Origin of the sequence: Actinokineospora enzanensis DSM 44649, from assembly GCF_000374445.1 — a bacterium.
Lineage (GTDB): Bacteria > Actinomycetota > Actinomycetes > Mycobacteriales > Pseudonocardiaceae > Actinokineospora > Actinokineospora enzanensis.
The window spans coordinates 112,563-170,233 of the sequence record NZ_KB894408.1 but is presented as its reverse complement, the minus strand read 5'-3'; the positions used below and the strand labels follow the sequence as shown (position 1 = coordinate 170,233).

Here is a 57,671-nt window from a genome sequence, read left to right as displayed (position 1 = left end):
ATGTTCTGCGGCTGCCCGACCGTCTTCGGCGGCGAGCCCAACACCCAGGTGTGCCCGACCTGCCTTGGCCTGCCCGGCTCGCTGCCGGTGGTCAACGAGATCGCGGTGGAGTCCGCGATCCGCATCGGCCTCGCGCTCAACTGCGAGATCGCCGAGTGGTGCCGGTTCGCCAGGAAGAACTACTTCTACCCGGACATGCCGAAGAACTTCCAGACCTCCCAGTACGACGAGCCGATCGCCTTCGACGGCTGGCTCGATGTCACGCTGGACGACGGCGAGGTCGTGCGCGTGCAGGTCGAGCGCGCGCACATGGAGGAGGACACCGGCAAGTCCCTGCACGTCGGTGGCGCCACCGGCCGTATCCACGGCGCGGACTACTCGCTGCTGGACTACAACCGCGCGGGCGTGCCGCTCATCGAGATCGTCACCAAGCCGATCACCGGCACCGGCGAGCGCGCCCCCGAGGTCGCCCGCGCCTACGTGGCGACGCTGCGCGACCTGCTCAAGGCGCTGGACGTCTCGGACGTGCGGATGGACCAGGGCTCGCTGCGGTGCGACGCGAACGTGTCGCTGATGGAGAAGGACGCGCCCGAGTTCGGCACGCGCACCGAGACCAAGAACGTCAACTCGCTGCGCAGCGTCGAACGCGCCGTGCGCTACGAGATGACCCGCCAGGCCGCGCTGCTGGCCGACGGCGGCAGCATCCTGCAGGAGACCCGCCACTTCGAAGAGGCCTCCGGCACGACCCGGGGCGGCAGGCGCAAGGAGACCTCGGAGGACTACCGGTACTTCCCGGAGCCCGACCTGGTGCCCATCGCGCCCTCCCGTGACTGGGTGGAGCGCCTGCGCACCACGCTGCCGGAGATGCCCGCTGCCCGGCGCAAGCGGATCCAGGAGGAGTGGTCGCTGACGGACCTGGAGCTGCGTGACCTGGTGAACGCGGGTGCGGTCGACCTGGTCGCGGCCACGGTCGACGCGGGTGCGTCCGCTGCCGAGGCTCGGTCGTGGTGGGTGTCGTACCTGTCGCAGCAGGCCAACAATCGGTCTGTCGAACTGGGTGAGCTGCCGATCACGGCCGGTCAGGTGGCTCGGGTGATCGCCCTTGTCGCCGATGGGTCGTTGACGAACAAGCTCGCTCGTGAGGTTGTCGACGGTGTGTTGGCGGGGGAGGGGGAGCCGGACGAGGTGGTCGATCGTCGGGGTCTCAAGGTCGTTTCGGATGACTCCGCGCTCTATGCGGCGGTGGATGAGGCACTTGCCGCTCAGCCGGATGTCGCGGAGAAGATTCGCGATGGGAAGGTCGCGGCTGCCGGAGCCATTGTGGGTGCCGTGATGAAGGCTACCAAGGGGCAGGCGGATGCCAAGCGTGTCCGTGAGCTGATTTTGGAGCGGTGCGGGGGTTGATGTTCAGGCCGGTGCCGTTCCTTGAGTGGGGCGGCACCGGTTCGACATCGCGCACAGAGCGAGACGAAATAGGGGTCAGTCGGCGCTGCCTGCGCCGCCTTGGGGCTGCACGGGAATCACAATCGCCCGATCATCACTGGACACCGCATTGGGTGCCCCCTTGTTCACGGTCCCCGCGACAGCCAGGCTCTCGGTCATCAGGTCCATGCCGTCGATCCGCCCGAACCCATCCGGTGCGGCCAACACGACCTGGGGCTTGCCGGTGAAGCTCCCGTCAGGCGCCTGCGGCAGATTCTGCACATGCCCGGCCGTCGACATCGCCACCCACACGAGTTTCGTCGTCGCCGCACAGCCGGCAGCACCGGGACGATCGGGCCACGTCCACGCAGGCGTCCCCAGCGGCTTGCCGGGATTGATCCGGTAGAGAACGTCCTGAGCGGGCAGCCGGTCGGTCACCAACATCTGCGCCCCGTCCATCGCCGCGCAGATACCGCCGGGTGAGTGCAGACCGCTCGTCAGAATCGGGTCGCCCGCCGTCGGATTCCCGTCCGCCGCCTTTCCCTGGGCATTGAGCCGCAACACCTTCCCGGCCATCGACTGCGGGTTCGCGGCCGCGGTCGGGTTCCCCGCGTCGCCCGTGGCGAGGAGCAGGGCGCCGACGTGGTCGCGAGCGAGCGAGCCGCGGTTGCCCGTGGTCCCGCGAGGGATGCCGGTGAGAACCGGCTTCGGGGAGTCGTGCGGGGCGATGCGGACCAGGCGGTTGTCGGTCGCGGTGGTCACGTACGCGTAGACGAGCTGGTCCTCCGTGTAGTTCGGGGACAGTGCCAGGCCGGTGAGGCCGCCGTCGCCGGTGGGGTCGACCGGGATGGTCGCGAACAGGGTCGGGGCGGTGTCCTTGCGGACCAGCAGGACGCGGCCCGTTTTGCGCTCGCCGACCAGGGCCGTCGGGTTGGAGCCGTCGCCGGGGAGGGCGGCGACCGCGACGACGGTGTCCAGGCAGGTGGCCAGGACGGCCGGGTTGTAGTCCTTGCAGCCGTCCGGCGGCGGGATCTTCGTGGGGTCCGGGTTCGGGCCGGGGTCGGCGTCGCCGCCCGCGCCGCCCTCGCTGTCGCCGGTGTCGGGCTTCGGGGCGGCCTGCGGGGTGAGGGGGGTGGCGGGCTGCCAGCTCGCCGCGGCGGGCTGTTCGGTGAACGTCGCGCACGCGGACGAGGCGAGGACCGCGCACGTCGCCACGAGAACGCCGAGCCGGGAGCCAGTCATGATGCCCCACGTTAGTTCGGCCGTCGTGAATCCCCGGTGAACAGGTCCGCCCGCGCCGCCACCGCGACCCGCTCCACCAGCAACGACAGCTCGGCCACGATCACCTCCGGCGCCTCAAGCGGCAGGAAGTGACTGGTCGGCAGCACCCGCGTGCGGGCCTGCGGCAGCCGGGCGAACGGCCCGACCGTGCGGCGCGGGTCGGCGACCACGTCGTAGCGGCCCGCCAGCACCGTCACCGGGCAGGTGATGCCGGTCGGGTCCCTGGTCGGCACGTCCGCCAGGGCCAGCGCCAGGGTCACGTACCAGCGCCAGTCGTGGCCGAGGAACCGGCGCACCGCCTTCGCCACGTCGGCGGGGTCGGCGCCGGGCAGCATGAACCCGCTGTGCTGCAGGAGCGTCGCCGTGATCCGGTTCACCGGCAGCCGGTGCAGTACCGCGTCCACCAGCGGCCCCGCCGCCCGCACGGCCCGCGCCCCGCCGATCGCCAGCGGACGCCGCAGCCGGGTCGGCAGGCCGAGCACACCCAGGACCCCGGCGAACGGGTCGCCCGGCACGCCTGCCGCCAGCAACATCCCGGACACCCGAGCTGGGTGCCGTAGCGCCAGTTCGGTGGCTACCAGCACCCCGACTGACCAGCCGACCACCACGCACCGCCCGATCCCGGCCGCGTCCAGCACGGTGAGCGCGTCGGCCACGTGGTCGTCCAGCGTGATCCGAGCCGGGTCGGCGGGGCGGTCGGACCCCATGGTGCCGCGGTGGTACCAGCTGAAGACCTGCACGCCGGTGCCCGGCAACAGCAGCGCGGGCCAGGCCTCGGGGAACGTGCCCAGGCCGGGGCACAGCAACACCGGCATCCCGTCGGAGTCGGTGTGCCAGCCGCGCAGCCGGGTACCGTCCGCGGCCCACAGGTCGTGTTCACGCATCGCGGCCAGTGTGCCGCACCCGATCACCGGTTCGGGTGACGATCGGCCGGTATTCGCCGGGATCGTGGCGGGCGAACCCGCCATTCAGCGGACCGGGCCGACCATTTCATCGGGTGCACCACGGGGACGGGCGACTGCGCGAACTCGATCTTCGAGGATGCCGCACCAGGGCGCCGGGCTGTTCCCGCCGGACCGCCGTTCCACACCTCGTCGGTGACGTGGGGCGCGGGGCGGGCGCCCGTAGGGTGTGGGCGTGACTGTCACGGTTCTGGTTCCCGACGACCACGGCGTGGGCGTGCTCGCGCGGATCGACGGTGTGCGGCCTGTTCGTTACGAGTCGTTGACGGCGTTGCCGTCGCAGGCCGATGAGGCCGAGGTGCTCGTCCCCAACTTCCTGGCCCGGGAACAGACGGATGTGCTCGCCCGGTTGCCCAAGCTTCGGTTGATCCAGTTGCTCACCGCGGGGGCCGAGGCGTGGCTGGGGAAAGTGCCGCCGGACGTCATGATCTCCACCTGCAGCGGGGCCCACGGCGGCAGTACGGCGGAATGGGCCATGGCCGCCCTGCTCGCGGTCTACCGGCACATCCGCGAGTTCGAGGACAGTCGTCGCGCGAAGTCGTGGGATACGCATCGGACGGAGACGTTGCAGGACAAGCGGGTGCTCGTGGTGGGGGCGGGTGATCTCGGGCGGCAGATGCGTCGCAGGCTCGAAGCGTTCGACGCCGTGCCAACCCTGGTCGCGACCACCGCGCGGGACGGGGTGCGCGGCCTGGCCGAGCTGCCGGACCTTCTTCCCCTGCACGACGCGGTGGTGATGATGGTGCCGATGACCGCAGCCACCCGGCATATGGTCGACGCCGGATTCCTCGCCAAGATGCCCGACAACGCCGTGCTCGTGAACGCCGCGCGCGGGCCCGTCGTCGACACGGACGCGTTGGTGGCGGAGTTGACCACGGGCCGGTTGCGGGCCGCGTTGGACGTCACCGACCCCGAACCGCTGCCTGAGGGGCACCCGCTGTGGACCGCGCCCAACCTGCTGCTGACCCCGCATGTGGCGGGTAGTTGCACCGGTGTGCACGAACGCGCCTACCGCGTCGTCGCCGAGCAGGTCGCCAGGTTCGTACGTGGTGAAGACCCCGAACACCTCGTGCGAGGCGATTACTAGACCTTTCTTCTCCCGCCACCCGCCCCCTCATCCCCGCCCGGCACCGTCCCCGACCTGGCGACCGCGGCGCCACCACAGCGTCCGGAATGTCGCGGGACGACCACCATGGCCTCGCGAAACACGGCCGGGTCCGTCGACGAGACCGGCCTGTTATCGGTGGGGGGTTGACCTATCGCCTAGGGTGCGGGCGTGAGTACCGAAGACGACCGCCCACGGCAGAGTGGCGGATACGCGGACAGCGGCTATTTCACGCCGTCGGAGAGCAAGTATCCGACGACACCCGGCCACGACGACAGTGGCTACGGCACCGGTCCCACGGCGGCCCTGCCGCGCCCGGGGACAGGCGACAGCGACCTCGGTGACGGCGAGAGCACGCCCAGCTACGGTCGCCGGGAGGAGGTGGTGGAACCCGCGCCGCACACCTGGCACCTCGGGGCCGATCTCGGGCTGTTCGTGCTGCGCGTCGTGGTGGGCGCGTTGTTCGTCGGGCACGGCCTGCAGAAGGTGTTCGGCATCATGCAGGGCCCCGGTATCGACAACTTCGCCAAGCAGCTCACCGAGCTGGGCTTCCACCAGGCCACCGCGCTGTCCTGGGTCACCGGCGTCACCGAGCTCGCCGCGGGCGGGCTGCTGGTGGTCGGCCTGTTCACCCCGGCCGCGGCCGCGGGCATCCTGGGCGTGATGGCGAACGCCATCTGGGTGCGGGTGAACGTCAACGAGTTCGCGGGCGCGGTGGAGCTGGAGGCCGTGTACGCGGCGGTGGCGTTCACGCTGCTGTTCGCGGGCGCGGGCCGCATCTCGCTGGACCGCAACACGCCCTGGTTCCGGCGGGCGCCCGCGTTCGGGTTCATCTTCCTGATCGTCGCCGCCGGTCTGTCCGTGGTGACCCTGGTGGCCCTGCGCTAGCCGGGCCGCGTACGAACAAGCGCACGAACAAGAGGCCCGCGTCCACACCGGACGCGGGCCTCTCGGCTGTTCAGGTGCTTACCGGGACGGGTCGCGGACCGCGCCGGTGGACGCGTCGGTGGCCATCCGGGCGTAGGCGCGCAGCGCGGCGGTCACCGGGCGGACCCGGTCGACCGGCTGCCACGGCCGTTCGCTCGCCTCCATCTTCGCCCGCCGCTCGGCCAGCACAGCCGGGTCGACCAGCAGCTCCAGCGTCCGGTCCGGCACGTCGATGCGGATCTGGTCGCCGTCCTGGACCAGGCCGATGGTGCCGCCGCCCGCCGCCTCCGGGGAGACGTGCCCGACCGACAGGCCGGAGGTGCCGCCGGAGAAGCGGCCATCGGTGATCAGCGCGCACTTCTTGCCCAGGCCCGCGCCCTTGAGGAACGCGGTGGGGTGCAGCATCTCCTGCATGCCCGGCCCGCCCGCCGGGCCCTCGTAGCGGACCACCAGCACCTCGCCCGCCTGGATCTGCTTGCCCAGGATGACCGACACGGCCTGTTCCTGGCTCTCCACCACCCGCGCCGGGCCCTGGAAGACGAACAGGTCCTCGTCGATGCCCGCGGACTTGATGACCGCGCCGGACTCGGCCAGGTTGCCGTGCAGCACGGCCAGGCCGCCGTCGGCGGTGTAGGCGTGCGCGACGTCGTGCACGCAGCCGCCTGCCGCGTCGGTGTCCAGCGAGGACCAGCGGTTCTCGGTGGAGAACGCCTTCGTGGTGCGCACCCCGCCGGGCGCGGCGTGGAACAGCTCGACCGCCGCCGGGGTCGGGTTCGCGCCGCGGATGTCCCAGTCGGACAGCCACTGCTCCAGCGACGGGCTGTGCACCGAGCGCACGTCCGTCCGCAGCAGCCCGCCGCGCCACAGCTCGCCCAGGATGGCCGGGATGCCGCCCGCCCGGTGCACGTCCTCCATGTGGTAGTCGGAGTTCGGCGACACCTTGGCCAGGCACGGCACCCGCCGGGAGATGGCGTCGATGTCGGCGAGGGTGAAGTCGACCTCGCCCTCGCGCGCGGCGGCGAGGATGTGCAGCACGGTGTTGGTGGACCCGCCCATGGCCATGTCCAGCGCCATCGCGTTCTCGAACGCGGCGCGGTTGGCGATCGAGCGGGGCAGCGCGGTCTCGTCGTCCTCGCCGTACCAGCGCTTGCACAGCTCCACGACCGTGGTGCCCGCGCGGGTGAACAGGTCGCGGCGTGCGGCGTGCGTGGCCAGCGTGGAGCCGTTGCCCGGCAGGGCCAGGCCGAGCGCCTCGGTGAGGCAGTTCATCGAGTTCGCGGTGAACATGCCGGAGCAGGACCCGCAGGTGGGGCAGGCCGAGCGTTCCACCTCGGCGAGCGCGCCCTCGTCAACCGAGCTGTTCGCCGAGGCGGAGATGGTGGTGATCAGGTCGCTGGACGGGTGCGCGACGCCGCCGACCACGACCGCCTTGCCCGCCTCCATCGGTCCACCCGAGACGAACACCACCGGGATGTTGACCCGCATGGCCGCGTTCAGCATGCCGGGGGTGATCTTGTCGCAGTTGGAGATGCACACCAGCGCGTCCGCCTGGTGCGCGTTGACCATGTACTCCACCGCGTCGGCGATGATCTCCCGCGACGGCAGCGAGTACAGCATGCCGCTGTGCCCCATGGCGATGCCGTCGTCGACCGCGATGGTGTGGAACTCCCGGGGCACGCCGCCCGCCGCGCGCACCGCGTCGGCCACGATGTCGCCGAGGTCGCGCAGGTGCACGTGGCCGGGCACGAACTGGGTGTAGGAGTTGGCGATCGCCACGATGGGCTTGCCGAAGTCGCTGTCGGTCATGCCGGTGGCCCGCCACAGTGAGCGGGCGCCTGCGGCGTTGCGGCCGTGGGTGGTGGTGCGGGAGCGCAGCGCTGGCACGGCTCCTCCAAAGTCGATCTCGGGCTGGCGCGGCGGAACCGCGCGATGGGGTGGTGCTGGACCACGCCGTGGGTGGACGTGGCCGGGCGGGGAGCGGTGCCCCCCAGGCTACTCCGGTGTCGACCGCGCCCGTGCCGCGTCCCGGGCGTCCGGGTCGGACTCCGTGCCGGACTCGGGGGTGGGCTCGGCGTCGGACGGCACGCCGGGTGTCGGCTCGGCTGCCGTGGCGGCTGTGTCGGATGTCTCGGTGGCGACCGGCTCGTCGTCGTCGGCGGTCTCCGGCGCGACCGTCGGATCGGCCAGCCTGCCGCCGCTGACCAAGGACAGCGCGGGCAGGTGCCGGGTACGCACCGAGGGCAGCGGCACCTCGCGGTCGTCGGTCAGCACGGCCCGCACCTGCCCCTTGGGGGACAGCCGGAACCCCTTGAGCGACGCCCACGGCAGTGCCCGCGACCCGACCACGCCGCGCACGGTCAGCCCGTCCGCGGTCGCGGTGGTGCGCACGCGTAACACCCAGACGACCGCCGCGATGGGAATGAGGTAGATCGCGACCAGGCCCGGCGCGCCGAAGGCGACCGGCGTGGCGCAGATCGCGAACAGCAGCGCGGCGAGCACCGCCACGGTGGGGACGCGGAACACCAACCGGGCCGGGATCTGCGGTTCTGGCTGCTCGGACACCCCTAGATGGTGCACCCACCGGCCTCGCCGCCCGCGTCCGGGGCCGGGTGTGGCGTCCACCATCCGGGACCGTCGTCCCGCAGAGTTGACGCTCTACCCCGAACGCACTAGCGTCTGACGCGTGCCCGTCCACTCCATTCTCGTACTTCCGCCGCGCGTTCGACGCTGACGGAAGCTAGCTCCCACTCCGCGTCGAACGCGCGACCCTCGTGCGACCACTGTCGGTCGACGGGGGTTTTTTCGTGTCCAGGCCCGTATTCGCACGACCGACACTCCGACTTCCGACCGACCCGACTTCCGACCGACCTGACCTCCGACCGACCCGGACCGGGCCGACCGATCCCCCACCCGCCACGCCACCAGCCGAGAACACCAAGACCCACGAGGCAGAATCCGATGACCAGCGCAACATCGCGGCCCACCCCGGCCGCAGCGAACCCTGGGACGGCATCTGCGGCCGCCACCGCGCAGCCTGCCCGCCCCAAGCCCGCACCGCCCACCGGCACCCCCGTCCGGGTGACCGGGGCGCAGTCGCTCGTGCGGTCGCTTGAGGCCGTCGGGGTGGAGATCGTCTTCGGTATTCCCGGCGGGACCATCCTGCCCGCCTACGACCCGCTGCTGGACTCCACCAAGGTCCGGCACGTGCTGGTGCGGCACGAGCAGGGCGCGGGCCACGCGGCCACCGGCTACGCGCAGGCCACCGGCAAGGTCGGGGTGTGCATGGCCACCTCGGGGCCGGGCGCGACGAACCTGGTCACCCCGCTGGCGGACGCCAACATGGACTCGGTGCCGGTGGTGGCCATCACCGGCCAGCAGACCCGCGGCCTGATCGGCACCGACGCCTTCCAGGAGGCGGACATCTGCGGCATCACGCTGCCGATCACCAAGCACAACTTCCTGGTCACCGACCCGATCGACATCCCGCGCACGATCGCCGAGGCCTTCCACCTGGCGCGCACCGGCCGACCCGGCCCGGTCCTGGTGGACATCCCCAAGGACGTGCTGCAGGAGACCACCTCGTTCACCTGGCCGCCGGAGCTGCGGCTGCCCGGCTACCGGCCGACCACCCGCCCGCACGGCAAGCAGGTGCGCGAGGCGGCCAAGCTGATCTGCGCGGCCAAGCGCCCGGTGCTCTACGTCGGCGGCGGCGTGGTCAAGGCCGACGCGGCCGCCGAGCTGCGCGAGCTGGCCGACCTGACCGGCATCCCGGTGGTCACCACGCTGATGGCGCGCGGCGCGTTCCCCGACTCGCACCGCCAGCACCTGGGCATGCCCGGCATGCACGGCACCGTGCCCGCGGTGGCCTCGATGCAGCGCGCCGACCTGCTGGTGGCGCTGGGCGCCCGGTTCGACGACCGGGTCACCGGCGTGCTGGACAGCTTCGCCCCGGAGGCCGCGATCGTGCACGCGGACATCGACCCGGCGGAGATCTCCAAGAACCGGCGCGCGGACGTGCCGATCGTGGGCGACTGCAAGGAGATCCTGGTCGAGCTGCTGGCCGCGGTGAAGGCGGAGCGCGCGCACGGCTCGGCCGACCTCGCCGAGTGGTGGGCGATGCTCGACAAGCTGCGGCAGACCTACCCGCTGGGCTACGAGTGGCCAGAGGACGGCACGCTGTCCCCGCAGTACGTCATCGAGCGCATCGGCCGCATCGCCGGACCCGAGGCCGTCTACACCGCGGGCGTCGGCCAGCACCAGATGTGGGCCGCGCAGCACGTCCGCTACGAGAACCCGCGCACCTGGATCAACTCCGGCGGCCTCGGCACGATGGGCTTCGCGGTGCCCGCCGCGATGGGCGCCAAGTTCGGCAGGCCGGACACCGTGGTGTGGGCGATCGACGGCGACGGCTGCTTCCAGATGACCAACCAGGAGCTGGCCACCTGCGCCATCGAGGGCGCCCCGATCAAGGTCGCGGTCATCAACAACGGCAACCTGGGCATGGTCCGCCAGTGGCAGAACCTGTTCTACAGCGAGCGCTACTCGCAGACCGACCTCGGCACGCACAAGCACCGCATCCCCGACTTCACCCTGCTGGCCGAGGCGCTGGGCTGCGCGGGCCTGCGCTGCGAGACCAAGGAGGAGGTCGACTCGGTGATCCACCGGGCGATGGCCATCAACGACCGCCCGGTCGTGGTGGACTTCGTGGTCGGCAAGGACGCCCAGGTGTGGCCGATGGTCGCCGCGGGCACCGGCAACGACGAGATCATGGCCGTCCGCGGCATCCGCCCGCTGTTCGACGAGGACTGACCCGGCGCGCGGGCAGAAGAGGAAAAACCCATGACTATCCACACCCTGAGCGTGCTGGTGGAGAACAAGCCGGGCGTGCTGGCCCGGGTCGCCGGGCTGTTCTCCCGGCGCGGGTTCAACATCGAGTCGCTGGCCGTCGGCCCCACCGAGCACCCGGACGTGTCCAGGATGACCATCGTGGTCGCCGTCGAGGACCTGCCGCTGGAGCAGGTCACCAAGCAGCTCAACAAGCTCATCAACGTCATCAAGATCGTGGAGCTGGAGCCCGCCGCGGCCGTGCAGCGCGAACTGCTGCTGGTCAAGGTGCGCGCCGACGCCACGGTGCGCAGCCAGGTCCTGGAGACGGTGCAGCTGTTCCGGGCCAAGGTGGTCGACGTCTCCCCGGAGGCGCTGACCATCGAGGCCACCGGCACCGCCGACAAGATCGAGGCGCTGCTGCGCATGCTGGAGCCCTACGGGGTGCGCGAGATGGTGCAGTCCGGCATGGTCGCCATCGGCCGGGGCCCGCGGTCGATCACCGCGACCGCCGTCCGCTGACCGGTTCGGCCATCCGTCCGGTTTCCGCCACAGAGTTTCCACTGAAAGGTAGACACAACAGCATGTCCGTCGAGATCTTCTACGACGCCGACGCCGACCTGGGCATCATCCAGGGGCGCAAGGTGGCGGTCATCGGCTACGGCAGCCAGGGCCACGCGCACGCGCTCAGCCTCCGCGACTCCGGTGTGGACGTCCGCATCGGACTGCCCGAGGGCTCCAAGTCCCGCGCCAAGGCCGAGGAGCAGGGCCTGCGCGTGCTCACCCCGGCCGAGGCGGCCGCCGAGGCCGACCTGATCATGATCCTGGCGCCGGACACCAAGCAGCGCTTCATCTACGCCGAGGACATCGAGCCCAACCTCAAGGACGGGGACGCGATCTTCTTCGGGCACGGGTTCAACATCCGCTACGACCTGATCAAGCCGCCCGCGAACGTGGACGTGGCGATGGTCGCGCCGAAGGGGCCGGGGCACCTGGTGCGGCGGCAGTTCGTGGACGGCAAGGGCGTGCCCGCGCTCATCGCCGTGCACCAGGACGCGACCGGCGGGGCGCAGGCGCTCGCACTCTCCTACGCGGTGGCGATCGGTGCCGGGCGGGCCGGGGTCATCAAGACGACCTTCACCGAGGAGACCGAGACCGACCTGTTCGGGGAGCAGGCGGTGCTCTGCGGCGGTGCCTCGGCGCTGGTGCAGGCCGGGTTCGAGGTGCTGACCGAGGCCGGGTACGCGCCGGAGATCGCGTACTTCGAGGTGCTGCACGAGCTGAAGCTGATCGTGGACCTGATGTACGAGGGCGGGATTTCCCGGCAGCGTTACTCGATCTCGGACACTGCCGAGTACGGGGATCTCACCCGAGGGCCGCGGGTGATCACGCCTGCGGTGAAGGCCGCGATGAAGGAGATCCTGGGGGAGATCCAGGATGGGACGTTTGCTCGGGAGTGGGTGGCCGAGGACGAGAGTGGGCGGGGGCGGTACCGGCAGCTGCAGGAGGAGGGGGCTCGGCATCCGATCGAGGAGACCGGGGCCAAGCTGCGTGGGTTGATGTCGTGGATTGATCGGCCGATCACCGAGACTGCTTGAGTTTTTTCTTCGGAGGGGCCTGCCCGTTTGGGTGGGCCCCTTCTTTTGTGGGGGGTTTCGGCTGGCCTTCGGCCTGCGCCTGGATCTTGATGGGCCCCCTCTCTTCGTTGACGGCCTGCGGTTTCGTGGTGGGTTGGGACTATTTGTGGCGGCGGTTTCCAGCGGGGGATGTTGGTTGTGCACAGAGGTCTGTCGGGTGGGGGTGTGTGGGGTCGCCTGGGCGGGTGATTCGTGTCTTTGTTTGTTCTGGAAAGAGGTCGGGTGGATACGCCCCCGCCCACCCGGGGGCGGGCCCACTAAATGAGACCGTACGCGACCTTGAACCTTGTCAATACCCCTGAGCGGGGGGCTGTGGATGAATCGGCGGGGATGTGGACAACTTGTGGGAGGGTGCCGGGGGACGGGAACAGCGGTTTTGTCGGGATCGGCGCGGGTGGGCTGCTAGCGTGGCTGCGGGGAAGGGGGCGGGGTGTCAGAAATCCGGGTCGGTGCGCAGGGTGATCAGCAGGGCGGGGGCCAGTTCCGGGGCGTGCGAGTAGCCGGGGAAGCCGCCCCAGGTGAGGGAGTGGCGGAGGTACTCGACGAGGGTGGTGGTCGGGTTGCCCGCGACGCCGTGCAGGGGTGGGTCGGCTATCGGGGCGGGCAGGGCTATGTCGTGGGTGCCGCCTGCCAGGTTGGCCTTCGACAGTTCGTCGGGGGACAGGGCGAAGCGGAAGCCGGGGCCGGGGTTGTCGGCGCGGTCCTCGTGCAGGGTGTAGGCGTTGGCCAGGCACAGCGGGTCCGGGTACTGGGGGCCGGGCGGGTCGCCGTGCGGGATGGGTTCCAGGTGGTAGGTGAGCAGGAGGGCCTCGCAGTCACCGGCGAACCAGACGTGGCCCACGTGGCGCAGGCAGGCGTCCAGGGCGTACGGGAGCGGGCCGAGGGTGCCGGTCAGCGTGTCGACCAGGGCGTGGTCGCCGTCGGTGGGCGGCTGGTGGGCGTCCAGGAGCCGGTCGGAGCTGGTCCAGCCCAGGTCGGGCAGGGCGGCGGCGATGCGCGCGACGTTCTGGCCGACGCGCAGCATCGTCTCGTCGGCGACGGCGGTGACGTCCTCGGCGAGGTCGTCCGGGATGGGGCCGAGCGCGCGCAGCTCCGCCCACACCGCTTCCCGCTCGCCCCGCAGGTAGCGGGCGAAATACGAGGTCACGGACGCGCACGTTACTCAGCGCGATCGAGTGGCGGGCGCAGCGACACGGTGCGTGCCGCGCGCGCGGGTCGCTGCGGTATACCTGGTCCCCGGCATTATCCCGGCAGCCCCAGCGAGGAGACGTGATGGAGAGCGCCCCCATCTACGACGACAAGGCGGAGGTCCGCGGCAAGCTGGACCTGAGTAAGGCCGAGTGGCAGCGCGCCGCCGAGCCGGACGCCGACCCCGACGGCGAGTACGTGGAGATCGCGTTCGTCCCGCACTCCGACGGCAAGACCTATATCGCCATGCGCAACTCGAAGTTCACCGGGCCCGAGGACACCGTGCTGGTGTTCACCGAGACCGAGTGGGACGCGTTCGTCGAGGGCGCCAAGGCGGGGGAGTTCGACGAGCCGTGGTGACCGGACCCGGCGAGGACCCCGCGGGACCGGGCAGCCCAGCCCGGCCCGCGTGGACCGAGCCGGACGCCGACCGGGCGGGCCGGGTATCCGGGTCGCTCCCGGCGGCACAGGTCTGGATCCCCCCGGAGGAGATGGGTACCCGGGCCGTCCCACCGCCGAGACCGGTGGCCGGTGCGCCCCTGCGGTCCCCGGACAGATCCCCGGACAGATCCCCGGACGGTCCCGCACCGGAGTCGGCGCTCGCCGAGTCGGCCCCCACTTCCGCGATCGGCCAACCGAACCGCACGGTCGCGATCCGTCCGCCCGGCCGGAACGTGCCGGGACACCTGCCCGGCACGCCGCGACCGACCGGTCCGGAGAACATCCAGCGACCGGTTCCCGGCCCGCTCGCACAACCGGTGTCGCAGACCGGACCGCTCCCCGCGCCCACGGGGACCGGTCCCACCGCACCGGCGCGGCACCCGGATCCCGCGCAGCCGCCGTCCATGTCGGGGATGGTGCCGGTGTTGCCGGTTCGGCCGGGAGATCCCGGTAGAATCGGACGAACACCTGCGGATCCCCGTGGTTCGGGCGGTATGCCGCCCCGACAATCCCTGCCCGCGCATGGTGGACCGGCGATGCCGCACCACGGCGGAGGACCGATGCCGCCGCACACCGGCGCGAACCCGGTGCCACAACCCGATCGGTGGGGTCCGGGGCAGACGTCCGGGCCTGCCACGCGCGGTGGAGTGAATCCGCACGCGGCCGGGCAGGTTTCCCAGCCGCCGTCTCGCACCGGCATGAATCCTGTTTTGCCGCTTGGTGCGGTGTCGCAGCCGGGTGGTGGCCCCGGGCAGGTGTCCCAGCCGCCGTCCCGGACCGGCATGAATGCCGTTCCACCACCCGATTCGGTATCGCGGCCGCTCGATCGGTCCGGTCCTGGCGCGGGTGCGGCGTTCGCGGGTGGCGGGGTGAGCAGGCCGCCCTCGCCGGCGGGACAGCTCTCCCAGCCGCCTTCCCGCACGGGAATGAACCCCGTCGCACCGCCGCCGGGCGCGGTGCGGGGGCCGGGGCGGATGCCCGAGCCGCCGTCGCGCGGAGGCATGAACCCGGTCGCGCCGCCGTCGCGTCCCGGGATGAATCCGGTGCCGCCGCCGAATCGTGGTGGTGTGCCCGTGGGGCCTCGACCGTCCATTCCGATGGTGCCGGTGCCGGAGGTCGCGTTCGGGCCCGGTGGTTTCGGGCCTGCCGGGTCCGGTGGATACACCATCGGCACCACCCCGGTCCCGGCGCGGTCGGATGTCGAGGAACCGCCGTTGGCCAAGGAGCAGGAGAAACGGCGGCCCGCGTACCTGGTGGAGGGTGACGACGACGAGATGTTCGGCAACGCGGAGTTCACCTCGCCGCCGGTGATCGGTGAGTGACGTTCGGCATGTCACCTGTCTCACCCTGCGGTGGAACGGTTCAGTGACCGGCTTAGACTCGGCTCGGGTTACAGCGTCGTAACCACCTCCCTCCCATGCCCTTAAAGCCCAGGAGTCGCCGCGTGACTACTACGAGCCGTCCCGTCGTCCTCATCGCCGAGAAGCTCGCGCCGTCCGTGCTGGACGTCTTCGGTGACGAGTTCGAGGTCCGCCACGTCGACGGCACCGACCGGCCCGCCCTGCTCGCCGCCGTCGCCGGGGCCGACGCGCTGCTTGTGCGGTCGGCGACCCAGGTCGATGCCGAGGTGCTCAAGGCCACCGACACGCTCAAGGTGGTCGCGCGCGCGGGTGTCGGCCTCGACAACGTGGACGTGCCTGCCGCCACCGAGCGCGGTGTGCTGGTCGTGAACGCGCCGACGTCCAACATCGTGTCGGCCGCCGAGCACGCCGTGGCGCTGCTGTTGGCCACCGCGCGCCAGATCCCCGCCGCGCACGCCACGCTGCAGGAGGGGCAGTGGAAGCGCAGCGCGTTCTCCGGGGTGGAGGTGCTCGGCAAGACCGTCGGCGTGGTCGGCATGGGCAAGATCGGGCAGCTGTTCGCCCAGCGCCTGGCCGCGTTCGGCACCACGCTGATCGCCTACGACCCGTACGCCTCCGCCGCGCGCGCCGCGCAGCTGGGCATCGAGCTGGTGGAGCTGGACGAGCTGCTGGCCCGCGCCGACTTCATCTCCGTGCACCTGCCCAAGACGCCGGAGACCAAGGGCCTGATCGACGCCGCCGCGCTGGCCAGGACCAAGAAGGGCGTCATCATCGTCAACGCCGCCCGCGGTGGCCTCATCGACGAGGACGCGCTGGCCGAGGCGGTGCGCTCCGGCCAGGTCGGCGGCGCTGGCGTGGACGTGTACAGCAAGGAGCCGACCACCGACAGCGTGCTGTTCGGCGTGCCCGGCATCGTGGTGACCCCGCACCTGGGCGCCTCCACCGCCGAGGCGCAGGACCGGGCGGGCACCGACGTGGCGCACTCGGTGCGGCTGGCGCTGCGCGGCGACTTCGTGCCGGACGCGGTCAACGTGGCCGGTGGCGTGGTCGGCGAGGAGGTGCGCCCGTACCTGTCGCTGACCCAGAAGCTGGGCACCGTGCTGTCCGCGCTGGGCGGCAAGGCGCCGACGTCGATCACCGTGCAGGTCCGCGGCGAACTGTCCACTGAGGACGTCTCGATCCTGCCGCTGGCCGCGCTGCGCGGGGTGTTCGCGGGCATCGTCGAGGACCAGGTGACCTTCGTCAACGCGCCGCGGCTGGCCGAGACGCTGGGCGTCACGGTCGAGGTCGCCAAGGAGAGCGAGAGCCTCAACCACCGCAGCGTGGTCACCCTGCGCGGCGTCTACCCGGACGGCGCGGCGGTCACCGTCAGCGGCACCCTGTCCGGCCTCGGCCAGGTGGAGAAGCTGGTGGAGGTGCACGGGCGCTCGTTCGACCTGCGCGCCGAGGGCGACGTCGTGCTGCTGGAGTACCCGGAGCGGCCGGGCGTGATGGGCACCGTCGGCACCCTGCTCGGCGAGGCCGGGGTCAACATCGACGCCGCCCAGATCAGCCAGACCAGCGCGGGCACCGACGCGGTCATGCTGCTGCGGGTGGACCGCGCGGTGGACGCCTCGGTGCTGGAGTCCATCGGCGCGTCGATCGGCGCCACCCTGGTGCGGTCGGTCGACTTCGCCTGATCCGGTCCACGGGCTGGGACGCAAGTCGAAACGGCGAACGGTGCCCGGATCGGTTGGCGAACAACCGATCCGGGCACCGTTCGTGTCCCCCGCGGCCGGATGTGACCGGAAAACTCCACCCGGAGGGGTGGCGAGATGCGGCGAACGGACCGCATGCCGGTAGCCTTCCCTCGACTAGCAGGCCCTGTCAGTTCGGGCCGATACCCGGGAGGTGTGTGCATGCGGCTCGCGGTGATCCCAGGTGACGGGATCGGGCCGGAAGTGATCGCCGAGGCGCTGAAGGTGCTCGGTGAGGTCGTTCCGACCGCGGAGATCACCCGATACGACCTCGGCGCGGCGCGCTGGCACGCGACGGGGGAGCTCCTGCCGGAGTCCGTGCTCGCGGAGCTGCGCGAACACGACGCCATCCTGCTCGGCGCGGTTGGCGATCCGTCGGTGCCCAGCGGCATCCTGGAGCGCGGGCTGCTGCTGCGGCTGCGCTTCGAGCTCGACCACCACGTGAACCTGCGCCCGGCGCGGCTCTACCCGGGCGTGAAGAGCCCGATCGCGGACCCGGGCGAGATCGACATGATCGTGGTCCGGGAGGGCACCGAGGGGCTCTACGCAGGCAACGGCGGTCTGTTGCGAAAGGACACTCCGCACGAGATCGCCACGGAGGTCAGCGTCAACACCTCCTTCGGCGTGGAGCGGGTGGTGCGGGACGCGTTCACCCGCGCGTCGGCGCGCCCGCGCAAGCACCTCACGCTCGTCCACAAGACGAACGTCCTCACCCACGCGGGCTCGTTGTGGTCGCGTGTGGTCGAGGAGGTGTCCCTGCAGCACCCGGACGTGACCGTGGCCTACCAGCACGTGGACGCCACGACCATCCACATGGTCACCGACCCGGCCCGGTTCGACGTGATCGTCACCGACAACCTGTTCGGCGACATCCTCACCGACCTGGCGGCGGCGGTCACCGGCGGCATCGGGCTGGCGGCCAGCGGCAACCTGGACATCACCAAGCGCAACCCGAGCATGTTCGAGCCGGTGCACGGCAGCGCGCCGGACATCGCGGGCCAGGGCATCGCCGACCCGACGGCCGCGGTGCTGTCGGTGGCGCTGCTGCTCGACCACCTCGGCGAGGTGGAGGCGGCGCGGCGGATCGAGGCCTCGGTGGCCTTCGACCTCGCCACCCGCGACCACGGTTCGCCGGGCGGCACGTTCGCCATCGGCGACCGGCTCGCCGCGCTGGTGTCCTCGAACGCCAAGACCGCCTGACCACCAGGCGTTTCGCACCGACGGCCGCCCCGCGAACCGGGGCGGCCGTCGGCGTTCACCGCCGATAACGCCACCCACATGGTGGGAGTCGCGGTCCGTGGAGTGGACCCGGCCGCGCGCGGTGTGCCAGTATCGCGGCATGGCCGCCTCCGTCGTGATCATTATCGACGAGCGCGCTGGGTAGCTTCGACCGAAGCCCAGCGCGCAGACCTCTCGCACCCGCGGGGGGTCTTTTTGTTTTCCGGCGCCGCTTCCCACGCCACCGCCCTACCCGTGCAGTGCCTATCCACCGCCCTACCCGTGCAGTGCCTATCCACCCACCCGCCCTACCGCAGACTTGACCCCTCCCAAGGAGCAGACCCGTGACTCGCACCAGTCCGGCAGGCACCCCCCTCGGCGACACGTTCCACGTGTACGACACGACCCTGCGCGACGGCGCGCAGCGCGAGGGCGTCTCCTACTCGGTCGCCGACAAGCTCGCCGTGGCGCGCCTGCTGGACGGCCTGGGTGTCGGGTTCATCGAGGGCGGCTGGCCGGGCGCGCTGCCCAAGGACACCGAGTTCTTCGCCCGCGCGGCGGCGGGTGAGCTGGAACTGCGGCACGCGGCCCTGGTCGCGTTCGGCTCCACCCGGCGCGCGGGCAGCACGGCGGCCCAGGACCCGCAGGTCCGCGCGCTGCTGGACGCGCAGGCGCCGGTGGTGACGCTGGTGGCCAAGTCCGACCGCAGGCACATCGAGCGCGCGCTGCGCACCGACGTCGCCGAGGCCGTGGAGATGGTGCGCGACACGGTCGGCTTCCTGGTCGGGGAGGGGCGCCGGGTGTTCCTCGACGCCGAGCACTTCTTCGACGGCTACGCCTTCGACCCCGACTGCTCGCTGCGGGTGCTCACCGCGGCGGCGGAGGCGGGCGCGGACGTGGTCGTGCTCTGCGACACCAACGGCGGCCAGCTGCCGCTCGGCCTGGCGGACACCGTCCGCGAGGTCATCGCCCGCACCGGCTTCCGGGTGGGCATCCACTGCCAGGACGACACGTCCTGCGCGGTGGCCAACAGTGTCGCGGCTGTGCAGGCGGGCGCGAGCCACGTCCAGTGCACCGCGAACGGTTACGGGGAGCGGGCCGGTAACGCCGACCTGTTCGCCGTGATCGGCAATCTCGTGACCAAGCTCGGCCTCCAGGTGCTGCCCACCGGCACGCCTGCCGAGCTCACCCGGGTCTCCCATGCCCTTGCCGAACTCGCCAACATCGCACCCGACACCCACCAGGCCTATGTCGGGTCGTCGGCCTTCGCCCACAAGGCGGGCCTGCACGCGAGCGCGATCAAGGTGGACCCGGAGCTGTACAACCACATCGATCCGGCCACCGTCGGCAACGACATGCGGGTGCTGGTCACCGAGATGGCCGGCCGGGCCAGCCTGGAGCTCAAGGGACACGAGCTCGGGGTCGACCTGGCCGGCAAGCCAGAAGCCGTCACCAACGCACTGCGCAAGGTGAAGGAGTTGGAGGCGCGCGGCTGGTCGTTCGAGGCCGCGGACGCCTCGTTCGAGCTGCTGCTGCGCGGCGAGATCGCGGGCCTGGACCCGGCCGCGACCGACCCGGTGGTGCCGTTCGAGCTGGAGTCGTACCGGGTCATCCTGGACCACCGCCAGGACGGCGCGGTGGTGTCCGAGGCGACGGTGAAGGTGCGCGTCGACGGGCAGCGCGTCATCGCGACCGCGGAGGGCAACGGCCCGGTGCACGCGCTCGACGCCGCGCTGCGCCGCGCGCTGCTGCCGCACCTGCCGTGGCTGGACGAGGTCGAGCTGACCGACTACAAGGTCCGCATCCTGACCTCGGGCGGGGCGGGCTCGCGCACGGTGGAGCACGGCACCGACGCGGTGACGCGGGTGCTCGTGCAGTCCACCGACCGGGAACGTGAATGGACCACGGTGGGTGTGCACGGCAACATCGTCGAGGCCAGCTGGCTGGCCCTGTGCGACGCGCTGGCGCACAAGGCCATGCGTGTCGGCCAGGTCACCGCGAGTCGTTAGGCTGGTGCCCGTGCGTATCGCTCGAATTGCCCATCCAGAAGGAGTCGCGTTCGTCACCGTCGAGGGGGACGAAGGCGCGGAGGTCGCGGTCGAGGTCGCCGAGCACCCGTTCGGCACCCCGACGTTCACCGGTAGGCGGTGGCCGCTGGCCGACACCCGGCTGCTGGCGCCGATCCTGCCAAGCAAGATCCTCTGCGTCGGCAAGAACTACGCCGATCACGCCAGGGAGATGGGCCAGGAGGCCCCGGCCACCCCGGTCATCTTCATGAAACCGTCCACCTCGGTGATCGGCCCCGGAGCCGCGATCAAGCTCCCGGCCGAGTCGTCCCGAGTGGACTACGAGGGCGAGTTGGCCGTGGTCATCGGCATGCCGTGCCGGGACGTGCCCGCGGCGAAGGCGGCCGACGTCATCCTCGGCTACACCATCGCCAACGACGTGACGGCCCGCGACCAGCAACAGGCCGACGGCCAGTGGACCCGCGCCAAGGGCCACGACACGTTCTGCCCGCTGGGCCCGTGGATCACCACCGGGGTGCAGGCGGCTGACCTGTCGATCCGGACCACACTGGACGGTGAGGTCAAACAGGACTCCCGCACCTCGCAGCTGATCCACGACATCCCGACCCTGGTCGAATGGGTGTCGCGGGTGATGACACTGCTCCCCGGCGATGTCATCCTGACCGGCACCCCGGCGGGCGTCGGCCCGCTCACGGCCGGGCAGTCGGTGTCGGTGACCATCGAGGGTCTCGGCACGCTGACCAACACCGTCGCCAACCGCTGATCACTCCCGTGTGGACGGCCGCGGCTCCTTCGGGGCCGCGGCCGGTCCCATCACCCGACCAGGTGGGAATACCGATGGGCGTTCCGTCGACCTGCGGATCTGGTTGTCCACATCCCCCGAATCCATCCACACCCATCCCTGACCCCTGCTTGACAGCTCCCGAAACGGCCTAGGACCTCAAGCCCCTGGGGAGGGCGGGGCGCGCGCGAGGGAATGATCTTGATTTGCGCGGTCTTTTTTCGGGCGGCGGGTTCTCGGCGGGAGTCGTCCGCATTCCCGGCAGGTGTTCAGGCCGCCGCGGGGCGCGAACTCGATGGGCCCGGATGTGCGCCGCGGCGAATTGTCGATCTTGCCTGCGACCCATTGGGGAACTCGTCCGGATTCATCCCCGCGCCTCTTGAACACGGCTCGAACCGACCGCGAGCGGAATGTGCGTCGGGCGGTGCCGCCCCGGACGGGTGGACTTCGCGGCCGTGCAGCCTGGATGTCCACATCCCGGGGCAGCGCCTTCCCCGTGTTCGTCGAGGGCGCTTGACCGTGCGGGAAGTGGACAGGGGCCCTGGTTTCGTTGTGGCGCTTGACAGCTGCGCGAACCGGACAGCCACCGACCTCACCGTCGGGCGAATGTCGGTGTGGGTTCGGTGAACAGGCCCCGGCCGATGATCTGGGCGGGCAGCCTGCGCAGCAGCGGCAGGCGGGTCAGCAGGCGCAGCGGCAGGGGCACCTTGCCGCGGGCGATCTCCACCTTTCCCTCCAGGGCGGGACGCAAGGCCCTGGCGTGCAGGACGCGTTGCAGGGTCTGGACCGCGAGGGTCGGCAGGAGGCGGCGGCGCCGGACGCGGGCCAGGTCCGATGTGGACAGCGTGCCCGCGCGCAGGGGCGCGGCCAACAGGCGGGCGGCGGCCACCGCGTCCTGTACGGCCAGGTTGATGCCGACGCCGCCGACCGGGGACATCGCGTGTGCGGCGTCGCCGAGGCAGAGCAGGCCGGGCAGGTGCCAGCGGGGGAGCCGGTCGAGCTTGACGTCCAGGGTCTTCACGTCGTCCCAGGAGGCGACGGCGGTCACGCGGTCGGCCAGCCAGGGGGCGGCGGAGGTGACGTCGCGCAGCATGTCGGTGACCGGGGAGCGGCGGGCCTGTGGGTCGGAGCCCTTGCGGATGAGGGTGGCCACCTGCCAGTAGTCGCCGCGGTCGATCAGCACCGCGGCGCGGGCCGAGCTGATGACGCCGACGATGCCGGACGGGTCTTCCTCGTGCCGGGGCAGGCGGTACCACCACACGTCCATCGGTGTGGGGAACGACCGGGGGTGCAGGTGGGCGGCGTCGCGCAGCAGGGAGCCGCGGCCGTCGCAGGCCACCACCAGGTCGGCGGTGACGGTGCCGGTTTCCCCCGCCTCCGTGCGGTAGTCGACGCCCACCACCCGGTCACCGGACCACCGCAGGGCGGTCGCGGCCGTGCGCATGCGCAGCGTGAACGCCGGTTCCCTGGCGGCGGCGTCGGCCAGCAGGTCGAGGAAGTCCCACTGCGGCACCATCGCCACGTAGTTGTTCGGGGCCGGGAGCGCGGACAGGTCGGCCACGCGCAGCGTGCCGCCGCGGAACGGGACCTGGACCTCGGTGACGCGGCTCTGCGGCAGCGCGCGGAACGCCGGGCCGAGACCGAGGTCGTCCAGCAGGTCCAGGGTCGGCGGGTGCACGGTGTCGCCGCGGAAGTCGCGCAGGAAGTCCGCGTGCTTCTCCAGCACCGTCACCGCCACCCCGGCCCGCGCCAGCAGCAGGCCGAGCACCATCCCCGCCGGTCCGCCGCCCACCACGCACACCGTCGTGCTCTCCGAGATCGCCCCGCCCGACATTGCCCCTCCCAGGATCGCCCAGCCAGATTTCAACGGTAGTTGAATAAGCTCAGGATGCAACCGGCGACCGGCCCCGGTCAAGCCGCCCACCGGGCGGATCCGCCGATCGGGCCAAGGGTTCGGCGCTCCCCGCCGCGCTGTCGCGGCGGGCGGAAACTGTCCACGCGCGACCCGGTCGCGCAGATCGTCTCGAACACCGAGATGGTCGAGCGCGCGGCGCGTGCCTGGTGGTCCGGCTGACCACAGTGGACAGAACGGTCGTCCGGCCGGGTTTCACCGACGCGATGCCGATGTTGCGCTTCCTTTACCGGGGTTCACCCCCTGGGTCGGTGGACGGCGTGGATCCCCGTGGCGACCGGGGAATCACGCACCGTCGCCCCCGTGCTCCGGGCGGAGACCCGTGCCGCGCAAGGTTTCCCACGCCACGGGCCCGGCGACCACGCCCCGTACAGTGTTCCCCCGGAAGTCGGGGCACGGCACCGCACGGTCGTGATCGCACTCTCACCCGATTGCGAAAACCGGGGTGTCGTAACGGAGATGCGAGAACCCGCGATACACCTCAGTTTCGCCATGTCGCAAACCCGCGCGCTTGACCGTGTCAGAAGCCCAAACATCACCTGGGCAGACGAATCGCCGGAGCCATCCCGAGTTCTAGCCTCGCTGGATGACTTCCGCGCTCGTGCCCGCACCGTCCACTTCGATCACTTACGCGCCGGCGCGAGCGATCCCGCAACCCCTCCCGCCCGTGGTCGAGGCACTCTGCCTGGACATCGACGACACCCTCGTCGACTTCACCGGCTCGGCCCGCGCCGCCCTCTCGGTCCTGATCGGCCGCGACGACCAGTGGGACACCTGGCAGCGCGTCACCGAGGAGCACAGCGCGCTCGTGGTCTCGGGCCTGCTCGACTACGACGCCATGCGGCACACCCGCACCAAGGCATTCCTCGCCTGCCTCGGCACCCACCTCGACGACGCCACCATCGCCGCGCTGGAGAACCGCAGACTCGCCCAGGCCATCGGGTCCTGCAGGCTGTTCGCCGACGTACTGCCCTGCCTGGACTGGCTGCGCGCGGCGGGCTTCCGGCTCGCCGCCGTCACCAACGCCTCCGCCCCCCGGCAACGCGAGCGCCTGGCCGGACTCGGCATCGGCCGGTTCTTCGACACCGTGATCAGCGCGGGCGAGCTCGGCGCCGCCAAACCCGACCCCGTGATCTTCCACACCGCCTGCGCCCGGCTGGGCACCGCGCCCGACCGCACCGCCCACATCGGCGACCGCCTCGACCTCGACGCGCGCGGCGCCCGCGCCGCCGGACTGCACGGTCTGTGGCTCGACCGCGCGCACACCGGCCACCCGGCCGACCCCGGCATCCCGGTCGTCGACTCCCTCGCCGACCTGCCCGCCCTCCTCGTCACCGAGTACCGCACACCGACGGTGACCAGCGGTTCTCCCCTGCCCACCCCGCGTGCCTAGGGCCCGATTTCTCGATCAGCGGGGCTGTGGTCTAACATCTTCCACGGCACGCAGGACAGCCACTCCCGCCCCGAGGCGCGGAGCGGCTGAACGGCGCGACCAGTGGGGTATGGTGTAATTGGCAGCACGACTGATTCTGGTTCAGTTAGTCTAGGTTCGAGTCCTGGTACCCCAGCGTAGAGGCCCAAAAGCAGTCTGCTAGAGTCTCTGCAGCAAGAAACACAAGAGAATGAAAGTTCCTGGCCCCGTCGTCTAGCGGCCTAGGACGCCGCCCTCTCAAGGCGGTAGCGCGGGTTCGAATCCCGTCGGGGCTACGAAAGTGGAGAGGCCTGCTCGGACGCTGGGGCGTCCTCGCAGGTCTTTCTTCGTCATTGTCTCTGGGGGCCGAGCCCCCAGACCCCCCACGGTGCTAGCTCCTCACCCTGGCGAGCCCTGTGCACGCAAGCCGTGAACCAGCGGGCCTTTTCGCTTCGCTCAAGGGTTTCTCATCTCGGTGCACCTCATCGCATCGCATCTTCTCGGGTTCCTCTTCGCTTCGCTTGAGGTCGTGTGTTTTTGCGCGCGGTCTGGAGTGGTGGGGTGGTGGTTGTTAATTCGGTATCGGGTGGGGCTGGAGTGGGGTAGGGGTGGGTAAAAGAAACGCCCGCCGGGTGGGCGGGCGTTGGGGGAGGGTGGGGTGGGGAATTGGGGGGTGGGGGATAGGTCGGTGTTTTGCCGGGGTGGTGTGGCTTGGCTCGGTGGGTTCCTGACGCGGTGGTGAGGTGTGCGGTGTCAGGTGGGGGACCGTGCCGGGCGGGGATGAGGGGGTGGGTGGCGGGACTACAAACGATTCTGCAGAGCGTCGGCGGCGGCTAGGAGGTCGGCGGCCCAGCGGGCGCCGGGGCGGCGGCCCATGCGGTCGATGGGGCCGGAGACGGAGACGGCTGCGACTACGGCGCCGGAGGCGTCGCGTACCGGGGCGGAGACTGAGGCGACGCCGGGTTCGCGTTCGGCTACGGATTGGGCCCAGCCTCGGCGGCGGACCTCCAGTAGGGCGCGTTCGCCGAAGACGGCGTCGGTGAGGAGGCTGCGTTGGGTGGCGGCGTCGGCCCAGGCGGCCAGGACCTTGGCGCCGGAGCCCGCGGTCATCGGGAGGCGGGCGCCCACCGGGACGGTGTCGCGCAGGCCGCTGGGGGGTTCGGCCGAGCAGACGCAGATTCTGTGCAGGCCGTCGCGGCGGTAGAGCTGGACGCTTTCGCCGGTGCGGTCCCGTAGTCGGGGGAGAACCGCCGTCGCCGCGTCCAACAGGGGGTCGGTCGCGCCGCCCGCCAGCTCGGCCAGTGCCGTGCCGGGCCGCCAGCGGCCGTCGCTTCCCCTGCGCAGCAGGCGATGCACTTCCAGGCCGACGGCCAACCGGTGCGCGGTCGCCCTGGGCAGGCCGGTCTTGGTGCAGAGCTCGGCCAGGCCACAGGGCTCCTTGGCCACCGCCTGCAGTACGGCCATTGCCTTGTCCAGAACTCCGATGCCGCTATGCTGTCCCACGTCTCGATACTACTTTCCCGTCATGTGGGAAGTCCAGTCCGTGGGAAGCTGATGGTGATCACCGATGCCGAAAACGCTCGCCGAGAAGGTGTGGGACCAGCATGTCGTGCGCCGCGGCACGGGTGCTGAGCCCGACCTGCTCTACATCGACCTGCACCTGGTGCACGAGGTCACCAGCCCGCAGGCGTTCGACGGCCTGCGGTTGGCGGGCAGGCCGGTGCGCAGGCCCGACCTGACGATAGCGACCGAGGACCACAACGTCCCGACTGTTGGGATCGACCTCCCGATCGCCGACCCGGTCTCGCGCACCCAGGTGGAGACGCTGCGCCGCAACTGCGCGGAGTTCGGCGTGCGGCTGCACCCCATGGGCGACGCGGAACAGGGCATCGTGCACGTGGTCGGCCCGCAGCTCGGCCTGACCCAGCCGGGGATGACGGTGGTGTGCGGCGACAGCCACACCTCCACCCACGGCGCGTTCGGCGGGCTCGCCTTCGGTATCGGCACCTCCGAGGTCGAGCACGTGCTGGCCACCCAGACGCTGCCGCTGCGCCCCTTCAAGACGATGGCCATCACGGTCGCGGGCGAACTGCGCCCCGGCGTCACCGCCAAGGACGTCATCCTCGCGGTGATCGCGAAGATCGGCACCGGCGGCGGACAGGGCTATGTACTGGAGTACCGCGGCCCGGCCATCGAGAAGCTGTCGATGGAAGCGCGGATGACCGTGTGCAACATGTCCATCGAGGCGGGCGCGCGCGCCGGGATGATCGCCCCCGACGAGACCACCTTCGCCTACCTCAAGGGCCGTCCGCACGCGCCACAGGGCGCCGACTGGGACGCCGCCGTGGCCGCGTGGCGCGAGCTGCGCACCGACGACGGCGCGGAGTTCGACGCGGAGGTCGTGCTCGACGCCGACCAGCTGACCCCGTTCGTCACGTGGGGGACCAACCCGGGGCAGGGCCTGCCGCTGTCGGCGTCCGTGCCGGACCCCGAGCGCATCGCGGACGAGAACGAGCGCGTGGCCGCCGAGAAGGCCCTGTCGTACATGGACCTGGCGCCCGGCACCCCGCTGCGCGACATCAGCGTCGACACCGTCTTCCTCGGCTCCTGCACCAACGGCCGGATCGAGGACCTGCGCGCCGCCGCCGATGTCATCCGCGGCAGGCGGGTCGCCGACGGCGTGCGCATGCTCGTGGTGCCCGGCTCGATGCGGGTCCGCGCGCAGGCCGAGTCCGAGGGCCTGGACAAGGTGTTCCTGGCCGCGGGCGCCGAGTGGCGGCAGGCAGGCTGCTCCATGTGCCTTGGCATGAACCCCGACCAGCTCGCCCCCGGCGAGCGCAGCGCGTCCACATCGAACCGCAACTTCGAGGGCAGGCAGGGCAAGGGCGGGCGCACCCACCTGGTGTCCCCGCTGGTGGCGGCCGCGACCGCGGTGCGCGGCACGTTGTCCTCGCCCGCCGACCTGCAGCCAGCCGCCGCTGCTTCCGCGACCGCCGCCGCGCAGAACTGAGGGTAGATCACATGGAGCCGTTCACCACCCACACCGGTGTCGGGGTGCCGCTGCGGCGGTCCAACGTGGACACCGACCAGATCATCCCGGCGGTCTACCTGAAGCGGGTGACCCGCTCCGGGTTCGAGGACGGGCTGTTCGCCGCCTGGCGGGCGGACGAGCAGTTCGTGCTCAACCAGGAGCCCTACCGGGCGGGCAGCGTGCTCGTCGCCGGGCCGGACTTCGGCACCGGCTCGTCCCGCGAGCACGCCGTCTGGGCGCTGTCGGACTACGGCTTCCGGGTCGTCGTCTCGGCCAGGTTCGCCGACATCTTCCGTGGCAACGCCGGCAAGGCGGGCCTGCTGGCCGCCCAGTGCGAGCAGTCCGACATCGAACTGTTGTGGAAGCTGCTCGAATCCGAGCCTGGGACGGAGGTCACGGTCGACCTGTCCGCGAAGACCGTCCGCGCCAAGGACTTCACCGCCCCGTTCAGCGTGGACGACTACACCCGCTGGCGGCTGCTGGAAGGGCTCGACGACATCGCCCTGACGCTGCGCCACGAGGCAGGGATCGGCGAGTTCGAGCAGGCCAGGGCCACTTACCTGCCGGTCACGACGCCGATCGCGAGCGCCTGATCCGGCCCCGGCCGGAATCCCCTTCGCACACCGGGGGTTCCGGCAGGCCCCGCCCTGAACCCCCTCCACAACCCCAGCCGCGCCCCCTCGCAGCGGCCCGCCAAACCCCCGCGCGACGCCCGAAAACCTCCGATTCGGCCCCCCGGCAGGGGTGGAGCCCGCATGCGGCAACGAAAAATCGGGCGCGTCGCGTGGTAATCGCGCGCATTTGGGCCTATCTTTGCCAGAAGTCGGCCTGAATCGGCCGTAAACGGCAGTGTGGCTCTCTTACGGAGGACTGAAGGGTGAACAAGGCCCAACTCATCGAGGCGTTGACCGAGCGCCTTGGCGACAAGAAGGCCGCGGGCGCCGCGGTCGACGGGCTCGTCGACGTGATCGTTCGCACGGTCAACAAGGGCGAGAAGGTCAACATCACCGGCTTCGGCGTGTTCGAGAAGCGCGCGCGTGCCGCCCGCACCGCGCGCAACCCGCGCACCGGTGAGACGGTCAAGGTCAAGAAGACCAACGTGCCCGCCTTCCGCGCGGGCACGATGTTCAAGGAGGTCGTGAGCGGGGCGAAGAAGCTGCCCAAGGTCGCGGCCACCCGGTCGACCGCGGGCACCACGCGCACGGCGACCACCGCCACCCGCGCGGCCGCGACCCGCACCGCAGCGGCGAAGCCCGCCGCCACCACGCGCACCACCACCACGCGCACCCGCGCGGCGGCGGCGAAGCCCGCGGCGGCGACCACGGCGGCGAAGGCCACCACGACGCGCACCCGCGCGGCGAGCACGGCGGCCAAGACGACCGCGACCAAGGCGGCGGCCCCCAAGGCCACCGCGGCGAAGACCACGGCGGCCAAGACCACCGCCGCGAAGAAGACCACCACGGCGGCGGCGAAGCCCGCGGCCAAGAAGACGACGGCCGCCAAGAGCACCACGCCTCGGGCGACCGCCAAGGCGACCAAGAAGTAAGTCGCCGCGTCGCACGGTCTTCGGCGGCCCCCGGGTCGCCAGTGGTTTGAGCACATCGCGAGAGCCCCGCACGCTTCCCCCGTGCGGGGCTCTCGCGTGTCCGGGATCCCCTGTCAGGGGTGGGATGAACGGGCCTGGCCTGCGGAAGTGGCCGAGCGCCCACAAGGTTCGCGGCCCGGCAGCGGGAAACCGCGACCGGGCCGGGCGAACGGGCAGGATCGGCAGGTGGGCGGGTCAGGACGAGGCGGGCCGGAGGTAGTCGGCGGCGGCCAGCCGTCCGTCCGGGGTGAACGTCAGCACCCAGACACTTCCCTTGCGGCTGCGCACCGCCGTCGCCTCCACAGCGGAACCGCCCAGGTCCGCCAGCAGCGCCAGGACCACGTCCGGGATCACCCCGCCCTGGCTGCACACCACCGGTGTGCCGCCCGCGCGGGCGATCTCGCGCACCCGGGCCACCGCCGGGCCGGTCCGCTCGTGCGTGTGTTCCGCGAGCACCGGTTCCTCGACTATCGGGACACCCAGCAACCCGGCCAGCGGCGCCACTGTGGCCACGCACCGGAGCTTGGGGACCGCGTGCACCCGGTCCGGTCCGAACAGCGGCAGAAGCCGTGTCAGCGCCTCGGTCTGCGCCCGGCCGGTCGGCGACAGCGGCCGCTCGTCGTCCGGCCCGGTCCACAGTTGTTTGCGGCCCGCGTGCGCGTGCCGCACCAGCAGCAGGGTCACCGTCGCGGGCGGAACCTCGGCGAACCGGTGCAGGACCACCCGATCGTGCGGGTAGGTCACCAGCTCGGCGGCCTCCGGCACCGGCAGCCAGCGCAGCCGGTCGACCTCCTCGTTCGGCGTGAACCCGCCGCCCGCGGCCCGCGCGGCGAAATACTCGACCGTCTTGTCACCGCCCGGCACCGGATAGCCGACCCGGGCCAGGTGCCTGCCCAGCACGGCCGCGAAACCGGTCTCCTCGGCCACTTCGCGCACCGCCGCGGCGTGCACCGTCTCGCCCCGGTCGAGCTTCCCCTTGGGCAGGCTCCAGTCGTCGTAGCGCGGCCGGTGCACCACCGCCACCTCAGGACCGTCCGAACCGGGCGACGGGCGCCAGAGCACGGCGCCCGCGGCCCGGATCTGCCGCCGGTCCTCCTCGTGCGGCACGGCTCAGCCGAGCGCGCGGTGCCGGGCCAGCAGCTCCGCCTGGTGGTCGCGCACCGTGGAACCGGCCGCGGGCGAGGGTTCCCATTCACCGTTGGCGGCCAGCACCCAGCACCGGGTGGACGGGTCCAGCGCCGAGTCGAGGATGGCGTCCAGCTGCGCGGTCAGCCGCGGGTCGGTGACCCGGACCTGCACCTCGACCCGGCGGTCGAGGTTGCGGTGCATCATGTCCGCGCTGCCGATCCAGTACTCGGCCGCGCCGAGGAAGTTGAACACCCGCGAGTGCTCCAGGAACCGGCCCAGGATGGAGCGCACCCGGATGTTCTCGCTCAGCCCGGGGATGCCGGGCTTCAGCGCGCAGATCCCGCGCACCACCACGTCGACCGGCACGCCGGCCTGCGACGCCCCGTAGAGCGCGTCGATGACCTGTTCGTCCACCAGGGAGTTCACCTTGATCCGGATGCCCGCGGCGCGCCCGGCCCGGTGGTGCTCGATCTCCTGCTCGATCCGTTCCACGATCCCGCGCCGCACGCCGTAGGGGGCGACCAGCAGGCTGCGGTACGTGTCCTGCCTGGCGTAGCCGGTGAGCACGTTGAACAGGTCGGTGAGGTCGGCGCCGATGGACGGCTCGGCGGTGAGCAGGCCCACGTCCTCGTAGAGCCGCGCGGTCTTCGGGTTGTAGTTGCCGGTGCCGATGTGGCAGTAGCGGCGGATCGTGGCGCCCTCCTGGCGCACCACGAGCGCGGTCTTGCAGTGCGTCTTGAGGCCCACCAGGCCGTAGACCACGTGCACGCCCGCCTTCTCCAGCGCCCGCGCCCACTTGATGTTGGCCTGCTCGTCGAACCGCGCCTTCAGCTCCACCAGCGCCACCACCTGCTTGCCCGCCTCGGCCGCGTCGATCAGCGCGTCCACGATGGGCGAGTCGCCGGAGGTGCGGTAAAGAGTCTGCTTGATGGCCAACACGTGCGGGTCGCTCGCCGCCTGCTCGACGAACCGCTGCACGCTGGTGGAGAACGAGTCGTACGGGTGGTGCACCAGCACGTCGCCCTCGCGCAGGGTGGCGAAGATGCTCTTGGGCGTCTCCCGCTCGCCGAACGCCGGGTGCGTGGCCGGGACGAACGGCGGGTCCTTGAGCTCCTTGCGGTCCACGCCGTAGATCTGCCACAGGCACGACAGGTCCAGCAGCGCGCGTCCGCGCCTGCGCGGGGCGTCCCGGTCCGCTGTGTCCCGGTCCGCTGTGTCACTGTCCTCGTCCTCGGCGGAGTCGGCGTGCTCGTCGGTGTTCTCCCCGCCCTGCACGATGACCACGTCGCCGGGGTGCACCTCCAGCTCGCGCAGCAGCAGTTCCAGCATGTGCTCGCTCATGTCGGCGGCGATCTCCAGCCGCACCGACGGTCCGAACCGGCGCTGCGCCAGCTCCCGCTCCAGTGCCTTGAGCAGGTCCTCGTCCCGGTCCTCCTCGACCTCAAGGTCGGCGTTGCGGGTCACCCGGAACGCGTGCACCTCGGTGACGTCCATGCCGGTGAACAACGAGTCCAGGTGCGCGGCGATGAGCTCCTCCAGCGGCAGGAAGATCGCCACCTGCTCGTCCGCGCTGCGGTCGATGGGCACCAGCCGCGGCACGTTGTCCGGCACCTTCACCCTGGCGAAGCGCTCGGTGCCGCCCTCCGGGTCGCGCACCGTCACCGCCAGGTTCAGCGACAGGCCGGAGATGTAGGGGAACGGGTGCGCCGGGTCCACCGCGAGCGGCGTCAGCACCGGGAAGACCTGCTCCCGGAAGTAGGTGGAAAGCCTGCCGCGCTCCTCGTCGGTGACCTGTGTCCAGGTGAGGATCCGGATGCCGCGCTCGGCCAGCGCGGGCCGCACCTGCTCCTCGAAGGTGCGCGCGTGCCGGTCGACCAGCTCCTGGTTGCGCTTGGCGATGTAGGCCAGCTGCTCGCGCGGGGTCAGGCCGTCCGCGCTGCGCACCGACAGGCCCGTCTCGTTCCGCCGCTTCAGCCCGGCCACCCGCACCATGTAGAACTCGTCCAGGTTCGAGGCGAAGATGGCCAGGAACTTGGCCCGCTCCAGCAGCGGCTGCGAGGCGTCCTCGGCCAGCGCCAGCACCCGGGCGTTGAAGTCCAACCAGGACAGTTCGCGGTTGAGGTAGCGGTCGTCGGGCAGGTCGGTGGCCGCGGCAGCGGGGGTGACCGCGGGCGGCGGGGAGGGCACCCCGCGCGATTCCGGCGTGCCGCCCGCCGATCCGGCGTCGGCGTCGTCGGTGCTGGTCGCTGGGGCCTGGTCCCGGGCCTGGGTGCTCTCCGTGCTCACGGTTCCCATTGTCATGCACCGCGGCCGGAATAGCGCATCCCCGCGGGCTACACGACCGTGAATTCTCCGCGTGTCGACCCCTCGACGACCCCGGTGATCAGGCCGGATCGGCTGTGGCGAGCACCAGCCGGGCGGTCCGCCTGCCCAGTCCGAGGGCCTGTGCCAGCCGCAGGTCACCCGGGGTGTCCACATCGCAACGCAGTCGAGCGGCCGCCTCCGCCACGCGCACCGCGTCGACCCCGTGCGCCGCCGCCGAACCAGCGCCGAACCGGGGCGACAGCGCCGCTCCCCGGGCGCTCAACAACAACGCGGTGCCGGTGCCCGGACGGTCCGGCACGAACGCGCGCCTGCCGTCGGCCTCGGCCACCGCCGCCGCCAGGTCCTCGGGCCGCAGCGCGGGCAGGTCCGCCTGCAACGCTCCCACCACACCCGTCGGATCGTCCGCGCGCAGCCGCGCGGCGCCGAAGCGCAGCGCCGCGTTCAGACCGGGCAGGCCGCGTTCGTCCACGCACTCCGCGCCGGTGCCCGCGAACGCGGCCACCACCCGTTCGTCCTCGCACACCACCAGCACCCGACCCACCCCGGGCGCGGCCAGCGCGGCGGTGACCGTGTCCGTCACCACGGCCAGCACCAGCGCGCGGTGCTCGACCGCGCCGCCCGGGACCGCGCCACGCAACCGGGACTTCGCCCGGTCCAGGTGCTTCACCGGCACGACCAGACCCACCAGGCTCCCCACCCGTCCGATACTGCCGGCCGTCCCCGATCCGGTGCACGCGCGACCACCCCGTCTGGACCGCCGCCGGACCCGCCAGGAAGACTCACCAGGTCGGCACCGGTGTTCTCGGACGGATGGGAGTTCGGATTTGGGCAAGCGGGAGAAGGGCGGGTTCTGGGTGGGCGCGGCCGCGGTCGTGTTCTACCCGCTGAGCTGGCTGGGCAAGCGCACCTACCGCGGCGCGGAGAAGTTGCCCCGGGAGGGAGCGGGCCTGTTGGTGATGAACCACATCTCCCACCTGGACCCGCCCAACGACGCGGTGATGGTGCACCGCAACGGGCGGGTGCCCCGGTTCATGGCCAAGGACAGCCTGTTCAAGGTGCCGGTGTTCGGGAAGATGCTCGCCGGGTCCGGCGGCATCCCGGTCTACCGCGGCGCCGCGGAGGCCCGGGACAGCCTGCGCGCCGCGCACGACGCGCTGCGCGAGGGCAAACTGGTGCTCATCTACCCCGAGGGCACCATCACCAAGGACCCGGACGGCTGGCCGATGCGCCCGCACACCGGCGTCGCCCGGCTGGCGCTGGAGACCGACGCGCCGGTCATCCCGGCCGCGCGCTGGGGCACCAACAGGATCTGGGACGGATACACGAAGAAGTTCCGCCCGCTGCCGCGCAAGGAGGTCGTCACGCTGGTCGGCGACCCGGTGGACCTGTCCGCCTACCGCGGGCAGCCGGTCACCAACCGGTTGCTGCGCGACGTCACCTACCTGTTGATGACCGAGGTGCGAGCACTGCTGGCCGAGGTGCGCGGGGAGACCGCGCCCGAGGAGTTCTACCGCCCGCCCCGGCGCCCCAAGCCCGCCGAACCTGCCGCGTCAACTGAACCGGCCGTGTCCACTGAACCGGCTGCGTCAACTGAACCGGCCAAGTCCGCCAAGCCTGCCGAGCCGACCGGGTCCACCGGGTCGGTCGATCCTGCCGCGGGCGACGGGGCGAGCTGACCGTGTCCACCGCGGGCGGCGGGATCACCGTGATGGGCGCGGGATCGTGGGGCACCACGTTCGCCAAGGTGATGGCCGACACCGGCCGCGAGATCACCCTCTGGGCGCGCCGCCGGGACCTGGCCGAGGAGATCGCCGAGACCCGGGTCAACGGCGCCTACCTGCCCGGTGTCCGGCTGCCCGGCACCCTGAGGTCCACATCGGACCCGCGGGTGGCGCTGGACGGCGCGGACACGGTCGTGCTCGCGGTGCCCAGCCAGGTGCTCCGGCACAACCTCACCGCGTGGCGCGGCCTGCTGCGGCCGGACGCCACCCTGGTGAGCCTGGCCAAGGGCGTGGAACTGGGCACGCTCAAGCGGATGAGCGAGGTCGTGGTGGACGTCACCGGGGTGGCCGAGGACCAGGTCGCCGTGGTGTCCGGGCCCAACCTGGCCAAGGAGATCGCCGCGGAGCAGCCGACCGCCACCGTCATCGCCTGCCGCGACCACGACCGCGCGGTCGCCGTGCAGCGCGCCTGCACCACCGGCTACTTCCGGCCGTACACGATCACCGACGTGGTCGGCTGCGAGCTCGGCGGCGCGGGCAAGAACGTCATCGCGCTGTCCTGCGGCATGGCCGACGGCCTCGGCTTCGGCGCCAACACCCTGGCCACGCTGATGACCCGCGGCCTGGCCGAGATCGGCAGGCTTGGCGCGGCCCTCGGCGCCGACCCGATGACCTTCGCGGGCCTGGCGGGCCTGGGCGACCTGGTCGCCTCGTGCTCGTCGCCGCTCTCCCGCAACCGCACCTTCGGCGCCCGGCTCGGCCGCGGCGAGACCATGACCCAGGCCCAGGCCGCGGTGGGCGGACAGGTCGCCGAGGGCGTGAAGTCCTGTTCGTCCATCCGGGAACTGGCCGTGCGGCACGGTGTGGAGATGCCGATCACCGAGGTGGTGCACCGCGTCTGCCACGACGGCTTCGACCCGCACGAGATGGCGGGCCAGCTCATCGGCCGCAAACTGAGGCCGGAACGGTGACCGGCGACGGAACCCGCTGCGTGCACGCGGGCCAGCCCGCCGGGGTGCCGGGCGGTCCGGTGCCGCCGCAGCCGGTGCTGACCTCGCAGTTCCACTTGGGCGGCCCGGACTTCTACGGCCGCGCGGCCAACCCCACCTGGCAGGCCCTGGAATCCGCCATCGGCGACCTGGACGGCGGCGAGTGCGTGGTGTACGCCTCGGGGATGGCGGCGGTCTCGTCCGTGCTGCGGACGGTTCTCCGCACGGGTGACACGGTGGTCCTCCCGGCGGACGGCTACTTCCTGATCCGGTCCTACGTCCGGGACCACCTGGAGGTGACCGTCCGCGAGGTTCCCACGGCCGCGCGGTGGACCGAGGACATGGTTTCCGGCGCGCGCCTGGTGTTACTGGAAACACCGTCCAACCCGGGCCTCGACGTCTGCGACATCGCGGCGGTGTCCGCGCTCGCGCACCGGGCGGGCGCCCTCGTGGCGGTGGACAACACGACGGCGACGCCGTTGGGGCAGCGGCCGTTGGAGCTCGGCGCGGACATCACCCTGGCCAGCGACACGAAGGCACTGTCCGGGCACAGCGATGTCCTGTTGGGCCATGTGAGTACCGCCGATGTGTCGTTGATCGACAGACTGCGCGCGGAGCGCACTGTCAGCGGGGCGATCCCTGGTCCGTTCGAGGCATGGTTGGCCCATCGGGGGCTGGGCACGTTGGATCTCCGGCTGGCGCGGCAGGCGGAGAACGCCGCGGCTGTATATGAGGTGTTGCGTGCGCACCCCCGGGTTCGGTGGGTGCGGTGGCCGGGGTCGCCGCATGACCCCTCGTACGCGGTGGCTTCACGGCAGATGCGGCGGTTCGGGGGAGTGGTGTCGTTCGAGCTTGAGTCGGCCGCTGCCGCGGAGAAGTTTGTGGCGTCCGCACGGTGGGTGTCGGCCATGACGAGCTTCGGGGGGTTGCACTCGAACGCGGATCGACGGGCGCAGTGGGGGGATCCGGTGGGGGAGGGGTTGTTGAGGTTCTCGTGCGGGTGTGAGGACGCCGACGACCTGGTGGCCGATGTGCTGGCGGCGCTGGAGCAGGGCTGACGGAATGACTTTGCGTGGGTCCCGAGGGGCCCACGCAAAGTCATTCCACCCGCACAAACCCGCGCGGTGCCGCAGGCGAGCAGTCCCTACCCGGGCAGCGCCATACTCATCATGATGTCGCTGGACGGCGTAGTCGATCCGCCCGCCGCCTCCACGCTGATCCCGAACTGCCGGGCGCCCGACAGGTCCCGGCTGTCCAACATGGACATGCGACCGGCCGCGTCCGGGTTGAGCAGGCCGAGCGAGCGGGGCTCGCCCTCGCCCATCAGCCACCCCTGATAGACCTTCCCCGCGGGCGCGGGCGGCACATGATCGGCCATCACCATGACCTGCCCCCGCGACCGGGACACCACGATCGTGGCATTGGTCCCACCGGCCGCCGTCCCGGAGCCGATCCGGGCATCGGAAGCGGACAACAGCCCCGTCAGCGCACTGTTCTGCGTCCGCTCCGAGTCCAGGTCGCTGTTGCTCCGAACCAACAGCACCCCGAGCGACACCGACACCACCAACAGCACGGCGGCCGCGAACCCGGTAGCCCGCAGCGGCCACGACCGGCTGCCCTGTCGGGGCAGAACCACCGGCGGCAGCTGGCGAACCTGGGAGACACGCGCGAGAACACGGGCCTTCAGCTCCGGCGGCGGCGGTACGGCGGCCGCCGAGCCCAACCGGGCGGCAGTGGCCTGCAGCTCACGGACCTCCTGCGCGCACGAGTCGCACTCGGCCAGGTGGCGCTCGAACGCGGCGCGTTCCACGTCCGGGATCGCGTCCAGGGCGTAGGCGCCGGTCAGCGCGTGGATGTCGGCGGTCATCGGGCCACCCCCAGGCAGTCGCGCAGGCGGATGAGGCCGTCCCGCAGTCTGGTTTTGATCGTCCCCAGCGGGGTGTCCAGCAGTTCCGCCACTTCCCGGTAGGTCAGCCCCCGGTAGTAGGCCAGTTCCACCGACTCCCGCTGCAGATCCGTGAGCGAGGACAGGCAGCGGCGCACCTGTTCGTGTTCCAGCCGCGTGCTCACCTGCTCGGCCACCTCGTCGAACGGTCTGGTGGCCTCGCGTCGGTGCGCTCGGTCCTCCCGGTCGGTGGCCGACTGCGCGGACCGCACCCGGTCGACCGCGCGACGGTGTGCCAGGGTCATGACCCAGGTCATGGCGCTGCCCCGGTCCGGGCTGTACCGCGCGGCGGTGCGCCACAGTTCCAACAGCACCTCCTGGGTCACCTCCTCCGACTGCGCCGGGTCCCGCACGATCCGCCGGACCAGGCCGAACACCGGCCCCGACACCAGGTCGTACAGCCGCTCGAAGGCGCCCTCGTCCCCGCGCGCCACCAGCAGCAACAGGGCCTCGGGTTCGGGCGGCACCTGCTCGGTCCCGGCCCCGCCCGCGATCCGCCGAACCCGTTCGGCCATGCCCACCCGCTCTCGTCGACCGGCCACCGGGAACCCTCTCCCCGCGTGCCGGCATGCCTGTCGGACATCGCGGTGCATTCGGCGCAGCGAGCGCGGTGGTTTGGTGTCGGGGGCGCGGGCACCGCCGTGACCTGCGCCGCGAGGGATCTTCCCACTGGATGGGCGGGGTTGACCCCGGTATTCCGGCCTGGTTCGCTGTGCGGCGTGACGCGCAGCGCCGGTATCGACCGACGGGGTCTCGACCTCGGCCGGGTCGGCGGCGCGCGCTGTTGCTGTCTCTGTCGGTGATCCGACTCATCCCATCAGGCCCGCGTCGACGGGCCGTATGAGTTCGCGTGTCCCGCAGCGTTCTTCTCTCCAGAGCCGTTCCGGCTTTCGGCCGTCCGCACCTCGAAGAGATCGAGAGATCCCGCATGTTCGCCGTGCCGCCCAACACCGTCGCGCTCGCCGCCACCCCGGCCACCGCGCACCCCGTCCTGACCGCCCGCGAGTACGCGCTGGACCGTGCCCGCTGGGCGCGGCTGCTGCGCTACGACCCGGTCGAGCGGTTCGCCGCGCTGGTCGAGCGCACCGAGGACCAAGAGGTGTGGCTGCTGAGCTGGCTGCCCGGCCAGGGCACCGACCTGCACGACCACTCCTTCGCCACGGGCGCGTTCACCGTGGTGAGCGGCACGCTGACCGAGCGGGTCGCGGTGCCCGGCCGGGCCGCCGAGGTGCTGCACACGCTGACCGCCGGGCAGTCCCGCGTGTTCGGGCCGGGCTACGTGCACCAGGTGCGCAACGACTCGCCCGACCCGGCGGTGAGCGTGCACGTCTACCGGTCGAACCGCCCGGCCATGCGCAACTACCGCATCGACCCGGTCACCGGTCTGGAGCCGTTGCCGCCCGCGCGGTGACGTGCGCCGGGACGGCGTGCGCCGCCGCCGACTGCGGCTCGCCCCACACCTGGCGGATCGGCAGCACACCCGCCCACACCAGGTCGGTGGCCTCGTCCGCCGGGTCGTCCCCGGGCGGGCCGGAGCGCACCTTGACCGCCGCCTCGGACAGGTCCAGCGCCAGTACGGCGGTCGCCGCGAACTCCTTGGCGTTGGGCAGCCGGGTGTGGTCCCACGAGCCGGGGGCGAGATGCTCGGTGAGCACGCGCAGGCCGTGCATCTTGGCGTCCGGGTCGTCGATCCGCACGGCGGTGCCGTGGATCACGGCCGAGCGGTAGTTCATCGAGTGGTGGAACACCGACCGCGCGTAGACCACGCCGTCGAGCAGTGTCACCGCGACGCACACCTCCATACCGGAGGCAGCCGCACGCAGGCTGCGCGCGCCGGTCGAACCGTGCAGGTAGAGAGTGTCGCCGTCCCGGCCGTAGCCGGTGGGCAGGACCAGCGGCGCGCCATCGACCACCGTCGACAGGTGGCAGACCAGCCCCGCGTCCAGCACCGCCCACAGCTCGGCCCGGTCGGCCCGCGCGCGCTCGGAACCCCGGCGGATGGTGCTGCGGGGAGTGGGGGACAGCTCCTGGGCTGGGACGTCAGTGGTCATGCCTGTCATGCTGACCGCCGACAGTGGCATCCTGACAGGGCCACAGCTCGGCGATTTCAGGAGGCCACTGGTGTCGGAGAGCCCCGCCCTGCCGGTGATCCTCGACCGCGCGTCCCCGACCCCCCTCGCGGTCCAGCTGGCCGAGGAGCTCCGCGCGGCGGCGGGCGACGGCAGACTCCGCAGCGGTGACCGACTCCCGTCGACCCGCGCCCTGGCCGTCCAACTCAACGTCAGCCGGACCGTGACCGCCGCCGCCTATGAGCAGCTGCACGCGGAAGGCTGGATCACCGGCAAGCACGGCTCGGGCACCTATGTCACCACCGCGCCCCCCGGCTCACCCCGCGCCCGCCCCCGCGTCGTACCGACCGGCGCGGACGAGGGATCCGCAGTCGACCTGCGCCCCGGCTCCCCCTGGGTGGAGGGCATCGACCGCTCCGCGTGGCGTCGCGCCTGGCGGGGCGCCGCCGACGCGGGCCCGATGTCCCGTCCCGTCCGGGCAGGCCTGGCAGGCTACCGCGCGGTCATCGCCGAACACCTGCTGCGGCACCGCGGCCTCCGCGTGAACGAGGCCTTGGACGGCTTCGCCGACGGCGAGGGCGAGTCGGTACTGGCCACCAGCGGAACCACCGCCGCCGTCACCGAACTCGCCGCCGCCGTCCTGAAACGCGGCGACGTGGTGGCCGTCGAGGAACCCGGCTACCAGCGCGCGGTCGACACCATGCGCGCCGCAGGCCTGCGCGTCCTCCCCGCCCCGGTCGACGCCGACGGTCTTCTGCCCGGCGCCGTCCCGGCAGGCACCAAGGTCGTCTACTGCTCACCCGCGCACCAATACCCACTGGGCAGACGCATGTCCGCCGCCCGCCGCGTCGAACTGGTCGCCCGCGCCCGCCGCGAGGGCTGGCTGGTCATCGAGGACGACTACGACGGCGAACTCCGCTACGACGTCGCCCCACTACCCCTGCTGGCCGCGCTCGCCCCCGATGTCGTGGTGCACCTGGGCACCACGTCCAAGATCCTCACCCCCGCCCTGGGCATCGGCTGGATGGTCGCCCCACCCCCGATCATCGCCGCCGTCCTCGCCTACCGCGACGCCACCGGTACGAGTCCCGCAGCCGCCGGACAGCTGGTACTGGTGGAACTGGCCAGAAACGGCGACCTGGGCAGACACCTCCGCCGCCTCCGCCGCGAACTGTCCGACCGCCGCACCCTCCTGGTCGACGCCCTCATCCAGGCCGACATCCCCTACCTGGGCGACGACGCGGGCGCCCACCTCGTCATCCCTGTCCCCACCGCCGAAGCCGAACGCACCCTCATCACCGACGGCCACACCCACGGCATCCTCCTGGACGGCCTGGCCCGCCACCACGCCGCCCGCCCCACCTGGTTCGGCGTCGCCCTCGGCTACGCGGCCTGCTCGCGCACCCAGCTGACCACCACTATCCCGTCCTTACTGTCCCTTCTGGCCAGGGCGACCAGCCACGACGGCCAATCCTCCACCACGAATCATTCCGCGCGAAGCGCGGGAGGATCGGCAAGCGCGGCCGAGCGAATCCCTCGAAAGAGAAACCGGCCCGAGGACACGGGTCGGTGACCCGGAACCTCAGGGCAGCTTCCAGTCCACCGGCTCAGCCCCCTGCTCCACCAACAACTCATTGGCCCGACTGAACGGCCGAGACCCAAAAAACCCACTACGCGCCGACAACGGACTAGGATGCGCCGACTCGATAGCAGGCACCGCCCCGAGCATCGGCCGCAGATTACGCGCGTTCCGCCCCCACAAAATAGCCACCAACGGCCCCCCGCGAGCCGCCAACGCCCGAATAGCCTGCTCCGTCACTTCCTCCCACCCCTTCCCCTGGTGCGAGTTGGACTTCCCAGGCTCCACCGTCAAAGCCCTGTTCAACAACAGCACCCCATGCTCGGCCCAAGGCGTCAGATCCCCATTGGACGGCGTCGGATGCCCCAGGTCCTCCACATACTCCTTGTAGATGTTGATCAGGCTTTTCGGAATGGGCCGGACATCCGGCGCCACCGAGAACGACAGCCCCACCGCGTGCCCCGGCGTCGGATACGGGTCCTGGCCCACGATCAGCACCCGCACGTCCGCGAAGGGCTGCTGGAACGCGCGGAGCACGTTCTCCCCGGCGGGCAGGTAGCGCCGCCCGGCGGCGATCTCCGCGCGCAGGAACTCGCCCATGGCGGTGATCTTGTCGGTGGCGGGCGCCAGCGCCTCGGCCCACCCGGATTCGACGATCTCGGTCAACGGTCGTGCCACGGCCGGTCACCCTACTCACCCTGGTGGAGACCGGGATCACCCGGGCAGGGACTTGCCGAAGTGCCGCGACTCCGGGGAGTCGGCGTAGTGGCCGAACGGGTCGATGGCCGTGTAGCCGGACGACCCGTAGAGGGCGATGGCCTCCGGCTGGGCCATGCCGGTCTCCAGGATGACCCGGTGGTGGCCCGCGGCCACGACCGTGCGTTCCAGCTCGGCGAGCATCGCCCGCGCCAGGCCCCGGCCGCGCGCGGTCGGGTTGACGTACAGGCGTTTCATCTCCGCGACGCCGTCGCCGTGCGCGCGCCAGCCGCCGGAGGCCAGCGGGACCTCGTCCAGGTAGCCGACCAGGAACAGGCCGTGCGGCGGGGCGAACTCGGCGGGGTCCACCGGGGTGTCGTCGATGCCGCCGTAGCGGACGACGTACTCCTGTTGGACCTCGGCGATCAGCTTGACCGAGTCGGGGTGGTCGTATTCGCGGATCTCGATGCGCACGCCCCGATTGTCACCCACCCCGGGCGGGGTCAGCGCCAGTGCTGCCAGCCGGTGGCGCCCGCGTACGGGGCCCCGTCCACGGTCACGCCGCTGCCCCGGGCGACGGTGCCGATCACCCGCCAGCCGTCCGGGACGCCCGCCGGGTCGGGGAAGGTGGCGGCCAGCGCGTGGTCCTCGCCGCCGGTGAGCACCCAGTGCCGGGGGTCGCCGCCGAGCGCGGAGGCGACGTCGACCAGCCGCTGGTGCACCTCGACCAGCTCGGTGCGGACGTCGATGGCGACCGTGGACGCGGCGCTGATGTGGCCTAGGTCGGCGAGCAGGCCGTCGGACACGTCGATCATCGCGGTGGCGCCCGCGTCGGCGGCCAACGGGCCCGCCGGGTACGGGGGCTCCGGGAAGCGGTGCGCGCCCACGACGCTCACCGGGGAGCGGAAACCGCGGCCCAGCACGGCGAGACCGGCCGCGCTCCAGCCGAGCCTGCCCGCCACCGCCACCACGTCACCGGGCAGCGCGCCACCGCGGGTCACCGGCTCGCGCCCCTGCAGGTCCCCCAAGGCGGTGATCGAGATCACCAGGGTCGGGGACTGGGTCATGTCGCCGCCCACCACCCCGACCCTGGCCCGCGCGGCCTCCTGCCACATGCCCGCGGTCAGCCCCTCCACCACTTCGGCGTCCGTCTCGGCCGGGCAGGCCAGGCCCACCAGGACCGCCGTGGGCACCGCGCCCATCGCGGCGATGTCGGCCAGGTTCACCGCCACCGCCTTGCGGCCGACGTGGTCCGGGTTGGACCAGTCGAGCCGGAAGTGCACCCCCTCCACCAGCACGTCGGTGCTGGCCACCACCCGGCCGTCCGCGGCGACGACCACCGCGGCGTCGTCGCCGGGGCCCACCACCGTGGTGCGCGGCTGCGGTCTGCCGCGGGTGATCCGGTCGATGAGACCGAACTCGCCTACCTGGGCCACGGTTTCCGCGCCATCAGGCGTGTTCGGGCTCACTGCTTCCTCCGATCACCGACATTCGGAATCCCCAATGAAACGCAACTGGGGTACGTTGCTGGACACGTTCCTACCTCTTGGGGACTCCTAGCCGCGAAGGGGCGCGCCGTGGTCCACGCATACATCCTGATCCAGACCGAGGTCGGCAAGGCCGCGGCGGTGGCCGCGGAGATCTCGGGTATCGCGGGCGTCACGACGGCCGAGGACGTCACCGGGCCGTACGACGTCATCGTGCGCGCCGAGGCGGACAACGTCGACCTGCTCGGCCAGCTGGTCGTCGCCCGCATCCAGAACGTGGAGGGCATCACCCGCACGCTGACCTGCCCGGTGGTGCACCTCTGAGCCGTGGTCTAGTGGGCGGGTGAGCGAGCAGACCCGCACCGGCCCGTCCCGCACCGCCGTCGTCACCGGCGCGGTGCTCGCGGGCGTGCTGGCCGTCGGCGTGGTGGTGGCCAGCCGGTTGCTGCCCGGGGCAGACGAGCCCGCCGAGCGCTCCGGTCCCGTCGGCCTGGTGCCGGTGGACGCGCCGACCGCCGGGTCCGCCGAGTGCGCGGCCCTGCTCGCCGCGCTGCCCGCCGAGCTGCCCAACGGGGACAAGCCGCTGGCGAAGCTGCCGCTGATGGACCCGGCCCCGCAGGGTGCCGTCGCCTGGGGCGACCGCGTCGGGGATCCGGTGGTGTTGCGCTGCGGCCTGGGGAAACCGCCGGAGCTGGCGCCGGACTCGGCGCTGCGGGCGGTGTCCGGCGTGCAGTGGCTGCCGGTCGACGGGGAGACCTCGTCCACCTGGTTCGTCGTCGACCGCCCGGTGTACGTGGCGCTGACCCAGCCGCACGACGTGGGCACCGGTCCACTCCAGACAGTGTCCGAAGTGGTCGGACGCGCCCTGTTGGCGCAGGCAGTGCAGCCGTAGAGTCACCCACACGGTCAAAATCCCTAGGCTTTTTCCAGATATTCGGCGCGGTCTGAGTCGACGACTTGGTGGACCATGTGGGCCAGTCCGGGGAACGCGGCAAGCTTCGCGTCGTCGGCGACCAGCGCCTGGGCCACCACGCGGGCGTCCGCGATCACCTGCTCGTCGCGGATCAGTGACAGCATCTTCAGCCCGGACTTGGCGCCGGACTGCGAGGCGCCCAGGATGTCGCCCTCGCGGCGCAGCTCCAGGTCCATCCTGGCCAGCTCGAAGCCGTCCAAAGTGGACGCAACGGCGTCCAGCCGGTCCCGGGTCGACGTGCCGCCGGGCATCTCGGTGACCAGCAGGCACACCCCCGCCGCCGACCCCCGGCCGACTCGGCCGCGCAGCTGGTGCAGCTGGCTGACACCGAACCGGTCGGCGTCCAGGATGACCATGCCGGTGGCGTTGGGCACGTTCACGCCGACCTCGACCACCGTGGTGGCCACCAGCACGTCGATCTCCCCGGCGGCGAAGGCCCGCATCACGGTGTCCTTCTCGTCGGCGGGCAGCCGCCCGTGCAGGATGCCCAGCCGCAGCCCGGCGAGCGGGCCTGCGGACAGCTCCGCCGCCACGTCCAGCACCGCCAGCGGCGGTCGGCGGTCGTCGTTGCCGCCCGGACCGTCCTCCTCGTCGCCGATGCGCGGGCACACCACGTAACCCTGGTGACCGCCCGCGACCTCCTCGCGCACCCGCTGCCACACCCGGTCCAGCCAGGCCGGTTTCTCCGCGACCGGCACGACGGTGGTGGCGATGGGGGAGCGGCCCGCGGGCAGCTCGCGCAGCGCGGAGGTCTCCAGGTCGCCGTAGACGGTCATGGCGACCGTGCGCGGGATCGGCGTGGCGGTCATCACCAGCACGTGCGGGCTCAGGTTCGCCCCGGCCCGGCCGCGCAGCGCGTCCCGCTGCTCCACGCCGAACCGGTGCTGCTCGTCCACCACCACCAGGCCCAGCTCGGCGAACGACACCTTGTCCTGGATCAGCGCGTGCGTGCCGACCACGATCCCGGCCGCGCCGCTCGCCGCGTCCAGCATGGCCTGCTTTCGCTGCGCGGTGTTCAGCGAGCCGGTGAGCAGCGTGACCCGGGTGGCGGCGTCCGCCGCGCCCAGCTCGCCGCCCTGGCCCAGGTCGCCGAGCAGCTCCCGCAGTGAGCGGGCGTGCTGCGCGGCGAGCACCTCGGTGGGCGCGAGCATCGCCGCCTGCCTGCCCGAGTCGATCACCTGGAGCATCGCGCGCAGCGCCACGATCGTCTTGCCGGAGCCGACCTCGCCCTGCAACAGCCGGTTCATCGGGTGGCTGCCCGCCAGGTCGGCGGCGATGGCCTCGCCCACCTCGACCTGACCGGCGGTGAGCGTGAACGGCAGCCGCGCGTCGAACGCGTCGTGCAGGCCGCCCGGCTTCGGCGGGCACTCCGGCGCGGGCCGGGCCTCGGCCGCGCGCCGCCGCTGCGCCAACGCCAGCTGCACGGACAATGCCTCGTCCCACTTCAACCGGGTGCGCGCGGTCTCCAGGTCGGACCACTCCGCGGGGCGGTGGATCGAGCGCACCGACTCCTCGTAGCCGGGCAGTCCGAGCTTGGCGCGCAGCTCGTCCGGGAACGGGTCCTCGATCGCGTCCAGCATGGTCAACGTCTGCTGCACGCACTGGGCGATCTGCCAGGACTGGATCTTCGCCGAGGCCGGATAGACCGGGATCAGCCCGCCCGCGAACTCCTCCACCGCCGGGACGTCCGCGCCGTCCGCGTCGGTGTCGCCGTCGAGCAGCTGGTAGTCCGGGTTGGCGAGCTGCAGCTTGGTGCGGAACGCGGTGACCTTGCCCGCGAACAGCGCGCTCATCCCCGGCTTGAGCTTGTCGACGTGCCACGGCTGGTTGAAGAACGCGCAGTCCAGCGAGCGTTTGCCGTCGGTGAGCGACACCTCCACCAGCGAGCCGCGCTTGGTCTTCATCTGCCGCTTGTTCACCGACACGACCTTCGCCATCACCGTGACGTGCTCGCCGACCTCCAGCCCGGCGATATCGGTCAGCTGGCCGCGCTCGGCGTACCGGCGCGGGTAGTGCCGCAGCAGGTCGCCCACGGTCTCCAGCTTGAACGCGGTGGCGAGCGCGTCCGCGGACTTCTTGCCCACCACCCGGTCCAGGCGGTCGCTCAACGCCGTCATGTCGCGGTCTCGCCCCTGTCGTCTCGTCCGGCCCGATTATGACCCGATTCTGCCGCTACGCACCGACACCGGGTCACTCCAGTCCGAGTACGACCACCGAGTCGGCCTGGCCGCCCGGATGCGCGGTGAGGTCGGTGTCGGGTCGTTCACGGCGCAGGAAGTCACCGAGCCGCTCGGGCAGCTCCGGCGGAGCACCCCGACCGGAGAGCACGGTGACCAGCTCGCCGCCCGCCGCGAGCATTCGCGCGACCACCGCCTCGGTCGCCCGGATCAATACCTCGGCCGTCGGCGGCCCCGGCTCGATCAGCACCACCTCGCCGTCGGCGAACCCCAGCACGTCCTCGGCCCGACACGGCCCGATCCAGGTGATCGCGTCCTCACCAGCCACGATCACCTCCCCGCGCCGGGTCGCGGCGGCGGCCTCGGCCATGCCCACCACGTCGTCCCCGGCCCGCCTGCGCGGGTCGTGCACGGCGATCGCCGCCAACGCCTGCACCGGCGACGCGCACGGCACCACCACGACGTCCTGTCCCGCCGCCACCGCCCGCGCGGCCGCCTCGTCCGCGACCGCCATCAGGCCCGCGTCCCCGGGGAGCACTATGACGTGCGCGGCGCTCGTGCTCGTGATCACCTCAAGCAGGTCGTACGCGTCCGGATCGGCACCGTCCACGCGCAGCACGGACACCCCCTCCGCGAGGAACAGCTCCGCCAGCTCGCTCCCGCGCACGGCCGCGACCACCGCCCGGTCCCGCGTGAACCGTCCCGGCGCGACCGTGTCCGCGAACCGCGCCACCCGGATCCGCCGTGGCCTGCCCGCGTCGATACCCGCCTCGATCGCGGCGCCGATGTCATTGCAATGCACATGGACGGTCCACAGCTCATCACCGTCCCCCACGACGGAGACACAGTCGCCGATCCGGTCGAGCACCCCGCGCAGCTTCTCGACGGCCGCGTCGGTGGTCCGGCTGAGCAGGTACATCACCTCGTACCCGTACAGCTCGGACCCACCCTCCCGCGCGGTCACCTCGGCCTGCGGCCACTCGGGAGCCGACTCGTCGGGTTCCCGGACTTCCAGGTGCCCGGTCGCCTCGGGCCGCTCCGTCACCACGGCCACCAGCGCGTCCAACACGACCACCACCCCGCGCCCACCCGCGTCGACCACCCCGGCCTCGGCGAGCACGGCCAACTGCCCGGGCGTCGCGTCGAGCGCCTCGGCGGCCGCGCGGGCGGCGGACAGCGCGACCGCGTGCAGCGTGTCCGGACCGTCGGCGGCGGCAGCGGCGTCGAGGACGCTCAACATCGTCCCCGGCACCGGCTCGGACACCGCCAGCGCCGCCAGCTCGGCCCCCCGCCGCAACGCCGCGCGCAACGCGGGCCCGGTGACCACGTCCAGCCCCCGCACCGCCTCGGCCATCCCGCGCAGCACCTGCGAGGCGATGACCCCGGAGTTCCCCCGCGCCCCGGCCAGCGCCCCCTTCGCCACCAGCCCGAACGCCCCACCGGCGGCCGCCAGCTCGCGCGCGTCCGCGCGCAGCAGGGCGTCCAGGGCCGCGGTGAAGGTGTCGACCAGGTTCGACCCGGTGTCCCCGTCCGCCACCGGGAACACGTTGATCCGGTCGATGGCCCCCCGGTGCGCGTCCAGCGACCGCACGCAGGCCGCCACCCACCGGCGCACCTGGCCCGCGTCCAGCGCCTCCAACACCGCCCCACCTCCCACCGGTTTCCGGCGAGGGTAGCCCGCCCCTTCCCCGGTCGGGTCGCCCCGGTTTGGAGGGCCGACCCGGCACCGGTTACCCTGTGCAGACGCTCGGGCCTGCCCGAGCCCTCGTACGTGCCCACCGGCCACCGCTAGCGGCCAAGGCGGGCGACACCAAGGCGAAGGAGTGTCTGACGTGGCTGCCGTGTGCGACGTCTGTGGCAAGGGGCCAGGCTTCGGCAAGTCGGTCTCGCACTCGAACCGGCGGACCAACCGCCGCTGGAACCCGAACATCCAGACCGTGCACGCGCGCCTGGGCATCTCCCAGCGCAAGCGCCTGAACGTCTGCACCTCGTGCCTGAAGGCGGGCAAGGTCGTGCGCGGCTGAGTGCTTGCTTCATCGGCGCCGATCGGACCCGGGTCCGGTCGGCGCTTTTGTTTTGCGATCTTCCGTGCGGGCCGGGCGAGCCGGAAACAGAAATCGCGTCCCTGGCGCATATAAAAGGGGCCGCCCCACAAAGGAACGGCCCCTGAAAGCAAAACCTCACCGAACCCGGGCAGTTCCGTTCTTGGAAGCAGCAGCACCGGCCTTGGCCTGCACCGCGGCCATGCTCTCCGCGAAATGCTGCTTGGCCTCCTCCAGCACCGCGAACGTACTGCTCACCTGCTCGGACACCCGCCGCTCGAACGCGTCCGCCTGCTCATGCCGGGAAGTGGCGTCCGCCAACTTCGCCTCGGCGTCGGCCACCAGGTCCCCGGCGTGCTTCTCCGCGGCCGACCGGGCAGCCGAGATCTCCGCGTCGGCAGCGGAACGAGCAGCCGCCATGGCAGCCTCGGTGTCGGCCTTGTTCTTCTCGGCGTCCGCGACCAACCGCGCGGCCGCCTTCTCCGCGGCCGACCGGGCGGCGGAGATCTCGGCATCGGCGGAAGACCGCGCGGCAGCCAACGACTTCTCGGTGTCGGCCTTCTGCTTCTCCGCGTCGGCCACCAACCGCGCAGCGGCCTTCTCCGCCGAATCCCGCTGGGTCTTGATATCCGCCTCGGCCGACGCCCGCTGGTCGGCCAGCGCCTGCTCCGTCTCCTCGGTCTGCGCCAACAACGCGGCCTCGATGGCGGCGGTCTGCTCGGCCAGGCTCTTCTCGACCTCGTCGTTGCGGGCCGCCAACGACGCCTCGACCTCGCCCGTCCGTCGGGTCAGCTCGGCCTCGGCGGCCGCGCGCTTCTCGCCGAGCTCCTGGTCCGCCTGCGCCTCGGCGGCGGCACGACGATCGGCCGACTCCCCGTCCAACCGCTCACGAACGCCGAGCGCCTCCGCGTCCAACTGGTCGCGGTGGGCGGAGGCGTCGTCGTGGAGCTGGGCGATACGGGCCTCGTTCGCCTTGGTCTGCGCCTCGATCTCGGCGCGCGCGTCGGCCATGAGCTTCTTGTGCTCGGCCGCGAGGTTCGCGCGCATGGTCTCGTACTCGGCGTCGAGCTCGGCGTGGTTGCGGGTGTAGTCCGCCTCCAGCTGCCTGCGCCGCTCCTCCAGGTCGCCGATCATCTTGTCGTGCTTGGCGCGCAGGTCCTTGGCGTACTTGTCCGCCTCGGCGCGCACGCCGGTGGCGGCGTCGTCGGCCTGCTTGGCGGTCTTGTTCGCGTAGGCCTCGGCGTTGAGCCGGGTCTGCGCCGCGTAGTCATCGGCCGCGGTGCGCGTGGCCGAGGAGTACCCGTCCGCTTCCTTGCGGGTGTTCGCGCCGTAGGCCTCGGCCTCCGCGCGGGTGGAGGCGCCGTACTCGTCGGCCTGCCGCTTGAACTCGGCGATCTCCTCCTCGGCGAGCTGCATCATCAACCGGACGCGCTCGGTCATGCCCTCGGTGCTGTTGGGGTTGGCGCTGATCCGGTTCAGGCGGGTGGTCGTCTCCAGCAGCTGTTGCTGGAGCGAGCCGAGCGACTTGGTCAGCTCGGCGACCTTCGCCTGCGCGTCGTCGCGGCCCTTGGACGCGTGGCGCAGGTCGTAGGTGAGGCGGGTGACCCGTTCGTTGACCTGGCGGGGGTTGTACCCGCGGAGAACGGTGTCGAAGTGCGGAAGTCGGTCGGTGGACTCGGCGTCACCAGAGGGCATTGCCCCACTTTAGTATGTCCACCGCGGGAGTGAACCCGCCGAGGTAGTTAATTCCGCGTGCCAGGACGGTTCGGGATTGCCGTCGGGGGCGGCGCATTGCCCGCGTCCGGGTCGGATCCGCTGTGCGGGCGCGGGTTCGAGATCGACTTCGTCGCGATCCGCCCGCGCCCCTGGCGGAATTCCGCGTAACCGGTGTCGGTGTCCGACCGGTGTTCGCGCAGCGGAACACGAAGGGGATTCGGTAGGGAATTCCCCGGCCGTGCCGTTGATCGTCCGCGCCGCCGCACGGATTCCCGCCCGTGTCCGGTTCGACGTTCCCGGATCTCCCAAGTGGATCCGTTCCCGGGGATCGCCACCCGGTCGGCGGGGCCCGCGGTGGGAAAGACAGCCACCGCTCGCTCCCGGTGTCACTCGTGTCCCACCCGCACCGCCGAGCGGCATCCCGCCCGCGCCGGCGAGCGTCGCCCTCGGTAGACGAACCGGCCCGCCGCCCGATCTGTCCTATTCGGACTCCGCGGGCTCGGGGGATCGGCGGGCGTGCGGTCGGCGACGCAGCGTGATCGGACAAGCGGCCCGCGTCCCGGGCTCGCCGCCGCCCCGGCGGGCGCGCTCCCAGCCCGGCCGACGGCATGATCATCTTGTGCGGCAACGCCTTCCCGGGGTGACCCGACATCGGTCCTGGACCGCTCGGGTCAACGTGATCTGCCGCTCGCGGACCGCGTCCGCGCGGCCGGGCAACCGCACGGATTCGTTACCCCGTAGTCATTTCCCGGTCGACCGCGCCCGATCGGTCACCTCCTTGACATGTGGGCCGTCGAGGGACCGGCCACCAAGTGGACACTGGCACGGCCGTCCGGGTGAGCGCACTGGCGTCGGCGCTGCGGGGCCGGCAGCATCGCGCCCGTGTGCCCGGCCGGGGGGCCGGATGTGCGGGCACGCGCCGACCCACCACTTGGGACGTGACCGCGCCCGAGACGAGAGGATCGACCGTGCCCCCAGGTGGCCGACGGCTGTGCGTTGCCGTGCCGCTCGTGGTCGTCGCGTTGGTCGCGGCGCCCGGCGCCGCGCGGGCCGAGCAGCGACCGGACCCCTACGTCAAGCCGGACGCCCGGCTGGCCCGGGTCACCGACGCGCTGGACCGGGCCGGGGCGCTCACCGGCTTCTGGGCCGACTACACCGCGGGCGCCGACCTGCGCCGGTCGGCCGCGGTCCTGGACGCCTACCTGCGGGCCGAGGGTTCGCCTGCGGAACCGGTGCGCGGCGCGGCGCGGATGCTGGTGGCGCACGCGAACGGCGACGACCGCCGGGCCTGGTGCGAGCGGCTGGCCCTGGCGGGCGCGCGGATCCCCGCCGAGTACGGCCGGTTCGTCGGCGCCGCGCTGGCGGCCTCCGACCGCGCGCTCGGCATCAGCCGCCCGACCCGCGCCACCACCGCCCCGGACGCCTACGCGGGCAACGGGCCCGACCGGATGGCCGACGACGACGTGGACACCTTCTACTGGAGCTCCACCGCCCCCCGCCCCGGCTCGGCCTACGTGCTCGACCTCGGCCGGGTGCGCCCGCTCGACTCGGTCGCGGTGAGCATGGGCACCGCCGCGCGGCCGCTGGACTACCTGCGCTCAGGCGTGCTGGAGGGCTCGGTGGACGGGGTCCGCTGGCAGACCGTGCGCACGCTGCCCGGCTCGGCCTCGGTGTCCGCAGCCCTGGACGCGCGGCCGGTGCGGTACCTGCGGCTGCGCGCCACCGCGGGCCAGCGGCACTGGCTGGCGGTGCGCGAGTTCTCGGTGCGCCCGGCCCCGGCCGACGCCTGGGCCGACGGCGACCCGGAGACCGGCCACCGGGCCGCCGACCCGACCGTCGCGCTCGGCGCACCCCGCCCGGTGGACCGGGTGCGGGTGCTGGCCGCGGCCGGGACGCCACTGGGCGCGCTCGTGCAGCTGCGGGACGTGAGCGGGACCTGGCGCACGGTCGGCAGGCTCGGCGGCGAGTACACCGACGTCGGCACCCGCGGCATGGTGGCCGACCGGGTGCGGGTGCTGTTCCCCGACTCGACGTCGGGTGAGGTCCGTGAGATCGTGGTGCGGCCCGCCGAGTGAACGGCCGTTAATCCCGCGCGCCTGGTCCGGGCCCGCGGGTGATCGACCACGCGGGTGGATGGCCGGAGAATCTCCGGTGGAACCGGTCAAGGGCCGGAGGAACCCCAGGTTGATCGATTCGGGATGAGGCCCGTCACGTGGGACGAAGCTCCCGACGGATGGGACATCCACGATAATCTCCGTCGTCCGACTCTTTCCCGGAGCAGGAGGTAACCGCGCATGTTCCGCAAGGTGCTCGTCGCCAACCGAGGCGAGATCGCCATCCGGGCGTTCCGCGCCGGATACGAACTCGGCGCAGGCACGGTCGCCGTCTTCCCGTACGAGGACCGCAACTCCCCGCACCGGATGAAGGCCGACGAGGCGTACGAGATCGGCGAGCCCGGCCACCCGGTGCGCGCCTACCTGTCCGTCGAGGAGATCGTCAAGGCCGCGCGGAAGGCGGGCGCCGACGCCGTCTACCCCGGCTACGGCTTCCTGTCCGAGAACCCCGAGCTGGCCAAGGCGTGCGCCGAGGCGGGCATCACCTTCGTCGGCCCGGACACCGACATCCTGGAGCTGACCGGCAACAAGTCCCGCGCCATCGCCGCCGCCCGCGAGGCCGGGCTGCCGGTGCTGCGCTCCACCGCCCCCGGCACCGACGTGGACGCGCTTCTGGTGGCCGCCGAGGAGATCGGCTTCCCGATCTTCGTCAAGGCCGTGGCAGGCGGCGGCGGGCGCGGCATGCGCCGGGTCGAGGACCCGGCCGCGCTGCGCGAGTCGGTCGAGGCGGCCATGCGCGAGGCCGAGTCCGCGTTCGGCGACGCCACCGTGTTCCTGGAGCAGGCCGTGCTCGACCCGCGGCACATCGAGGTGCAGATCCTCGCCGACGGCGTCGGCAACGTGATCCACCTCTACGAGCGCGACTGCTCGTTGCAGCGCCGCCACCAGAAGGTCATCGAGATCGCGCCCGCGCCCAACCTGGACCCGGACCTGCGCGACCGCATCTGCGCCGACGCCGTGGCCTTCGCCAGGCACATCGGCTACAAGAACGCGGGCACCGTCGAGTTCCTGCTGGACACCCGCGGCAACCACGTCTTCATCGAGATGAACCCGCGCATCCAGGTCGAGCACACGGTCACCGAGGAGGTCACCGACGTCGACCTGGTGCAGTCCCAGCTGCGCATCGCCGCGGGCGAGACGCTGACCGACCTCGGCCTCACCCAGGACGACATCTACCTGCGCGGCGCCGCGCTGCAGTGCCGCATCACCACCGAGGACCCGGCCAAGGGCTTCCGCCCGGACACCGGCATGATCAGCGCCTACCGCTCCCCGGGCGGCAGCGGCATCCGGCTGGACGGCGGCACCGCTGCGGGCGCCGAGGTCAGCGCGCACTTCGACTCCATGCTGGTCAAGCTCACCTGCCGGGGCCGCGACTTCGCCTCAGCGGTGCGCAGGGCGCGGCGCGCGGTCGCCGAGTTCCGCATCCGCGGCGTGGCGTCCAACATCCCGTTCCTGCAGGCCGTGCTGGACGACCCGGACTTCGTCGCGGGCCGGGTCACCACCGCGTTCATCGAGCAGCGCCCGCACCTGCTGACCGCGCGCAGCTCCGCCGACCGCGGCACCCGGCTGCTGAGCTACCTGGCCGACGTCACGGTCAACCGTCCGCACGGCGAACGGCCCAAGGTGCTCGACGCGCGCGAGAAGCTGCCTGCCGTCGACCTGACGGTGGACGCGCCCGCGGGCACCAAGCAGAAGCTGGTCGAGCTGGGCCCGGAGGGCTTCGCCCGGTGGATGCGCGAGAACAAGCGGGTGGGCGTCACCGACACCACCTTCCGCGACGCGCACCAGTCGCTGCTCGCGACCCGGGTGCGCACCAAGGACCTGCTCGCGGTGGCGCCGCACGTCGCGCGGTCCACGCCGGAGCTGTTCTCCCTGGAGTGCTGGGGCGGCGCGACCTACGACGTGGCGCTGCGCTTCCTCGCCGAGGACCCGTGGGAGCGGCTGGCGGCGCTGCGCGAGGCCGTGCCGAACATCTGCCTCCAGATGCTGCTGCGCGGGCGCAACACGGTCGGCTACACGCCGTACCCCACGGAGGTGACCGACGCGTTCGTGCGCGAGGCCACCGACACCGGCATCGACATCTTCCGCATCTTCGACGCGCTCAACGACGTCGAGCAGATGCGCCCGGCGATCGAGGCCGTGCGCGAGACCGGCACCGCCGTCGCCGAGGTCGCCCTCTGCTACACCGCCGACCTGTCCGACCCGGCCGAGCAGCTCTACACCCTCGACTACTACCTGAAGCTGGCCGAGCAGATCGTCGGCGCGGGCGCGCACGTGCTGGCCGTCAAGGACATGGCGGGCCTGCTGCGCCCGCCCGCCGCCGCGCGGCTGATCACCGCGCTGCGCAAGGAGTTCGACCTGCCCGTGCACCTGCACACGCACGACACCGCAGGCGGGCAGCTGGCCACCTACCTGGCCGCCATCCAGTCCGGAGTGGACGCCGTGGACGGGGCGGTGGCGTCGATGTCCGGCACCACCTCGCAGCCGTCGCTGTCGGCGATCGTGGCCGCCACCGACCACAGCGACCGGGAGACCGGGCTGTCCCTGCAGGCGGTGTCGGACCTGGAGCCGTACTGGGAGATCGTGCGCAAGGTCTACGCGCCGTTCGAGGCGGGCCTGCCCGCCCCCACCGGCCGCGTCTACCACCACGAGATCCCCGGCGGCCAGCTGTCCAACCTGCGCACCCAGGCCGTCGCACTCGGCCTTGGCGACCGGTTCGAGGAGATCGAGACCACCTACGCCGCCGCCGACCGCATGCTCGGCCGCCTGGTCAAGGTGACGCCGTCGTCCAAGGTCGTCGGCGACCTGGCCCTGCACCTGGTCGGCGCGGGCGTCGACCCGAAGGAGTTCGAGACCGACCCGGGCCGCTTCGACATCCCGGACTCGGTCATCGGCTTCCTGCACGGCGAACTCGGCGACCCGGCGGGCGGCTGGCCGGAACCGTTCCGCACCAAGGCATTGAAGGGCCGCGCGGCCCCCAAGGGCGTGGCGGAACTGACCGAGGACGACCGCGCGGGCCTGGAATCCGACCGTCGCGGCACGCTCAACCGGCTGCTGTTCCCCGGGCCGACCCGCGAGTTCCTCGCCCACCGCGAGCAGTTCGGCGACACCAGCGTGCTGGCGAGCAAGGACTTCTTCTACGGGTTGCAGCAGGGTAAGGAGTACGCGGTCCACCTGGATCGCGGTGTGACGCTCCTGCTGGAGCTGGAGGCCATCGCGGAGGCCGACGAACGCGGCATGCGGACCGTCATGGCGACCCTGAACGGCCAGCTGCGGCCGATCCAGGTACGCGACCGCAAGGTCGCGGCAGACCTGCCTGCCGCCGAGAAGGCCGATCGCGCCAACGCCAACCACGTCGCCGCGCCGTTCGCGGGCGTGGTCACGTTGGCGGTGGCCGAGGGTGACGCGGTCGAGACTGGTGCCACGGTCGCCACGATCGAGGCGATGAAGATGGAGGCCGCCATCACCGCACCCAAGACGGGCACGGTGTCGCGGCTGGCGATCTCGTCGGTGCAGCAGGTGGAGGGTGGGGACCTGCTCGTCGTCCTCAGCTGATCCCGGTACCGAGCGGGGCCGCATCCCACCGGGGCCGCGGCCCCGCTCCTTTCGCGCCGAATCCTGTTCCACCGCCCCGAAACCACCCCGGGACACGCCCCCACCCACCCGGGGGCTTCCCGCCCTGTACGTGGAACCCTAGGCGATCTTGGCGGTTGTCAATATCGCTCGATCGGGACCTGTGGATGGTTTCCGGGGGTTGTGCACAACCTCGCCTGCACCACATGCCGGACCACGCTTACATCGCCGTCAACCCCACGCCCCGGCCTGTGGACGGTTTCGCGGCCTGTGGACAACCGCCAGGGGATCCCCCGAGATCCAATGCTACCGGGGCGAACCGAAAAGCCCGGCCCGCGTGGATCTTGCCTGTGGACAACTCGGCCGGGATCAGTTGTCCGGCCAGCCCGGTTCGGTCGTCAGGACGGTCAGCCGCTGGGTCGCGCGGGTCAGGGCCACATAAAGCGTGCGCGGCCCGGTCGTCGACTCGCTGATGAGTTCGTTCGGTTCGACCAGGACCACCGCGTCGTACTCCAAACCCTTCGACTCCAGGCCGTCCACCACGCGCAGGCGTTCGTCGGACAGGGCGGTGATCGCCGTGCGGGTGGGGTCGACGCGGCTGGTGGCGGTGATGACGCCGACCGTGCCGTCCACCTGGGTCAGCAGTTCCGATGCCGCCGCCAACGCCTCAGTCAGCAGTTCCGAGGCCGCGCACACCCGCACGGTCGGTTCGATGCCGGTGCTGCGCACGGCGTGTGGGAGCTGGTCGGCCTCGGCGATGTGCCGCACGACCTTGCCCGCCAGGTCGAAGATCTCCGCCGAGTTCCGGTAGTTGGTCCGCAGCCCGAACCGCCGCCGTTCGGTGCGTGGGCCGCCGAAGGCCGCGTCCTGGGCCTGGCGGGCCTCCGCCGGGTCCGGCCAGGAGCTCTGCACCGGGTCGCCGACCACGGTCCAGCTCGCGTACTTGCCGCGTCGGCCGACCATCCGCCACTGCATGGGGGAGAGGTCCTGGGCCTCGTCGACCACGATGTGCGAGTACTCGTCGTAGTGCTCGCGGTGGTTGCTCCGGACCGGGGCGGGCGCGAACGGGTCGTGCTCGGCGCGCCTGCGGCGCTTCGGGGGCCTGCCAAGCAGTACCCGCAGCTCGTCGAGCAGGGCCACGTCCGCCACCGTGGGGCCCGCGGCCGGGTCGGCCCACGAGTCGGCCACCATGTCGACCTCGGCGCGGGTCAGCACCCGGCCTGCCGCGCGGGACAGGCGTTTGCGGTCGGACAGCAGGTGCAGGACCTCGGCGGGGGCGAGCAGCTGCCACCACACCACCACGAACCGGTGGAAGTCGATGCGCTCGCCCAGCTCGTGCACCAGCTCGGCGCGCTTGACCGGGAAGTCCTCGTACGAGTCCGCCTTGCGCCACAGGGCTTCCAGCAGCGCCTCGGCCGCGTCGACCCGGGACTGGTTCGGCGGTCTGCGGCCGTTGTGGACGGCCGCGCGCACCCCGTCCAGGTCCCGCGCGTCCAGCTTGAGCACCTCGCCCCGGTAGACGATGCGCAGCTCGGTCGGCGCGTCCGCGGGTGCCTCGCGCAGCGCCCGCTTGAGCACCCGGCGCATCCGCAGCGAGCCCTTCACCGCGGCCACCGGGGCCGGATCGATCCGGGTGGCCCGGGTGCCGTCCAGCACGTCGCTGAGCGAGCGCAGCTCCACGGCGTCCTCGCCCATGGACGGCAGCACTCGGGAGATGTAGGAGGTGAACGCGGGGGAGGGGCCGACCACCAGCACCCCGGAGCCGCCCATCCGGCGCCGGTCCCGATAGAGCAGGTACGCCACCCGGTGCAGGGCGACCGCCGTCTTGCCGGTGCCCGGCCCGCCGGTGATCTCGGTGACCCCGCGCCACGGCGCCCGGATCGCCTCGTCCTGCTCCTTCTGGATGGTGGCCACGATGTCGCGCATGTTCTCGCCGCGCGCCCTGGTCAGGCTGGCCATCAGCGCGCCCTCGCCGACCACCGGCATGGTCTCCAGCCGGGCCTCGGGCATCAGCAGGTCGTCGTCGATGTCGACCACCGACTGGCCGGTGGAGCGGATCACCCGGCGCCGGATGACGTCCATCGGCATCTCGGCGGTGGCCTGGTAGAACGGCGCGGCCGCGGGCGCCCGCCAGTCGGTGACCAGGTTCTCGAAGTCGTTGTCGCGCACGCCGAGGCGGCCGACGTACATCGTCTCGCCCTCGGTGGTGTCCAGCCGACCGAACACCAGGCCCTCGTGCTCGGCGTCCAGGGAGCGCAGGATCTGGTTGGCGTGCCGCACCATCACGT

45 protein-coding genes, 2 tRNA genes and 1 pseudogene (2 of these 48 cut by a window edge) are annotated in these 57,671 nt (G+C 72.0%); 28 read left to right on the top strand and 20 right to left on the bottom strand.

Annotation, left to right across the window (positions count from 1 at the left end; all coding sequences use genetic code 11):
- A protein-coding gene (gene gatB / locus C503_RS0110355) for an Asp-tRNA(Asn)/Glu-tRNA(Gln) amidotransferase subunit GatB (RefSeq protein ID WP_018682131.1) crosses the window boundary here: on the top strand, window positions 1–1,404 show its 3' portion. It extends 102 nt beyond the left edge of the window; only the last 1,404 of its 1,506 coding nucleotides appear in the window; its start codon lies beyond the left edge, outside the window; the stop codon is at window positions 1,402–1,404.
- Window positions 1,405–1,479: 75 nt separating this feature from the next.
- Here the strand turns inward: gatB and C503_RS0110350 are convergent, their stop codons facing one another.
- A complete protein-coding gene (locus C503_RS0110350; RefSeq protein ID WP_018682130.1) occupies window positions 1,480–2,664 on the bottom strand; it encodes a PQQ-dependent sugar dehydrogenase in 1,185 nt (394 codons plus the stop codon).
- 11 nt (window positions 2,665–2,675) lie between these two features.
- A complete protein-coding gene (locus C503_RS0110345) occupies window positions 2,676–3,587 on the bottom strand; it encodes an alpha/beta fold hydrolase (protein ID WP_033400479.1) in 912 nt (303 codons plus the stop codon).
- A 253-nt stretch (window positions 3,588–3,840) separates the two neighbouring features.
- Here C503_RS0110345 and C503_RS0110340 point away from each other — a divergent pair, with 253 nt between their 5' ends.
- Window positions 3,841–4,752, top strand: a complete 912-nt coding sequence (locus C503_RS0110340) for a 2-hydroxyacid dehydrogenase (protein ID WP_018682128.1) — start codon at window positions 3,841–3,843, stop codon at window positions 4,750–4,752.
- 189 nt (window positions 4,753–4,941) lie between these two features.
- Entirely contained in the window at window positions 4,942–5,658 is a 717-nt protein-coding gene (locus C503_RS38875) for a DoxX family protein (RefSeq protein WP_018682127.1), read from the top strand.
- Window positions 5,659–5,736: 78 nt separating this feature from the next.
- On the opposite strand, the gene ilvD is transcribed toward C503_RS38875, so the two are convergent.
- Together ilvD and C503_RS44030 are read right to left on the bottom strand one after the other, a co-directional pair.
- Window positions 5,737–7,581, bottom strand: a complete 1,845-nt coding sequence (ilvD, locus tag C503_RS0110330; protein ID WP_018682126.1) for a dihydroxy-acid dehydratase — start codon at window positions 7,579–7,581, stop codon at window positions 5,737–5,739.
- A gap of 108 nt (window positions 7,582–7,689) precedes the next feature.
- On the bottom strand, window positions 7,690–8,259 hold the full coding sequence (locus C503_RS44030; protein WP_018682125.1) for a PH domain-containing protein: 570 nt from the start codon (window positions 8,257–8,259) through the stop codon (window positions 7,690–7,692).
- 396 nt (window positions 8,260–8,655) lie between these two features.
- On the opposite strand from C503_RS44030, the gene C503_RS0110320 reads away from it, so the two are divergent.
- The 3 genes from C503_RS0110320 to ilvC all read left to right on the top strand — a co-directional run bounded on the left by C503_RS0110320 (window position 8,656) and on the right by ilvC (window position 12,119).
- Window positions 8,656–10,506, top strand: a complete 1,851-nt coding sequence (locus C503_RS0110320; RefSeq protein ID WP_033400455.1) for an acetolactate synthase large subunit — start codon at window positions 8,656–8,658, stop codon at window positions 10,504–10,506.
- 30 nt (window positions 10,507–10,536) lie between these two features.
- Window positions 10,537–11,043, top strand: a complete 507-nt coding sequence (ilvN, locus tag C503_RS0110315; RefSeq protein WP_018682123.1) for an acetolactate synthase small subunit — start codon at window positions 10,537–10,539, stop codon at window positions 11,041–11,043.
- Window positions 11,044–11,105: 62 nt separating this feature from the next.
- Window positions 11,106–12,119, top strand: coding sequence for a ketol-acid reductoisomerase (ilvC, locus tag C503_RS0110310; protein WP_018682122.1), 1,014 nt, complete (start codon window positions 11,106–11,108; stop codon window positions 12,117–12,119).
- A gap of 472 nt (window positions 12,120–12,591) precedes the next feature.
- Here the strand turns inward: ilvC and C503_RS0110305 are convergent, their stop codons facing one another.
- Window positions 12,592–13,305 carry a hypothetical protein gene (locus C503_RS0110305; RefSeq protein ID WP_018682121.1) on the bottom strand — a complete coding sequence of 238 codons (714 nt, stop codon included), beginning with the start codon at window positions 13,303–13,305 and terminating at the stop codon, window positions 12,592–12,594.
- Window positions 13,306–13,430: 125 nt separating this feature from the next.
- Between C503_RS0110305 and C503_RS0110300 the strand changes: the two genes are divergently transcribed.
- The 6 genes from C503_RS0110300 (at window position 13,431) to C503_RS0110270 (ending at window position 20,892) form a co-directional block, all read left to right on the top strand.
- Window positions 13,431–13,706: a DUF397 domain-containing protein gene (locus tag C503_RS0110300; protein WP_018682120.1), complete on the top strand. Its 276-nt coding sequence runs from the start codon at window positions 13,431–13,433 to the stop codon at window positions 13,704–13,706.
- Window positions 13,707–14,884: 1,178 nt separating this feature from the next.
- Entirely contained in the window at window positions 14,885–15,109 is a 225-nt protein-coding gene (locus tag C503_RS38870; RefSeq protein ID WP_018682119.1) for a hypothetical protein, read from the top strand.
- A 122-nt stretch (window positions 15,110–15,231) separates the two neighbouring features.
- A complete protein-coding gene (gene serA / locus C503_RS0110290; protein ID WP_018682118.1) occupies window positions 15,232–16,827 on the top strand; it encodes a phosphoglycerate dehydrogenase in 1,596 nt (531 codons plus the stop codon).
- A 219-nt stretch (window positions 16,828–17,046) separates the two neighbouring features.
- Window positions 17,047–18,084, top strand: a complete 1,038-nt coding sequence (locus tag C503_RS0110285) for a 3-isopropylmalate dehydrogenase (protein WP_018682117.1) — start codon at window positions 17,047–17,049, stop codon at window positions 18,082–18,084.
- Between the two features lie 362 nt (window positions 18,085–18,446).
- The gene (cimA, locus tag C503_RS0110275) at window positions 18,447–20,111 is read left to right on the top strand and encodes a citramalate synthase (RefSeq protein ID WP_018682116.1); all 1,665 of its coding nucleotides are present in this window, start codon (window positions 18,447–18,449) and stop codon (window positions 20,109–20,111) included.
- A 10-nt stretch (window positions 20,112–20,121) separates the two neighbouring features.
- Window positions 20,122–20,892 (top strand): fumarylacetoacetate hydrolase family protein, encoded by a 771-nt coding sequence (locus C503_RS0110270; protein WP_026316145.1) that lies wholly within the window; start codon window positions 20,122–20,124, stop codon window positions 20,890–20,892.
- Window positions 20,893–21,502: 610 nt separating this feature from the next.
- Here the strand turns inward: C503_RS0110270 and C503_RS0110265 are convergent.
- Complete coding sequence (locus tag C503_RS0110265) at window positions 21,503–22,744, bottom strand: FAD-dependent oxidoreductase (RefSeq protein WP_018682114.1); 1,242 nt, start codon at window positions 22,742–22,744, stop codon at window positions 21,503–21,505.
- 664 nt (window positions 22,745–23,408) lie between these two features.
- On the opposite strand from C503_RS0110265, the gene C503_RS0110260 reads away from it, so the two are divergent.
- The 3 genes from C503_RS0110260 (at window position 23,409) to C503_RS0110250 (ending at window position 24,529) form a co-directional block, all read left to right on the top strand.
- Entirely contained in the window at window positions 23,409–24,215 is an 807-nt protein-coding gene (locus C503_RS0110260) for an HAD family hydrolase (protein ID WP_026316144.1), read from the top strand.
- A 103-nt stretch (window positions 24,216–24,318) separates the two neighbouring features.
- Window positions 24,319–24,390 (top strand) — tRNA-Gln (locus C503_RS0110255).
- A gap of 66 nt (window positions 24,391–24,456) precedes the next feature.
- A tRNA-Glu gene (locus C503_RS0110250) sits at window positions 24,457–24,529 on the top strand.
- Window positions 24,530–25,034: 505 nt separating this feature from the next.
- On the opposite strand, the gene C503_RS0110245 is transcribed toward C503_RS0110250, so the two are convergent.
- Complete coding sequence (locus tag C503_RS0110245) at window positions 25,035–25,736, bottom strand: IclR family transcriptional regulator (protein WP_211222372.1); 702 nt, start codon at window positions 25,734–25,736, stop codon at window positions 25,035–25,037.
- Window positions 25,737–25,800: 64 nt separating this feature from the next.
- Between C503_RS0110245 and leuC the strand changes: the two genes are divergently transcribed.
- The 3 genes from leuC (at window position 25,801) to C503_RS0110230 (ending at window position 28,810) form a co-directional block, all read left to right on the top strand.
- A complete protein-coding gene (gene leuC / locus C503_RS0110240) occupies window positions 25,801–27,243 on the top strand; it encodes a 3-isopropylmalate dehydratase large subunit (RefSeq protein ID WP_018682111.1) in 1,443 nt (480 codons plus the stop codon).
- An 11-nt stretch (window positions 27,244–27,254) separates the two neighbouring features.
- Window positions 27,255–27,857 carry a 3-isopropylmalate dehydratase small subunit gene (gene leuD, locus C503_RS0110235; RefSeq protein WP_018682110.1) on the top strand — a complete coding sequence of 201 codons (603 nt, stop codon included), beginning with the start codon at window positions 27,255–27,257 and terminating at the stop codon, window positions 27,855–27,857.
- Between the two features lie 284 nt (window positions 27,858–28,141).
- Entirely contained in the window at window positions 28,142–28,810 is a 669-nt protein-coding gene (locus tag C503_RS0110230) for an HU family DNA-binding protein (RefSeq protein WP_018682109.1), read from the top strand.
- A gap of 234 nt (window positions 28,811–29,044) precedes the next feature.
- Here C503_RS0110230 and C503_RS0110225 read toward each other — a convergent pair whose 3' ends face one another.
- The 3 genes from C503_RS0110225 to cofC form a co-directional block, all read right to left on the bottom strand.
- A complete protein-coding gene (locus C503_RS0110225) occupies window positions 29,045–29,956 on the bottom strand; it encodes an NUDIX hydrolase (protein ID WP_018682108.1) in 912 nt (303 codons plus the stop codon).
- Between the two features lie 3 nt (window positions 29,957–29,959).
- Window positions 29,960–32,272, bottom strand: coding sequence for a polyphosphate kinase 1 (gene ppk1 / locus C503_RS43165; protein ID WP_018682107.1), 2,313 nt, complete (start codon window positions 32,270–32,272; stop codon window positions 29,960–29,962).
- Between the two features lie 88 nt (window positions 32,273–32,360).
- Window positions 32,361–32,987, bottom strand: a complete 627-nt coding sequence (cofC, locus tag C503_RS0110215; protein ID WP_018682106.1) for a 2-phospho-L-lactate guanylyltransferase — start codon at window positions 32,985–32,987, stop codon at window positions 32,361–32,363.
- Window positions 32,988–33,126: 139 nt separating this feature from the next.
- Here cofC and C503_RS0110210 point away from each other — a divergent pair.
- From C503_RS0110210 to C503_RS0110200, 3 genes and pseudogenes are all read left to right on the top strand, one after another.
- Window positions 33,127–33,801, top strand: a pseudogene (locus tag C503_RS0110210) (lysophospholipid acyltransferase family protein); the annotation flags it as partial.
- Window positions 33,802–34,010: 209 nt separating this feature from the next.
- On the top strand, window positions 34,011–34,994 hold the full coding sequence (locus C503_RS0110205) for an NAD(P)H-dependent glycerol-3-phosphate dehydrogenase (RefSeq protein WP_033400475.1): 984 nt from the start codon (window positions 34,011–34,013) through the stop codon (window positions 34,992–34,994).
- Complete coding sequence (locus C503_RS0110200) at window positions 34,991–36,070, top strand: cystathionine gamma-lyase (RefSeq protein ID WP_018682103.1); 1,080 nt, start codon at window positions 34,991–34,993, stop codon at window positions 36,068–36,070. The genes C503_RS0110205 and C503_RS0110200 overlap by 4 nt, the downstream gene beginning before the upstream one ends.
- 86 nt (window positions 36,071–36,156) lie before the next feature.
- On the opposite strand, the gene C503_RS0110195 is transcribed toward C503_RS0110200, so the two are convergent.
- A complete protein-coding gene (locus tag C503_RS0110195) occupies window positions 36,157–36,879 on the bottom strand; it encodes an anti-sigma factor (protein WP_018682102.1) in 723 nt (240 codons plus the stop codon).
- The gene (locus C503_RS0110190) at window positions 36,876–37,472 is read right to left on the bottom strand and encodes a sigma-70 family RNA polymerase sigma factor (protein ID WP_026316143.1); all 597 of its coding nucleotides are present in this window, start codon (window positions 37,470–37,472) and stop codon (window positions 36,876–36,878) included. The genes C503_RS0110195 and C503_RS0110190 overlap by 4 nt, the downstream gene beginning before the upstream one ends.
- A 413-nt stretch (window positions 37,473–37,885) precedes the next feature.
- Here C503_RS0110190 and C503_RS0110185 point away from each other — a divergent pair, with 413 nt between their 5' ends.
- Window positions 37,886–38,368: a cysteine dioxygenase gene (locus tag C503_RS0110185; protein WP_018682100.1), complete on the top strand. Its 483-nt coding sequence runs from the start codon at window positions 37,886–37,888 to the stop codon at window positions 38,366–38,368.
- Here the strand turns inward: C503_RS0110185 and C503_RS0110180 are convergent.
- On the bottom strand, window positions 38,334–39,008 hold the full coding sequence (locus C503_RS0110180; protein WP_018682099.1) for a pyridoxamine 5'-phosphate oxidase family protein: 675 nt from the start codon (window positions 39,006–39,008) through the stop codon (window positions 38,334–38,336). The genes C503_RS0110185 and C503_RS0110180 overlap by 35 nt on opposite strands.
- A gap of 67 nt (window positions 39,009–39,075) precedes the next feature.
- Between C503_RS0110180 and C503_RS0110175 the strand changes: the two genes are divergently transcribed.
- Entirely contained in the window at window positions 39,076–40,599 is a 1,524-nt protein-coding gene (locus C503_RS0110175) for an aminotransferase-like domain-containing protein (protein ID WP_245572450.1), read from the top strand.
- A 9-nt stretch (window positions 40,600–40,608) separates the two neighbouring features.
- Here the strand turns inward: C503_RS0110175 and C503_RS0110170 are convergent, their stop codons facing one another.
- From C503_RS0110170 to C503_RS0110160, 3 genes are read right to left on the bottom strand one after another with little or no spacing between them, the layout of a single operon-like run.
- Window positions 40,609–41,283: a uracil-DNA glycosylase gene (locus C503_RS0110170; RefSeq protein ID WP_245572442.1), complete on the bottom strand. Its 675-nt coding sequence runs from the start codon at window positions 41,281–41,283 to the stop codon at window positions 40,609–40,611.
- A 36-nt stretch (window positions 41,284–41,319) separates the two neighbouring features.
- A complete protein-coding gene (locus C503_RS0110165) occupies window positions 41,320–41,775 on the bottom strand; it encodes a GNAT family N-acetyltransferase (RefSeq protein ID WP_018682096.1) in 456 nt (151 codons plus the stop codon).
- A gap of 29 nt (window positions 41,776–41,804) precedes the next feature.
- The gene (locus C503_RS0110160) at window positions 41,805–42,770 is read right to left on the bottom strand and encodes a thiamine-phosphate kinase (RefSeq protein WP_018682095.1); all 966 of its coding nucleotides are present in this window, start codon (window positions 42,768–42,770) and stop codon (window positions 41,805–41,807) included.
- 108 nt (window positions 42,771–42,878) lie between these two features.
- Here C503_RS0110160 and C503_RS0110155 point away from each other — a divergent pair, with 108 nt between their 5' ends.
- Complete coding sequence (locus C503_RS0110155; RefSeq protein ID WP_018682094.1) at window positions 42,879–43,112, top strand: Lrp/AsnC ligand binding domain-containing protein; 234 nt, start codon at window positions 42,879–42,881, stop codon at window positions 43,110–43,112.
- A gap of 19 nt (window positions 43,113–43,131) precedes the next feature.
- A complete protein-coding gene (locus C503_RS0110150; RefSeq protein WP_018682093.1) occupies window positions 43,132–43,680 on the top strand; it encodes a DUF3515 domain-containing protein in 549 nt (182 codons plus the stop codon).
- A 23-nt stretch (window positions 43,681–43,703) separates the two neighbouring features.
- Here C503_RS0110150 and recG read toward each other — a convergent pair whose 3' ends face one another.
- On the bottom strand, window positions 43,704–45,878 hold the full coding sequence (recG, locus tag C503_RS0110145) for an ATP-dependent DNA helicase RecG (RefSeq protein WP_018682092.1): 2,175 nt from the start codon (window positions 45,876–45,878) through the stop codon (window positions 43,704–43,706).
- Window positions 45,879–45,951: 73 nt separating this feature from the next.
- Window positions 45,952–47,580: a DAK2 domain-containing protein gene (locus tag C503_RS0110140; protein ID WP_018682091.1), complete on the bottom strand. Its 1,629-nt coding sequence runs from the start codon at window positions 47,578–47,580 to the stop codon at window positions 45,952–45,954.
- A gap of 190 nt (window positions 47,581–47,770) precedes the next feature.
- Between C503_RS0110140 and rpmB the strand changes: the two genes are divergently transcribed.
- On the top strand, window positions 47,771–47,962 hold the full coding sequence (rpmB, locus tag C503_RS0110135; RefSeq protein WP_018682090.1) for a 50S ribosomal protein L28: 192 nt from the start codon (window positions 47,771–47,773) through the stop codon (window positions 47,960–47,962).
- Window positions 47,963–48,118: 156 nt separating this feature from the next.
- Here rpmB and C503_RS43160 read toward each other — a convergent pair whose 3' ends face one another.
- On the bottom strand, window positions 48,119–49,675 hold the full coding sequence (locus C503_RS43160; RefSeq protein WP_018682089.1) for a coiled-coil domain-containing protein: 1,557 nt from the start codon (window positions 49,673–49,675) through the stop codon (window positions 48,119–48,121).
- Window positions 49,676–50,664: 989 nt separating this feature from the next.
- Here C503_RS43160 and C503_RS0110125 point away from each other — a divergent pair.
- Both C503_RS0110125 and C503_RS0110120 read left to right on the top strand, forming a co-directional pair.
- Window positions 50,665–51,771, top strand: coding sequence for a discoidin domain-containing protein (locus tag C503_RS0110125; RefSeq protein ID WP_156893115.1), 1,107 nt, complete (start codon window positions 50,665–50,667; stop codon window positions 51,769–51,771).
- Window positions 51,772–51,990: 219 nt separating this feature from the next.
- Window positions 51,991–55,365 (top strand): pyruvate carboxylase, encoded by a 3,375-nt coding sequence (locus C503_RS0110120; protein ID WP_018682087.1) that lies wholly within the window; start codon window positions 51,991–51,993, stop codon window positions 55,363–55,365.
- A gap of 387 nt (window positions 55,366–55,752) precedes the next feature.
- Here the strand turns inward: C503_RS0110120 and C503_RS0110115 are convergent, their stop codons facing one another.
- Window positions 55,753–57,671, bottom strand: the 3' portion of a protein-coding gene (locus C503_RS0110115) for a HelD family protein (RefSeq protein ID WP_018682086.1). 184 nt of this gene lie beyond the right edge of the window; 1,919 of the gene's 2,103 nt are visible here — the last part of the coding sequence; the start codon falls outside the window, past its right edge; its stop codon occupies window positions 55,753–55,755.

What these genes read in the sequence shown, in the direction of transcription:
- leuC (WP_018682111.1), top strand. Translation starts at nt 25,801, where the DNA reads ATGCCGAAAACGCTCGCCGAGAAGGTGTGGGACCAGCATGTCGTGCGC.
- C503_RS43160 (WP_018682089.1), bottom strand. Translation starts at nt 49,675, where the DNA reads ATGCCCTCTGGTGACGCCGAGTCCACCGACCGACTTCCGCACTTCGAC.
- ppk1 (WP_018682107.1), bottom strand. Translation starts at nt 32,272, where the DNA reads ATGGGAACCGTGAGCACGGAGAGCACCCAGGCCCGGGACCAGGCCCCA.
- C503_RS0110285 (WP_018682117.1), top strand. Translation starts at nt 17,047, where the DNA reads ATGCGGCTCGCGGTGATCCCAGGTGACGGGATCGGGCCGGAAGTGATC.
- ilvN (WP_018682123.1), top strand. Translation starts at nt 10,537, where the DNA reads ATGACTATCCACACCCTGAGCGTGCTGGTGGAGAACAAGCCGGGCGTG.
- C503_RS0110120 (WP_018682087.1), top strand. Translation starts at nt 51,991, where the DNA reads ATGTTCCGCAAGGTGCTCGTCGCCAACCGAGGCGAGATCGCCATCCGG.
- C503_RS0110320 (WP_033400455.1), top strand. Translation starts at nt 8,656, where the DNA reads ATGACCAGCGCAACATCGCGGCCCACCCCGGCCGCAGCGAACCCTGGG.
- recG (WP_018682092.1), bottom strand. Translation starts at nt 45,878, where the DNA reads ATGACGGCGTTGAGCGACCGCCTGGACCGGGTGGTGGGCAAGAAGTCC.
- C503_RS0110260 (WP_026316144.1), top strand. Translation starts at nt 23,409, where the DNA reads ATGACTTCCGCGCTCGTGCCCGCACCGTCCACTTCGATCACTTACGCG.
- C503_RS0110195 (WP_018682102.1), bottom strand. Translation starts at nt 36,879, where the DNA reads ATGACCGCCGACATCCACGCGCTGACCGGCGCCTACGCCCTGGACGCG.
- C503_RS0110345 (WP_033400479.1), bottom strand. Translation starts at nt 3,587, where the DNA reads ATGCGTGAACACGACCTGTGGGCCGCGGACGGTACCCGGCTGCGCGGC.
- C503_RS0110265 (WP_018682114.1), bottom strand. Translation starts at nt 22,744, where the DNA reads ATGTCGGGCGGGGCGATCTCGGAGAGCACGACGGTGTGCGTGGTGGGC.
- leuD (WP_018682110.1), top strand. Translation starts at nt 27,255, where the DNA reads ATGGAGCCGTTCACCACCCACACCGGTGTCGGGGTGCCGCTGCGGCGG.
- C503_RS0110180 (WP_018682099.1), bottom strand. Translation starts at nt 39,008, where the DNA reads ATGACCACTGACGTCCCAGCCCAGGAGCTGTCCCCCACTCCCCGCAGC.
- C503_RS0110350 (WP_018682130.1), bottom strand. Translation starts at nt 2,664, where the DNA reads ATGACTGGCTCCCGGCTCGGCGTTCTCGTGGCGACGTGCGCGGTCCTC.
- C503_RS0110185 (WP_018682100.1), top strand. Translation starts at nt 37,886, where the DNA reads ATGTTCGCCGTGCCGCCCAACACCGTCGCGCTCGCCGCCACCCCGGCC.
- ilvC (WP_018682122.1), top strand. Translation starts at nt 11,106, where the DNA reads ATGTCCGTCGAGATCTTCTACGACGCCGACGCCGACCTGGGCATCATC.
- C503_RS38870 (WP_018682119.1), top strand. Translation starts at nt 14,885, where the DNA reads ATGGTGCCGGTGCCGGAGGTCGCGTTCGGGCCCGGTGGTTTCGGGCCT.
- C503_RS0110205 (WP_033400475.1), top strand. Translation starts at nt 34,011, where the DNA reads ATGGGCGCGGGATCGTGGGGCACCACGTTCGCCAAGGTGATGGCCGAC.
- C503_RS0110190 (WP_026316143.1), bottom strand. Translation starts at nt 37,472, where the DNA reads ATGGCCGAACGGGTTCGGCGGATCGCGGGCGGGGCCGGGACCGAGCAG.
- C503_RS0110300 (WP_018682120.1), top strand. Translation starts at nt 13,431, where the DNA reads ATGGAGAGCGCCCCCATCTACGACGACAAGGCGGAGGTCCGCGGCAAG.